Below are 45,478 nucleotides of genomic sequence, written 5' to 3' on the forward strand. Positions count from 1 at the left end.
AGAGCGGGAACTGCTGGAACTCGCCGGGGCCGATCTTGCCGCCGCTCCAGGTGATCTTGGAGACGGCCTCGTCGATCTCCCTGCCGTGGACCTTGAGCGGCTTGTCGAGCTTCGCCTTGGTGACCTCGGCCTTCCAGCCGGGCACGGGCTGCGGCATCACGGACGACAGCGGGTGGGCGGTGGGGAAGGAGACTTCGAGCTTGACGGTCGAGGCGTTGTCCCGCTCGTTGGGCACCTTGACGTTGACGGTGGCGTAGCCGCCCTTCTCGGCGGGCCCGACGGGCTGTACGCCGACGTGCGCGAAGGCCGTTCCCGCGAAGAGCAGGACGGTGGAAGCCGCGGCGGCGCCGGCGACGGAGACACGGGTGATGTTCATGGCTGTGAGCACTCCACGGAGCAGGGGGAAGGGTGTTCCGGCGCGCGGGTGCGCACCGGCATCACGACGCGGCTCCCGTGGTGTGGTGCGTGCTGTGCCGGGGAGTGCGCCGTGTCAGGCTGCGAGGACGAGCGCCGCAGTGGGCGGTCCGCGCCTGATCACCGTGTGCTGGAGGGCTTCGCCGGCCGGCCGCAGGGGCGTGACGAAGGGGGTGCGCGGGGCGCGCGGCCCGTGCGCGGGTGCCCCGGGGAGCGGGCCGGCGTTCAGCGACCGCACGAGAGCCAGGGCGGCGCGCAGCGACCGTACGAGCGCTCCTTCCGCGACCCCGTGGGCCGACAGCAGGACCAGCCGGGACAGTGCGCTCTCCCCGCGCCGCAGGAGCCATCCGGTCGCGACGGCCGCCAGCAGGTGGCCGAGCAGCATGGGGAGGGTGGGCAGCAGCCCGCCGGCCGGCCCGGCGGCGATGCCCGTGTGCGCGGCGTGCGCGGTGTGCGCGAGGTGCTGCTGCGCCGTGTGCACGGACGCGGGGTCGATGCCCGCTTCGGTGACGATCCTTCGTGCTTCGGCCGTGCTGAGGGGCAGTGCGCCCGCGCCGCACACGAGCTTCGCGGCGAAGGCGCGCAGCGAGGTGTCGGTGGCCGCGCTCCCGAGGGCCGGGCTGTGCTGGCCGAGCCCGAAGAGGGCGTGCAGGGCGAGCTGCCCGCAGGTCAGTGCGGCGGCGATCACGGGCATCGAGCGCGCGCGTCCGGCGAGCGGGGCGACCAGGCCGAACACCGCGGCGGCGCCGAGTGCCAGCGTCCACCAGGGGACGGTGGCGCAGGACGCCATGGCGTGTCCTGTCGCGGACAGCACGACGCAGACCGCGGTGAACACCGCGGTCCTCAGCAGCCGCAGACCGGCTCCGGCGCGTGCGTCGGACGTAGACATGGCTTCGACATCATCGCACTGCGCTCCCGGTATGCCTACGGCAGGTCCCGGAGCGTATACACCGGCGCAAGGAGGGCTCGCGTCGGCCGAATGAGCGCAAACACGTTGACTCCACGCTTATGGAGCGTCGCCCACGGCAATACGTAACCGTATGTCGAGCCGCAGCCAGGAGGCTGGAGCATGAGCATCTGGTGGTCTCTCCACTTGCGGCGCGAAGCCGCGAGCGTCCCGCTCGCCCGCCGCCTTCTGCTCGGCGCCATGGAGACGGCGGGGGTCGATCCGGACATCTCCTACGACCTGTCGGTCGCGCTCAGCGAAGCCTGTGCGAACGCGGTCGAGCACGGTGGGGACGAGGGGTCCGGAGCGCCTTCCGCGGAGTACCGCGTGACCGCTTATCTGGACGGCGAGAAATGCCGTATCGAGGTCGCCGACTCCGGGCCGGGCTTTCCCCTCTCGCGGCGGGGCCGCCCTGCCGCGCCACTTCCGGCGCTCGCCTCGGCGGAGAGCGGCAGAGGGCTGTGCCTGATCGAGCAGCTCGCCGACCACGTGCATTTCGGGAACAGGCCGGGGCACGGTGCGGTGGTCAGTTTCGACAAGATCCTGAAATGGCGCGAGGGCGCGCTGCTCAAGGTGTCCTGAAGGCCCTGGGCGGCGCGCCCTCGCGGCGCTGGCGGCAGGCGGGTCAGCCCTGCTTGACCCGCGCCATCCAGGCCTCGACCTCGTCGGAGCGACGGGGCAGCCCGGCCGACAGGTTCCGGTTGCCGTCCTCGGTGACGAGGATGTCGTCCTCGATGCGCACGCCGATGCCGCGGTACTCCTCGGGCACGGTCAGGTCGTCGGCCTGGAAGTACAGGCCGGGCTCGACGGTCAGGCACATGCCCGGCTCCAGCGTTCCGTCGGCGTACGCCTCACGGCGGGCGACGGCGCAGTCGTGGACGTCCATGCCGAGCATGTGGCCGGTGCCGTGGAGGGTCCAGCGGCGCTGGAGGCCGAGCTCCAGGACCTTCTCGACCGGGCCTTCGACCAGGCCCCACTCGACGAGCTTCTCGGCGAGCACGCGCTGCGAGGCGTCGTGGAAGTCGCGGTACTTGGCGCCGGGCCGCACGGCGGCGATGCCGGCTTCCTGGGCCTCGTACACCGCGTCGTAGATCGTGCGCTGGAGGTCGGTGAAGGTGCCGTTGACGGGCAGGGTACGGGTGATGTCGGCGGTGTAGAGGGTGTGGGTCTCCACGCCGGCGTCGAGCAGCAGCAGGTCGCCGGAGCGTACGTCGCCGTCGTTGCGCACCCAGTGGAGGGTGGTGGCGTGGGGTCCGGCGGCGCAGATGGAGCCGTAGCCGATGTCGTTGCCCTCGACGCGGGCGCGCAGGAAGAAGGTGCCCTCGATGTAGCGCTCGCTGGTGGCCTCGGCCTTGTCGAGGATCTTGACGACGTCCTCGAAGCCGCGGACGGTGGAGTCGACGGCCTTCTGGAGCTCGCCGATCTCGAAGTCGTCCTTCACGGCGCGGGCCTCGGAGAGGTGGACGCGCAGTTCCTCGTCGCGCTCGGCGGTGACCTTGTCGGTCAGTGCGGCCTCGATGGCGGCGTCGTGTCCGCGGACGCACCGGACCGGTCCGGTGGCCTCCTTCAGCGCGGCGGTCAGCTCGCGGACGTCCTTGGCGGGAATTCCGAGGGCCTGTTCGGCCTCGGCGAGGGAGTGACGGCGGCCGACCCACAGCTCGCCCTGGCCGTCGAGCCAGAACTCGCCGTTCTCACGGTTGGAGCGGGGCAGCAGGTAGACCGTCGCGTCGTGGCCCCCGTCGGCTTCTGGACGGGGTTCCAGCACGAGGACGCCGTCCTGGCTCTGGTCGCCGGTGAGGTACGCGTACTCGGTGGAGGCGCGGAAGGCGTACTCGGTGTCGTTCGAGCGGACCTTGAGGTTGCCCGCGGGGATCACCAGGCGCTCGCCGGGGAAACGCGCGGAGAGCGCGGCGCGGCGGTCGGCGGTGTGCCGGGCCTGCGCGATCGGCTCCAGGCCGTGCAGCTCGGTGTCGGCCCAGCCGGTCTTCATGTTCTCGGCGAGCTCGTCGGAAACGCCCGGGTACAGGCCGTTCTTCCGCTGCTTGATCGGCTCTTCGGACTCTTCCGGGGTCTCCGGGCTGAGCTCTTCGGACACGACTGTCTCCTTGATACGACACTGGACCGCCCTCCATCGTATGTGCGACGGAAGGACGGCCCGTGGCCCTGTGGACAACTGTGAGGAATCAGTCGAACCGTGCGGCCAGCAGCACGATGTCCTCCCCCGGGTCCGCCGGGCCGGCCGTGTCGCCGCCGTCCGGCAGCACGGTCCGCAGCACGTGGTCGGCGATCGCTCCCGGGTCGTCCCTGTCGGCCCTGGGCACGCTCGCGGCGGCCGCGTGCAGCCGTGCGAAAGCGCGGTCCATCGGGTCGCCGGTGCGCTGGAGCAGCCCGTCGGTGTAGAGGAGGACCGTTTCGCCGGGTGCGGGCGCGATCTCCACGCTCGGCGCCTCCCAGCAGGACAGCATGCCCAGCGGCGCCGAGAGCGACGTCTCGACGTACTCGGTGCGCCGGGCGCCGATGACGAGCGGCGGGCTGTGCCCGGCCCCGGCCAGCACGATCCGGCTTCCCCGGCCTCCGGCAGGGGAGGTCCCGGCGGGTTCGCAGTAGGCGAAGAGCGCGGTGGCCGACCGGGCGGGTTCGGTGAGCCGCAGCAGCAGTTCCAGGTCGGACAGTACGGCGACGGGGTCCTCGCCCTCCATCACGGCGTACGCCCGGAGGCTGGCCCGCAGCCGTCCCATCGCGGCCAGGGCGCTGGGCCCCGATCCGGAGACCGACCCGACGGCCAGTCCCAGGGCGCCCTCGGGCAGCGGCAGCGCGTCGTACCAGTCGCCGCCGCCGTGCGGTCCGGTGCGGTGGCGGGCGGCGAGCCGCACCCCGGCGACCCGGGGCAGCCTGCTGGGCAGCAGTTCCTCGGCGACGGTCGCCACCTGCGCGCGGGCGTGCTCCAGCTCCAGCAGCCGGGCCAGGTGTTCGGCGGCGTAGCGCGTGTAGAGACCGGCGAGGTGACGCCGGCGCCCCGTGGGTTCGGCCGGTTCGTCGTACAGCCAGACGGCCGCGCCGAGCCGCGGGGACGCTTCGGTGGCCAGGGGCAGCGCGTAAGTGGCGGCGTAGCCGAGGCGCGCCGCGACTTCGCGGTGGCGCGGGTCGAGCTCCGCCTCGCCGAGGAGGTCGGGGTGGACGATCTCGCCCGGGCGGGGGGACCCGGGGAGGCCGTCGAGGAGCCGGCCGTACGACATGGCGCCGCGCGGCACGGTCTCGATGTGGCCGAGGTCGGCGTGGCCGAGGCCGAGGCCGACGGTGGTGGACGGGCCGGCGTCGTCGGCCGGTTCGAGGACGAGGAAGCCGCGGCGGGCGCCCACGAGGGCGGCGCCGGCGCGGAGCAGTTCGTGCAGCGCGGCGTCGGTCGAACGGGTGCGGTTCAGGCGCTCGGTGAGTTCATGGAGGGTGGTGAGGTCGGAGACCCAGCCCGCCAGCCGGTCCTGGAGCACCGCACCCGCGGCGGGTGGGGCAGGAGCGGGCGGAAGGGGCGCGGCATTGTGGGTGGGGGAGGGAACCGCTGGATCGATTCCAGCCACTTTCGGTACGTGCGGGGCGCTCATGATCGCAGGCTTTCCTGCTGGTGCGTTCTGCTCAATAGCATCGCAAACCCCCATGTCATTCTGCGCCGCTATCAATACACCCACATGTACACGCACAAGTGAGGAGATGTCCAGCATTGCGATCGTGGGACTCTTGGTGTCTGTGGGGATAGTCAACTTGGCCTAAAAATGCCAGACACGGCAGCGATTGGAGGTCGACTGAGGGCGTTCAACAGCGCGTCATACCAGCCGTGATGGGTACCTAATCGGTGATGGACAGGGGCAGTTGGGACCGCCTCGGAACCTGGTGGCGGGACGGGGCGTCTTAACCGCCGCGGGCCGTGCCCCATCCCCGAGTAGCGGGACCGCAGCACTGCGGATCTCCTGCGGACCAGTCAAGCGCCATCCGTACGCCACCCTCCGCTACGTTTCACGCTCGGCCCCGAGGGGCTGCCCGTGCCGCAGGCTGGAAGCGCGGCGATGTGCCACCAGTACGCAGCCAGTACGTGACGTGCACGACCAGTGAAGATGCGCACGCATAGTGCGACATGGACCCCGGCGTTCAACGGAAAGGAACGAGCGCTCATGCGCGAGATCCTCGGAAGGCGACGCAGGCTCCTCCGGTTCTGGCGGAGCGCGGGGCCTGCCCAGCTCGGTGCGGCGCTGACCTGCGCCACCGCTTGGCAGTGGCCCGTACTCCCCGGCGTGGGGATGAAGGCGTCCGGCGGACGCGGCAGCCGTGGCGGCCGCGACGGCCCTGGGCGGGGCTGCGCCTGCCCCGATCCCGAGTGCGTGGTACCCGGTGCGCACCCCTTCGACCCGGGCATCCTGGCGGCCACCACCGACGAACGCATGATCCGCTGGTGGTGGACCAACCGCCCGACGGCCCCCGTCGTGCTGGCCACCGGGGGCGCGGCTCCGTGCGCGATCAGCCTCCCGGCGGCCGCCGGCGCCGTCGCGCTGACGGCGCTCGACGGCATGGGGATGCGCCTCGGCCCGGTCCTCGCGACCCCGACCCGCTGGTCGCTGCTGGTCGCCCCGTACTCCCTCGAGCGGCTCGGTGAGCTGCTGTACGCCAAGGACTGGGTGCCCAGTTCGCTGCGGTTCCACGGAGAGGGCGGCTATCTGGTGCTGCCGCCCTCGGAGACGGGCACCGGGCAGGTGCGCTGGGAGAGGGCACCCCTGTCGGGTTCGGCCGCGCCCTGGCTGCCGGATGTCGAGGCGGTCGTGGACGCGCTGGTCGCGGCGAGCAACGGCGCACCGGACGGCGGCAGCCGGCTCGCGTACTGAGGCGCGTACGGAAGCGTGTGCTGAGTGCGTGTGCTGAGTGCGTGTTGCGTGAGGCCGGTGGCGGCTGTTGTACGACGACGCGCCGCCGGCTCCTCCGTACGGGTGTGGGGGAGCCGGTGTTTCCGGGGATTCTGGAGGAATCGGGCGCGCGGCGGCCGTGGTGCGGGCCATCCGTCGATACCTTCGGCTCACCGCAAGAACTTCCGGGCAGCTGACAGGTGGGACCCGCCTTGAACCTCCGCATGATCGGGCTCGCGGCCGTCGTGGCGTTCACCGTCCTGCTGCCGCTGGCCGGCGCGTCGGCGGAGCCCGAGCCCGCGCCCGCGCCCGACGACGCCAAGGCAGCCCCCGCGGCCGTTCGCGGGAACGACCCGGCGACCGTTCCCGGGAGCGCCCCTGCGGCCCTTCCCGGGAGCGTCTCCGTGACCGTTCCCGGGAGCGCTTCCCGGGCCACCCCTTCGCCCGCGCCGCTGGCCGCCCCTCCGTCCGTCCCTTCGCCCGTCTCTCCGTCCGCCCCTCCCTCCGGCCGCGACCCGGCCGCGCGGTGCGGTCCCGAGCTCAGCTCCCCGGAAGGTGTCGAGGGGCAGACCTGTGTGCTGACCGACGGCGACCACACATGGGCGCGTACCTACTACCGCAATGCCACGGGTACGGAACTGCGTTCCGTACTCACTCTGATGGGCCCCGGCGGCCGGACCGTTCAGATGCATTGCGTGGTGAGCGCCGAGGACGAGCCGGGAGTATGCGAAACACCGCGTGAACCGTCACGCGGAAAGGCCGCTCACTATTCGGCGGTTTCGGAGTTCGCCGCGGCGGGAAACGGCCCGCTGCTGCTGCGCTCGGGGAGCAACTAGGCCACTCCCGCACCTCGTTGACCATTCGATGACACAGGGTGGCGGGGCCGGGGCACAGAAAGGCCCGGCCGCTGGCGACGGGGGATGCACCAGCGACCGGGCTCTCAAAACCGTAACAAGATATCCACGGTTGGCAAATTTGATCTCACCTATTCGGACAGGGGTTTACCTGCCGATATGGGGAGTTGTGACCGGAGTCGCCGGCCGCCCGCGGGAATTGCGGTGGTCAGCTGAGCGTCACCTGGCGGTTGGTGAGTCCGCCCCGCGCGCGGCGCTCCTCCGGGGTCGGCGGGGCGTCCGACGCGAGGGCCGCGGCGAGCCGCTCGGCGAACTCCGCGGCGGGCTTCTCGACGTCCTCCGCCCCGACCCCGCTCGGCAGGTCCCACACCGGAACCATCAGCCCGTGCGCCCGGAAGGAACCGACGAGCCGGGTGCCCTCGCCGAGCGAGGACGTACCGGCGGCGTGCAGCCGGGCGAGCGCGTCGAGGAGCTGCTCCTCGGCGTGCGGCATGACCCAGCGCAGGTGGTTCTTGTCGGGGGTCTCGCACCAGTACGCGGCGTCGACGCGGGCCAGCCTGACGGTGGGGATCGCGGCGGCGTTGGCGCGTTCCAGGGAGGCGCTCACCTCCGGCGTCGCGTTCTCCGCGTCGGGGACCCAGAACTCGAAGCCGGAGTGCACTTCCGGCTCGAACGCGGCGTCCGGGTCGAGCAGGTCCTGGAGACGCGGTCCGTCCGCGGGGGCGCGCTCGGCCGTCACCGGGGTGCCGGGCTTCGCGGCCAGCGCGCGCCGCAGGGTGTCCGCGAGGTCGCGGCTGAGGTCGCCGGAGGGGGTGTCGTTCTGCAGTCCGAGCAGGACGGAACCGTCGTCGCGGCGCAGGGCGGGCCAGGCCATCGGCAGTACGGTCGCCAGCGTGACGGAGGGAACGCCGTCCGGCAGCCCGTCCCTCAGCGTCAGCGGTACGGTCGCGGCGGGCACCAGCTCGCGCAGGGCGACCCAGTCGCTCTCGCCGGCCAGGCCCTCGAAGGGGCGCTGGACCAGCTCGGTGACGGCGTGCGAGGCGGCGCGGCCGTGGCAGGCCTTGTAGCGACGGCCGGAGCCGCACGGGCAGGGCTCGCGGGCTCCGACGACCGGCACCTCCCCGCTGCTCACCTGGGCCTGCGACGTGGTTCCCCTTGCGGGCTGGGGGCGCTTCTTGGCCATGGCTTGGCTTCTCCCGTTCACGGCAGTGCTGTGTCGGGCGCGAGCCTAGTCGCTGGGACGCCCCCGGCCGGGACCGGCGGGGTCGGTCCGGACCGGTTCGGTGCCGGTAGCGGTCCGCGTCCTGGTCAGTCCAGGTCGTCGAACGGGACCGCGAAGTCCAGTTCCGGGACCGCGACGCGCTGAGCGAAGTCGTCGCGCCGATGCCCGTCGGTGACGTCCGCCCACACCGTGACCTCGCCGGACGCGTTGTCCCGTACGCCCCAGTCCTGTGCCAGCGCCGTGATGATGTTGAGCCCGCGGCCGCCGCGTGCGGTGACCGAGGGCGTGGCTGGAACCGGCCGGGTGGGGCCGCCTCCGTCCGTCACTTCGACGGTCAGCCCGCCTGCCGTGTCGACGCGCCACGCGGCACGTATGTCGCCGTCGCCCACCTCGGCCTGGCCCAGTGGCCTGCCGTGGCGGCAGGAGTTGCTGAGCAGTTCGGACAGGATCAGTACGGCATCGTCGATGACCGAATCGGACACCCCGTTGATACGCAGCTCGTCGCGCATACGGCGTCTTGCCTCACCCACGCCCGCAGGGCCATGGGGCACGGCCATGCTCGACGACGTGAGCACTTCTCGTGCCACCACCAACGCCACCCCCGAGACCTCCTTCGCCCCACGCCAGGGAGTGAATGCCCCCATGGCCTGGACCGGAAACCGGCCAGGCGCCGGTCAGTGAGGCACTCGTACTGATCGAATACGGACCGAACGCGCCGGTGCACTCCCTGTAGTGAAAATCATGAGCGACCGAGCTGGGAAAGCACCTGCTTCGGGCGGTTCGTGATGATTGCTTCCACGCCGAGGCGCTCGCAGAGTTCGACGTCCTCCGGCTCGTTCACCGTCCAGACGTGCACCGGGTGGCCCGCGCGGTGCAGCCGTTCGATGTAGCGGGGGTGGCTGCGGACGATCCGGATGCCGGGCCCCGCGATGTGCGCGCCGGCCGGAAGCCGTCCGTCGCGCAGGAGCGGGGAGGCGAACTGCATCAGATAGACGGTGGGGAGGGTGGGCGCGGCGGTCGCCACCCGGTGCAGCGAGCGCGCCGAGAAGCTCATGACGCGTACGGGCGAGGGCTCACCGGCCACGGGGGCGTCCAGGCCGAAGCGCTTCAGCAGCTGGAGCAGCCGCTCCTCGACCTGGCCGGCCCAGCGGGTGGGGTGCTTGGTCTCGATGGCCAGCTCGACGCGGCGCCCGGCGTCCGAGACCAGCTCCAAGAGGCGCTCCAGGGTGAGTACGGAGGTGAACTCGCCGGGGCCGTGCCCCCGGGCCGGGTCCCAGTCCGGCGACTCCTCGCCGCCTTGCCAGGAGCCGAAGTCGAGGGCGGCGAGGTCGGCCAGTTCGAGGGCGGAGACGGCGCCGCGGCCGTTGGAGGTGCGGTTCACCCGGCGGTCGTGGACGCAGACGAGGTGCCCGTCCGCGGTGAGTCGTACGTCGCACTCGAGGGCGTCCGCGCCGTCCTCGATGGCCTTGGTGTACGCCGCCAGGGTGTGTTCGGGGGCGTCCTCGGAGGCGCCGCGGTGAGCGACGACTTGAATGGTGTGCTGCCGTGCGTGAGTCACTGCGTCATGGTGTCACCGAGGGCGGGTAGGCGCGTAGACACGTCACAGGGGGAGCTGGTTCGGCCCTTCTCGGGATGCGGGCGTTTTGACCGATGTAAAGGATGTTCCGTGGATGCACAGGAACCGCTTACGGCCGTCTGATGTGCGGTGAGAAAAGCTGACAGCGGACACTTGCACACTGGTGACGTTGACCGAGACCGACGTGGTACCGAGGAGAAGAGAGCTGTGAGCACCGAGAACGAGGGCACTGCGGTTCCGGCCGCCCCGTCAGCACCTCCCGTGCCGGTGGCCGCTCCCGGGCCCGCCCCCGACGCCACGGGCACGGACGCCGTGGCCCCCGGCCACGAGCCGGCGCCGCCCGCCGCGAGCCAGTCCGCCCAGAATCCCGCCCCCGAGCGGCCCGCCCACAACCCCACGACGCAGGGGCACACCCCCACCCCGCAGCCGGGGTACATGCCGGTGCCGCAGCCCGTGGCTCCCGCTCCGCATTCGCAGCCGTATCCGCAGTCGCAGGGGGAGCCCGGGGCCGGATGGCCGCCTCCCCCGCCCTCCCACGGCGGCGGTGGCAGCGGCGACAGCGCCGGTCCCGGATGGGGTGCGCCCATGGGGCCCGTACCTCCCGCGCACAAGAAGAAGCGCGCCGGCGGTTTCGTCGCCGGGGTGCTGGCCGCCGCGCTGGTCGCGGGCGGCGTCGGCGGCGGCATCGGGTACTGGGCCGCCGAGCGGGGCGACGGCCCCACCGACTCGACCACCGTCTCCGCGTCCGGCAACACGAAGGACTTCAAGCGCGACCCGGGCACCGTCGCGGCGGTCGCGGCCAAGGCCCTGCCGAGCGTCGTCACCATCGAGGCGCAGGGCGGCGACGGCGAGGGCGGCACGGGAACGGGCTTCGTCTACGACGTACAGGGCCACATCGTCACCAACAACCACGTGGTGGCGTCCGCGGCGGACGGTGGCGAGCTGTCGGTCACCTTCTCCAACGGCAAGGAGTACGACGCCGAGGTGGTCGGCCGCGCGCAGGGCTACGACGTGGCCGTGCTGAAGCTGAAGAACGCCCCTTCCGGTCTGGCCCCGCTTCCCCTGGGCAATTCGGACAAGGTCGCGGTCGGCGACTCGACGATCGCCATCGGCGCGCCCTTCGGCCTGTCGAACACGGTCACCACCGGCATCATCAGCGCCAAGAACCGGCCCGTGGCCTCGGGCGACGGCCAGAACAGCAAGGCGTCGTACATGAGCGCCCTGCAGACCGACGCGTCGATCAACCCGGGCAACTCGGGCGGCCCGCTGCTCGATTCGAGCGGCGCCGTCATCGGCATCAACTCGGCCATCCAGTCGGCCGGCACCGGTGGCTTCGGCCAGTCCCAGGCGGGCTCCATCGGCCTGGGCTTCGCGATCCCGGTCAACCAGGCGAAGACGGTCGCCCAGCAGCTGATCAAGACGGGCCGGCCGGTCTACCCGGTGATCGGCGCCACGGTCTCCATGGACCCGAAGGGCGACGGGGGCGCCGTCATCGCGGACCGCGGCACGGGCGACACCCCGGCGGTCCCGTCGGACAGCCCGGCGGGCGAGGCCGGTCTGAAGGCGGGCGATGTCATCACCAAGCTCGACGACCGGGTGATCGACAGCGGTCCGACCCTGATCAGCGAGATCTGGACCCACAAGCCGGGCGACAAGGTCACGCTCACGTACGAGCGCGACGGCAAGTCCTCGACGGTCGAAGTCACCCTGGGCCAGCGCGAGGGCGACGACAGCTGACCGGTTAGGCTGTCCTCGCGCCACCGCGGGCCGGTGGCGCGAGGGTGGGTTGCCCGAGCGGCCTAAGGGAACGGTCTTGAAAACCGTCGTGGCGCGAGTCACCGTGGGTTCAAATCCCACACCCACCGCAGGCCGTCCGAAGGGGCGTCCGGAGTTTCCGGGCGTCCCTTCGGTGTGTCCGAGGCGTGTCCCGTGTGTGCGCGGTGCTGTGGGCGCGGGCGCGGTGGCGTGTGTGTGGGCTCAGGAGGCCGTGGTGAGGCGGGCGGCGGAGGCGAGGGTGGCGCGGGCCTCGCGGTCGGTGAGGCCCGTGTGGACGGCCGCTTCGGCGAGTGCGTCCGCGAGGGAGTCGCCGATGCCGTCCTCGTACGCGCGGCAAGCGGCCCAGAACAGGCGGGTGTTGCGCTGGCCCTCGTGTGCCGCCCGTACGAACTGGACCAGGCCGTGGCCGCGCCCGGGCCCGTCGGCGGAGGGGCCCGCGCGGGGGTGGGAACGGGCGGGGGGCACGAGGAGGCGCAGGAGCGCGCTGGGGCAGGGGGCCGGCGCGAGGTGGCCGGTGCCGGGCGCGGTGCGGTAGATGCCGTGGTCGGTGAGGGAGCCGGGACCCACCAGGTAGCCGCCGGCGCCGCGGATGTCGATGCCGGGGGCGAGGCGGCTCGCGGAGTTGGGGACGGTGACGCCGGGCGGGCCGGTCAGCCAGATGTGGCGGCCGCCGCTGGGGGTGAGGACGACGACGGTCTCGGGGATCGTGAAGAGGTGCCGCAGCGCCAGGTGCCTGAGGGAGGCGGTGGCGTCGGTGTCCGACTTCGTGTCCAGGTCGATGCCGATGAGGTGGTGCGGGGAGCGGCCGCAGGCGATGCCGTAACCGGTCGCCCAGGGGGCGGCGGCGAAGAGGGCGCGGACGGCGGCGGGGTCGGCGGTGGCGTCGTGGACGCCGTGCCCCGGGCGCCCGCACTCGCCCCGGCACAGGAACGGCTCGGGGGCGTCCCGGTGCGGGGAGCGCAGGGCGGGGAGTTTGGTGCGGGACAGGGGGATGACGGGGAGCCCGCGCTCGGCTGCGGAGAGGGCGTGGGCGAGGGCCAGGGTGGCGGTGCGCCGGTCGTAGGTGGCCATGGATCTATTTTCGTACGTACGTTCGAAGAAAGGAAGGGGGGCGGACGAGGGGAGGGGGTGGCCGGAAAGGGGTGGGGGCGCTTTTTCCCTTGGCGGGTCCGGGGAGTGAGGTGTGGCAGGGGTGAGCTGGGGTTTTGGGGGCGCGAAGGGTGTTTATCGACATGTCCTCACGCTTGAGGGGGAATAAGGGCCTCCGGCCTGGTTCGCCGGGGATTCGGTGGGCAATTCTGATCTCGCGACGTCGTGACCAGCGCTGAGGCAGTCGGCCAACTGCCCCGGAACAAGCCGTACTTACAGCCCACGGAGGAATTCACATGGCAAACATCCGTACCGCTCGCGTCATCGCCGCCGTTGCCGCCCTGCCCCTCGCGGCCGCTCTCTTCTCGGGCGTCGCCCTCGCGAACAACGGTTCCTTCGCGAACGACGGATCCAACGCCAGCGTGGCCACGATCGGCGGCAGCGGTGTCGGTAACGACAACTACGGCAACTCGTCCACCACGCAGCAGGTCGCGACGGGTGCCGGTGCGTCGAACCAGAACAACACGGCGAACGTGAACGGCTGGGGCTTCACGGCGATCGACCAGTCCAACGACAACGTCGCGGTGAACTTCACCGAGCTCTGGTGAGCCGCGGCCCGGCCGGGGTCTGTGCTGCGGGGTGAATGACTGCCTGCGTGACGGTGCCGACGGCACTGTCACGCAGGCCGTTCCCGTTCCGGGGCGCGGCCGCGCCCGGATACGGCCGGCCGGGTACGGAGTTCCCACGTCCGGGTTGAACCTGGGCGCGGATGGCTGACGGCGGGGTGTGAGAGGCGCCCGGCGGCACCCGGGGCACGTTCACTCTCCCCATGTACCTGCAGAGACTCCTCGGATACGCAGTCGCGCTGGTGGCCGTGCTCGGAGTGCTGGGCGTTCCGCACCAGGCGGACGCACAGTCGAGAGCGCCGGCCCCGGTCCCGGCCCCCGCTCAGGCCCCCGCCCCCGCCGCGGCCCCCACCGTGACCTTCCGCGGCCGGGCCTTCGACACCTGCCTGACCCCGTCCCTCTCCACCATGCGGGCCTGGCGCTCCTCCCCGTACCGGGCCGTCGGCGTCTACTTCGGAGGCCGCGGCCGGGCCTGCCCCAAGCAGCGCAACCTCACCAAGAAGTGGGTGGCGGAGGTGGACCGGACGGGCTGGCGGGTGCTGCCCGTCTTCGTCGGCTCGCAGTCCCCCTGCGTAGTGGCCAAGAACAAGCGGCACGTCAGGATGGGCAACGCGCCCTGGCGCCAGGGCAAGAAGGAGGCCAGGCAGGCGGTCCGCGCGGCGAAGGCGTTGGGCATGCTCAAGGGCAGCGCGCTCTACCTCGACATGGAGGCGTACGACGCGGGAAACAGCCGCTGCGCCCGCACCACCCTCGACTTCGTCCGCGGCTGGAGCCGCGAAGTGCGCAAGTACGCGTACCTCCCCGGCTTCTACAGCAGCGCGGATTCCGGCGTGCGGCACATGGAGCGCGCCCGCAAGGCGAAGGAGGCGGACCTGCCGTCGGCGATGTGGTTCGCCCGCTGGAACGGCAAACCGTCGCTGTACGGCGAGCGGTCCCTGTCCGACCGGGCCTGGACGCCGCACCGCCGCATCCACCAGTACGCCGGAAACGTCACGGAGAAGCACGGAGGCCGGCGCCTGAGCATCGACCGCAACACGGTGGACGCGCCTGTCGCCCGGATCCGCTCCTGATCCGCTCCTGAAACCCCCCTGACCTGCCCCTGACCTGCCACAACGGCCGACGAGCCGGCTCCGCCCCCGAGACGCGCCCCCTACGGAGGTCCGCGCGTCCTCCACCCTCAGGAGGTGGGGCCGGCACCATCCCTACAACCTGAGGCGGATCCGGCTTCGGGACCTGGGGCCGATCCGCGGCGCGGTACCCGCTCCTAGCGTGGAGCCATGACCACGCCTGCCTGCACCAGCGCATCCAAGGCGGCGACGAGGGCGCCGACGCCGGCACCGACGCCCTACCCGTCGTTCTCCGTGTACGTCCGCGCCCGGGGGCCCGTGCTGCTGCGCACCGCGCGCTCGCTCACCGCGAACCCGTGCGACGCGGAGGACCTGCTGCAGACGGCGCTCACCAAGACGTACGTCGCCTGGGACCGCATCGAGGACCACCGCGCCCTCGACGGCTACGTACGCCGCGCCCTGATCAACACCCGCACCTCCCAGTGGCGCAAGCGCAAGGTCGACGAGTTCGCCACCGACGAGCTGCCCGAGCCCGCCGCCACTGCCGCCGCCGCCACGGCCGCCGACCCCGCCGGGCAGCAGGCGCTGCGCGACGCGATGTGGCGGGCGGTGATGAAGTTGCCGGACCGCCAGCGCGCGATGGTCGTCCTGCGCTACTACGAGGACCTCAGCGAGGTCCAGACGGCCGAGGTCCTCGGCGTCTCCGTCGGTACGGTCAAGAGCGCCGTCTCGCGCGCCCTCGGCAAGCTCCGCGAGGACCCGGAACTGGCTCCGGCCCGCTGACCTCACCGGGTCTCCCCGGGTCTCACCGGGTCTCCCCGGTCCTCCTCGCGGGGCTCAGCCGATTCGTATCTCCGGAAGTAGTGACATACCGAGCGGTACGTGCGCAGAATCAGGCCACCCTTATTACTGCCACGTAGCGCCCACCGGGAGGACGCCGTGCTGAGCACCATGCAGGACGTACCACTGACCGTGACCCGCATCCTGACGCACGGGATGACGATCCACGGTCGCTCACAGGTCACCACCTGGACCGGTGAGGCCGAGCCCCGGCGCCGCACCTTCGCCGAGACCGGCGAGCGCGCGATCCGGCTCGCGAACGCCCTGCGCGACGAGCTCGGTGTCGACGGCGACCAGCGGATCGCGACCCTCATGTGGAACAACGCGGAGCACGTGGAGGCGTATCTCGCCATCCCCTCCATGGGCGCCGTGCTCCACCCGCTCAATCTGCGCCTGCCCCCCGAACAGCTGGTCTGGATCGTCAACCACGCCGCCGACCGCGTCGTCGTCGCCGACGGCTCGCTGCTGCCGCTGCTCGCGCCGCTCCTCCCGCACCTGAGGACCGTCGAGCACGTGGTCGTGTCGGGTCCCGGCGACCGCTCGCTCCTCGACGGCTGCGCGCCGCGCGTGCACGAGTACGAGGACCTGATAGCGGACCGCCCCACCACGTACGACTGGCCCGAACTGGACGAACGCGCCGCCGCGGCCATGTGCTACACCTCCGGCACCACCGGCGATCCCAAGGGCGTCGTCTACTCCCACCGCTCCCTCTACCTGCACTCCATGCAGGTCAACATGACCGAGTCGATGGGGCTGACCGACCGCGACACCACCCTCGTCGTGGTGCCGCAGTTCCACGTCATGGCCTGGGGGGTGCCGCACGCCACCTTCATGTCCGGCGTCAACATGCTCATGCCGGACCGGTTCCTCCAGCCCGCCCCGCTCGCCGAGATGATCGAGCGCGAGAAGCCGACGCACGCCGCCGCCGTCCCCACCATCTGGCAGGGCCTGCTCGCCGAGGTCACGGCCCGCCCCCGCGACCTCTCCTCCATGGCGAGCGTCACCATCGGCGGCGCGGCCTGCCCACCCGCCCTCATGGAGGCGTACGACAGGCTCGGGGTGCGCCTGTGCCACGCCTGGGGCATGACGGAGACCTCGCCGCTCGGCACCATGGCCCACCCGCCGGCCGGACTCACCCCCGAGGAGGAGTGGCCGTACCGCGTCACGCAGGGCCGCTTCCCGGCCGGTGTCGAGGCGCGCCTGGTCGGGTCCGGTGGCGACGTCCTCGCCTGGGACGGCGAGTCGGCCGGTGAGCTGGAGGTACGCGGCAACTGGATCACGGGGGCGTACTACGGCGGCGCGGCCGGCGAGGACTTCAGGCCGGACGACAAGTTCAGCGCGGACGGCTGGCTCAGGACCGGCGACATCGGCGTCATCAGCCCCGACGGCTACCTCACCCTCACCGACCGGGCGAAGGACGTCATCAAGTCCGGCGGGGAGTGGATCTCGAGCGTGGAGCTGGAGAACGCCCTGATGGCCCACCCGGACGTCGCGGAGGCGGCCGTCGTCGCCGTACCGGACGACAGGTGGAGCGAGCGCCCGCTGGCGACGGTGGTGCTGAAGGAGGGCGCGACCGCGGACTACGAGGAGCTGAGGGCGTTCCTCGCCGGCAAGATCGCGAAGTGGCAGCTGCCGGAGCGGTGGGCGACGGTCCCGGCCGTGCCGAAGACGAGCGTGGGCAAGTTCGACAAGAAGGTGATCCGCAGGCAGTACGCGGACGGCGAGCTGGACGTCACGAAGTTCTGACGCCCCGGTTGGACTGCTGAACCGGACCCCCGAGCCGGACTGCCGAGCCGGACTGCCGAAGGGGACCCGCGACGACGCGGGTCCCCTTCACTCCGCACCGGCCACGGCTCAGTTGGTGCCGATCTTCGCGAGCAGATCCACGATCCGGCCCTGCACCTCACCGCTGGTCGAGCGCTCCGCGAGGAAGAGCACCGTCTCCCCCGAGGCGAGCCGGTGCAGTTCGCCCTCGTCGAGTCCGGCCGAGGTGTAGACGACCAGCGGAGTGCGGTTCAACTGCCCGTTCGCGCGCAGCCAGTCCACGATCCCGGCGCGGCGGCGGCGTACCTGCATCAGGTCCATCACCACCAGGTTCGGCCGCATCCGCGTCGCCAGCGCGACCGCCTCGGTGTCCGTCGCGGCGCGCGCGACCTGAAGGCCGCGCCGCTCCAGCGTCTCCGTGAGCGCGAGCGCGATCTCCTCGTGCTCGTCGATCAGCAGGACGCGCGACGGGTGCTGCTCGCTGTCGCGCGGCGCGAGCGCCTTCAGCAGTACGGCGGGGTCCGCGCCGTACGCCGCCTCACGCGTCGCCTGCCCGAGCCCGGCCGTCACCAGGACGGGGACCTCGGCGGCGACGGCGGCCTGGCGCAGCGACTGGAGCGCGGTACGGGTGATCGGCCCGGTCAGCGGGTCGACGAACAGCGCGGCGGGGAAAGCCGCTATCTGCGCGTCCACCTCCTCGCGGGAGTGGACGATCACCGGACGGTAGCCGCGGTCGCACAGCGCCTGCTGCGTCGAGGGGTCGGGGGCCGGCCACACCAGCAGGCGGCGCGGGTTGTCGAGCGGCTCCGGGGGCAGCTCGTCGTCGACGGGCTGCGGCTGGGGCCGGTTGGCCACCTCCACGGCGCCGTTGGGGCCGTCCAGCGGCTCGGGCCCCTCGGAGCCCTCGTCGGGTGCGCCTATGGCGTACGCGCGCCCCTCGGCCTGGGCCGGCAGCCGGTGCTGGAGCGGGCCCTGGGTATGCGGGTGCGGGCGGGCGGCGGGCTCGGCGCCTTCCGGGGCCTCGGAGCCCTCGGCGGATACGGGCTGCTCCGCCTCGGTGGGCCCGGCGGCGAGCTTGCGGCGCCGGCCCGAACCCAGGGCCTGGTTCTGCTGCTGGGCGATCTGCTGCGCGAACGGCATGCCCTGGCCGAGGGTGCGCACGCTGAACGCACGGCCCTGCGAGGAGTCGGCGGGCACGGGCTGGGCGGGCGGCAACGGCTGCGCGGTACGCGGCTGCTGCGGCCCGGCGGCCGGAGCGGGCGTGGGAGCCGGAGCCGGAACCGGAGCGGGCGTGGTGGCGGGAGCCGGGGCGGATGCGGCGCCGTTCGGGCCGCCCCCGTGCTGTTCGGCCTCGTCCTCGTTCGCTCCCGCCGCGAAGTCGCGAGCGGGCCAGGTCTGGGTCGTACCGGTGGCCGTGGTGGTGGTCCCGCCGGGAGAGGTGGACCAGCCCGGGGGCGCGGAGGCGGCGCCGGCCGTCCGCGCGGTGTCGTGAGGGGCGCTGGGGGCGTCCGGAGCCGAAGACCCGGCTCCCGCTCCCGCCTCCTCCGCCTGTCGCTCCTCCGCGTCGCTCGGGGAGGGCGCGGCCGTTGGGCGCCCCGGAGTCCCGTTCGCCGCCCAGTCGGGCTGCGCCGGCTGTCCTGCCTGCCCCAGCTGTTCTGCCTGCCCCGGCTGCCCCGGCTGCCCCGGCTGAACGTCCCTGCGCGCCCTGCGCCGCCCCGTGGGCGCCGGGGCGGGGTGCGGCTGCGGCGGAGTGCGGTCCGTGTCCGGAGTGGTGCGTACGGCGTCGTGGCGCCCCGGCAGCGAGGCGTCCGCCTCGCCCGCCGTCGGCGGCACGCGGTCGGCGTCGGCCGGCGGCAGCGCGAACGCGCTGCGAGGGGCCTCGGGGGAACGCTCCTGCGCCGGCGCGAGCGCCCTGCGCGCACGCCGCCCGGAAGACTGCTGCGGGGACTCGCCCCCGGCGGGCGGCGCGGCGGACAGTGCGGGAAGAGCGTTCTCGTGCGCCTCGTTGCCGACGCGCCGAACGCGCTGCCCTGCCGCCCCCGGTACGTCGACGGGCACCCCCTGGGGCGGCACCGTCTCCCCGCGCGCGGCGCGCCCGGTTCCGTGCGCCCCTTCGGAGGCCGTCACGACGGAGCCCTCCGAGACGGCACCGGGAGCGGCGGGAGCGGCGGAAGGACCGGCGGCGGGCAGCGCGGCACGCAGTTCCGCGCCGCCACCGTCCCCGCCCGTACGCCCCTCGACCGGACTCGGCCGCCCGCGCCTGCGCCCCGTGCCGCCGGACCCCGGACCGAGGGCCGGGACACCCGGGCCGCCGTCCCCCGCGCCCTGCGCCGGAATGCGTTCCTGCGGACCTGCGGCGCCGGCCGCGCCCGGCCCGCCGCGCCGCGCCCGGCGCCGCCCGGTGGGCGCCGCCTCACCGTCGGCGCCCTCGTCACCCGGCTCGGCCGCCGCGCTCTTGCTCTCCAGCTCCAGGAAGGCGTCCGTGGATCCCCGCCGTGCCCGCCGTCCGGCCCCGTCCGTGGGCGCCGACTGCTGCGCCGGCACCGGCACCGGGTCGGGAGCGGTCACGGCCGCCTTGTCCTGCGCCGGGGCCGTCGCCCCCGCACCCGCGCCCAGCGGCACTTCGAGTACGTACGCGCTTCCGCCCATACCGGGCACCTCATGCGTCTGGAGCACACCGTCGTGCGCCGCCACGATGCCGCGCACGATCGGCTCGTGCACCGGGTCTCCCCCGGCGTACGGACCGCGCACCTCGATGCGTACGACCTCGCCGCGCTGCGCCGCCGCGACCACGATCGTCGAGTCCGTGTGCCCGCCGCCGGGCGCCGCCGCCGGGGCGTTGCCCGTCGAGTCGATCCCGGCCACGTCGGCGACCAGGTGGGCGAGCGCCGTCGCCAGCCGCCCGGAGTCCACCTCGGCCTCGATCGGCGGCGCGTGCACCGCGAACTGCGCGCGTCCGGGCCCGATCAGCTCGATCGCGCCCTCGACACCGGCCGCCACGACGCCGTCGAGCAGCACCTTCTTCTTGTCCAGCCGCTCCGTGCCCGCCGCGAGGCGCTGGAAGCCCAGCACGTTGTCGACGAGGGTCGTCATCCGGGCGTACCCGGCGGCCAGATGGTGCAGGATCTGGTTGGCCTCGGGCCACAGCTGCCCGCCGGGGTCGGACGCCAGCGTCCCCAGCTCGCCCCGCAGCTCCTCCAGCGGCCCGCGCAGCGAGTCGCCCAGTACGGCGGTCAGCTGGGCGTGGCGCGCGGCCATCTCCTCGTACCGCCGCTTCTCACGGCCGAGCACCTCGGCCTGCTTCTCGACCAGTTCGTCGTACGGCCGGCGGTCGGTGAAGGTCATCACCGCGCCGACCAGCTGGTCGCCGTCCCGCACGGGGGCGGTCGTCAGGTCGACCGCCACCGGCTTGCCGTTCTTCGCCCACAGGACCTGCCCGCGCACCCGGTGCTTGCGCCCGGACTTGAGGGTGTCGGCGAGGGGCGAGTCGTCGTACGGGAAGGGGCTGCCGTCGGCGCGCGAGTGGATCGCGAGGGTGTGCAGCTCCTTGCCGCCGAGGTCGCTCGCGCGGTAACCGAGCATCTGCGCGGCGGCCGGGTTGACCAGCACCACGCGCCCGTCGGTGTCGGTCCCGACGACGCCCTCGGACGCGGCCCGCAGGATCATCTCGGTCTGGCGCTGCGAACGTGCCAGCTCCGCCTCGGTGTCGACGGTGCCCGACAGATCGCGCACGACGAGCATCAGCAGTTCGTCGCCGGTGTAGCCGGGGCGCTCGGTGTGGGAGGCGTACGCGTCCCGGCCGTCCTCCAGGTTCGCGCTGGTCACCTCGACCGGGAACTCCGTCCCGTCCGTGCGCCGCGCGATCATCCGGGTCGGCTTCGTACGTCCCTGGTCGTCCGCGCCGTCGGCCCGCCGCATCGATCCCGGGATCAGCTTCGAGTCGAAGGAGGGCAGCAGATCCAGCAGCCCGCGCCCGACGAGCCCGGTGCCCGGCGACTCGAACATCTCCAGGGCGATGGTGTTGGCGTTGACGACGGTGCCGTTGCAATTGACGAGCAACAACCCGTCGGGGAGCGCGTCGAGTATCGCTGCGAGGCGAGCAGCGCCTCGGGATGGCCTGCTGCTCACGTCGACGGTTCCTCCCTGAACTACTGCACCTTGCCGACAACCGGCCTCATTCTGACCCTCGGGCCGCAAGCTGTCACTGGAGGGAGTCTAAAGGCAGGCGGTGGGCGCGCGACGGCGGATGAGGGGGAGCTCTCACCGAGGTTCTGTGCGGTCGGGGGCACATCGGACGTCGTGGCACACGCCCTGACCTGGTGCGAGCCCCCCCCGTGGCGCTGCTGGAGGCGGAACAGGGACGGACTAGGAACGCACGGTGGGAAGCACCGGCTCCATTTCGCGCCAGCGGGAGATTTCGCAGCCATTGCCCCGATTGAAGCTCGCGTCGACGCTCCGCCCGTGCCACGTTCCGGTGATCCGCGCCGTGGCGGGGCCGCCGTGCTGGTGGGTGCACATCCGGTTCTGCGGCACGGGCGCGAAGGGGTCGCCGTTCTGCCTGGCCAGCTCGTCGAGCCGGTTGCAGGCGGACCGCGCGTCGGGGTGTGTGCCGCCGGCGGGTCCGCAGCGCAGTTCGTACGTTCCGTTGGCGGCCCGGTTGCCCGTCTCGGCCGTGGTCACGGTGAGCCGGTCCTGCGGGCCCTGCGGATGGTCCGCCACCGGGAGCACCTCCTGGAGCGACGGCAGCGGGATGGGCATGGCCGCGGCGGTGGCGCCGGGGAGGGCGGCGGCCAGTACGGCGGCGGACGCGGCGGCTGTGAGGACGAGGCGACGCAGCATGCAGACTCCTGGGGCGAGGAAAACAGGGGCCGGGTGCCCCGCACTCTCTAACGCTCACAGGCCCGCGGCGTTGCGCGACGGCTAAGACTTTGCTCTGCGGCCCGCCTGCCTAGTACCGTGGGCGGCGATTGGTGACACCCCGCAAGGCTGTGTCATCATCTGCACGCACCCACTCGCGCAAGCGAGAGTGTGCTGGAGGCGTCGCCTAGTCCGGTCTATGGCGCCGCACTGCTAATGCGGTTTGGGTTTTAAAGCCCATCGAGGGTTCAAATCCCTCCGCCTCCGCGCGTGATCACCGAAGCCCCGGTCCCTGGACCGGGGCTTCGGTCGTTCCGAGGCTGTTCGAGGGTCGTTTTCGCAGCTCAGCAGGGCTGCGGGGAATGGATTTCGCGTCACGGCACAGGTCATGTAATGTTGTTCTCGCAACGCCGACGGGGCAGAAAAAGCCCCGGACGCCAAGCACTCGTAGCTTAACGGATAGAGCATCTGACTACGGATCAGAAGGTTGCAGGTTCGAATCCTGCCGAGTGCACAACAGGCCGGAGGCCCTGACGAGAAATCGTCAGGGCCTCCGGTTTTTGCGTTCCGGGGGGAGGGCGCCGTTAGCCTCCGGGGATGGGCTGGCTGTGCGGGGGGCTGCGGTGGGCAGGGGGGCGGCCGGCGCTTGCCTGGTACGAGTACGGGCAGGGCGGAAGCGGGAACGGCGGTCCGAGGCGGGCCGGGCGGGTCAGTGAGCCGGCGTACGGGAGTGACATCGCGTTCCGGGTGACGGGTGCGGAGCGCCGGTGCGTCGGGGCGCGCCGGGACGGGTGCCCGCTGCGCGCCGTGGTGCCGGGGCGGAGCAGTGGAGGCCAGTGTCCCGAGTGCGCGCGGCTGGACCGGTCGCGGTCGGTGGCGGCGGACACGGTGGCGGACGATCCGCGGCCGTACGCCGTCTACCTGGCCTGGTTCGGTCCGGGGATGGTCAAGGTCGGGATCACGGCGGACGAGCGCGGCTCCGCGCGGCTGCTGGAGCAGGGGGCGGTGGCGTTCAGTTGGCTGGGGCGCGGGCCGCTGATGGCGGCGCGGCGGACCGAGGAACTGCTGCGGGCGGCGCTGGGGGTGCCGGACCGGATCCCGTACAAGGAGAAGCGGGCCGTGCGGACCTCGTTGCCGGGGCGGGCGGAGCGGGCGCGGGAGATCGAGGAGCTGCACCGGCGGGCCGGGGCGCTCGAGGGCTGGCCGGAGTCGCTGGAGCGGGCGCCCTTCGAGGCGGTGGACCATGCCGGGGTGTTCGGGCTGGAGGGGCTGCGGCCGATGACCGGCGTGGTGACCGAACTGGCCCCGGGCGGGGTGGTCGCGGGGCGGCTGCTGGCCGCGGCCGGGCCCGATCTGCATCTGGGGACGGCGGACGGCGGGGTGGTGGTCCTCGACACCCGGCTGATGAGCGGGTGGGAGCTGGCCGGGGCGGCGAGCGGGGCGGCGGGCGTGGGCGTGCCGGTGAGGAGCGTGGAGCGGGGCGTGCAGGGCGGGCTCTTCTGACCGGGAGGGCGGGGCGTGGGTCCTCCCGGGATCCCTTGCCCCAGGAGGGTGGACCGGGGGGTGTCCGCGGGGGAGGGTGACCGGCATGGACGAGAGGTACGGGGAAGGACCGCGCCGTGCGCGGAGTGCGGACGTGCCCGAGGGCGAGGGCGAGGGGGAGGCCGCGGGCGTACGGCGGTTCTGGGAGCGGCTCGGACTGCCGGGGATCATCGACGTGCACACGCACTTCATGCCGGAGCGGGTGCTCAGGAAGGTGTGGGCGTACTTCGACGCCGTCGGGCCGCTGACCGGGACGGAGTGGCCCATCGCCTACCGGCACGAGGAGGAGGAACGGGCCGCGCTGCTGCGGGGGTTCGGGGTGCGGCACTTCACCTCGATGCTCTATCCGCACAAGGCGGGGATGGCGGCCTGGCTCAACGGCTGGGCGGCGGATTTCGCGGCCCGGACCCCCGAGTGCCTGCATACGGCGACGTTCTTCCCGGAGGAGGGGGTGGCGGCGTATGTGCGGCAGGCCGTGGAGAACGGGGCGCGGGTCTTCAAGTCCCACCTCCAGGTCGGGGCGTACGACCCGAACGACGCGCTGCTCGACCCCGTGTGGGGGCTCCTGGCGGAGGCCGGGACACCGGTGGTGACGCACTGCGGTTCGGGGCCCGTGCCCGGCAAGCACACCGGGCCCGGACCGGTCGGGCGGCTGCTGGCGCGGCATCCGCGGCTGCGGCTCGTGGTGGCGCACATGGGGATGCCGGAGTACGCCGATTTCCTCGGGCTCGCGGAGCGGTACGGGGAGGTCCGGCTCGACACGACCATGGCCTTCACCGACTTCTCCGAGCGGCTGATGCCCTTTCCCGAGAGGGAGCTGGGGAGGCTTGCGGACCTGGGCGACCGGATTCTGCTGGGGACGGACTTCCCCAACATCCCGTACGGCTACGGGCACCAGCTGGAGGCCCTGGAGCGGCTGGGGCTGGGGGACGACTGGCTGCGGGGTGTCTGCCACGGGAACGCGGAACGGCTCTTCGCGCTCCGGTGACGGTGGCGGGTGCGGGGGCGAGTGCTGGTTTCTCAGGGGATTCACAGGAACGGGAAAGGCCGCTCTCAGAGGCGCCGCCCAGCCTGGACCCATGCGTACCGAGATGCTCAGACCCGGTGGCGGGCCCGTGCGGGTGCTCGTCGTGGACGACGAGGCGCCGCTCGTCGAGCTGCTGTCGATGGCGCTGCGATACGAGGGGTGGGAGGTCCGCAGCGCCGGTGACGGCGCCGGCGCGGTCCGCCGCGCGCGCGACTTCCGGCCCGACGCGGTCGTACTGGACATGATGCTGCCGGACATGGACGGCCTCGCCGTCCTCGGGCGGCTGCGCTGCGAACTCCCGGACGTCCCCGTGCTGTTCCTGACCGCCAAGGACTCGGTCGAGGACCGGATCGCCGGGCTGACGGCGGGCGGCGACGACTACGTCACCAAGCCGTTCAGTCTGGAGGAGGTGGTGGCACGGCTGCGCGGGCTGATCCGCCGGTCGGGGACGGCGGCCGCGGCCGTACGCGACGAATCGCTGCTGGCGGTGGGGGACTTGACGCTCGACGAGGACAGCCACGAAGTGGCCCGGGGCGGCGAGGGGATTCATCTCACCGCGACCGAGTTCGAGCTGCTGCGCTTCCTGATGCGCAATCCGCGGCGGGTGCTCAGCAAGGCGCAGATCCTGGACCGGGTGTGGAGCTACGACTTCGGGGGGAAGGCGAACGTCGTCGAGCTCTACATCTCGTACCTGAGAAGGAAGATCGACGCCGGCCGCCCGCCGATGATCCACACCCGGCGCGGGGCGGGGTACCTGATCAAGCCGGGCGGATGAGCGGTGTCCCTGCGCAGCCGCCTGGTGCTGTCGGTCCTCGCGCTGATCGCGGTGGCCGCGGCGGTGATCGGGGCGGTCACGACGATCGCCCTGCGCTCGTACCCGGAGAACAGCTCGACGGGCAGCTGATGTCGTCCGTGCAGCGGGCCGGGCGCGATCCTTCGGGGGAGGCCGGCCAGGAGCCGGGGCTGAGGGCGAACGTCCGGCGGGTACGGGCGCGGGGCAGCCCCCGGCGGGTACGGGGGCGGCCGGGCGGTCCCGGCGGCCGGCCGGGCGGTGCGATGCCCGGCGGCTTCCCCGAAGGGCCCGGCACGGCCCGCGAGAGCGGTACGGGCGACTCGGGCGGCGCCGGCGGCTCCTCGGGCGGACTGCTCGACGGCCGGAGCGTCGGCGCCGAGGCGGAGGCCACGATCCGGGCCGACGCCGACGCCGACGACTGCACCTGGGCCGCGGCCGCCATCGGCTCGCAGAACGCCGCGAGCTACCAACTCGCCACCGAGCAGGCGGTGATGGCGATCGGCGGCTTCAACGGCAGCGACCCGTCCCCGACCCTGGCCGAGTTCAAGGCGTACGCACAGAAGGGCGAGATCCACTACTTCATCGCGAGCGGCGGCGGTCCCGGGGGCGGCGGCTCCGCCGTCACCACCGGGGTGGAGGGGAACTTCACGAAGGTCACCGTCGAGGGGGGCGACCCTCTACGACCTGACCGGGCGAAAATAATTATACGGCGTACAGGAACTCCTTGTACGGTGTACGGGAACAGCTCGCAACACCCCCCGTGCCCGTACCCGTACCCGTGCAAGGAGACCCCGCATGACGGCGACGACCTCCGAGGACCGCCCCACCGCGCAGGGCCACCCGCAGCGCTGGCTGATCCTCGGTGTCATCTGCCTGGCCCAGCTCACCGTGCTGCTCGACAACACCGTCCTGAACGTCGCGATCCCCTCCCTCACCGAGGAACTGGACACGTCCACCGCCGACATCCAGTGGATGATCAACGCGTACTCCCTGGTCCAGTCGGGCCTCCTCCTCACCGCGGGCAGCGCCGCCGACCGCTACGGCCGCAAGAAGATGCTGATGGCCGGCCTCGCGCTCTTCGGCATCGGCTCCCTCGTCGCCGGACTCGCCCAGTCCAGCGCCCAGTTGATCGCCGCCCGCGCGGGCATGGGCATCGGCGGCGCGCTGCTGATCACCACCACCCTCGCCGTCGTCGTCCAGATCTTCGACGACACCGAGCGCGTGAAGGCCATCGGCCTGTGGTCGACGGTCAACTCGCTCGGTTTCGCGGTCGGTCCGCTGATCGGCGGCGTCATGCTCGACCACTTCTGGTGGGGCGCGATCTTCCTGATCAACATCCCGGTCGCGATCGTCGGTCTCGTCGCCGTCGTCCTCCTCGTGCCGGAGTCCAGGAGCAAGCAGGGCGACCGGCCCGACCTGCTCGGCGCGCTGCTCTCCACCGTCGGCATGACCGCCGTCGTGTACGCGATCATCTCCGGCCCGGAGCACGGCTGGACCTCCGCCCGGGTGCTGGTCTCCGCCGCGGTCGGCGTCCTCGTCCTCGGCGTCTTCGTCTTCTGGGAGCTGCGCATCCCGTACCCGATGCTGGACATGCACTTCTTCCGCGACCAGCGCTTCGTCGGCGCGGTCGCGGGCGCGATCCTCGTCGCGTTCGGCATGGGCGGCTCGCTCTTCCTCCTCACCCAGCACCTCCAGTTCGTGCTCGGGTACGGGCCCCTGGAGGCGGGGCTGCGTACGGCGCCGCTCGCGCTCACGGTCGTCGTGCTCAACCTCACCGGCCTCGGCGCGCGGCTGCTGCCCCGGCTGGGCACGCCCGCGACCATCGCCTCCGGCATGACCCTGCTGTCCGCCGGTCTCGCCGCGATCGCGGTACTCGGCGGCGGCACCGGGGCCGGCTACGGCGGAATGCTGCTCGGACTGGTCGTGATGGGCGCGGGCATCTCGCTCGCGATGCCCGCCATGGCCAACGCCATCATGAGCGCCATCCCGCCGGAGAAGGCCGGTGTGGGCGCGGGCGTCAACGGCACACTGGCCGAGTTCGGCAACGGTCTGGGTGTCGCCGTCCTGGGCGCGGTGCTCAACTCCCGCTTCGCCGCGCTCGTCCCCGCCGCGGTCGGCGCGGCCTCGCTGCCCGCCGCGCTGGCGGCGGCGGACGGCGCGGGGGAGCGGGCCCGTATCGCGGACGCCTTCGCCTCGGGGGTCGAGACCAGCCAACTGGTCGGTGCGGTCGCGGTGCTCGCCGGCGGACTGCTCGCCGCGGTGCTGTTGCGCCGTGCTGAGCGGGCAGACTCACCCGGAGCCGTATCAGCGGCATAGCATCGGAACGGGGGGGCGGACCGGGCCATTCCGGTTCGTCGCCCGCCCCGCCGGGAGAACGAGGAGTGTGCGTCCATGGTGTCCGCGGCCGACCGTGTCAGGAACCCAGCCCGCAACAGCGTCTGGCTGGAGGGGAAGACACCGCGCGCCCGCAGGGCGGACCAGCCGGCCGGTCTCGACCGGGACCGGATCACCGCGGTGTCGGTGCGGCTGCTCGACGCCGAGGGACTCGCGAAGTTCTCCATGCGCCGACTCGCCGCCGAGCTGAACGTCACCGCCATGTCCGTCTACTGGTACGTCGACACCAAGGACGACCTGCTGGAACTGGCCCTCGACTCGGTCTTCAGCGAGATCACGCCCCCGGCGGAGACCGGCGACTGGCGCGACCGGCTGCGCGCACTGGCCACCAGCTACCGGGAGTTGCTGGTCCGGCACGTGTGGGTGTCGCCGCTGATCGGCACGTTCCTCAACATCGGGCCGCACTCGGTGGCGTTCTCCCGGGCCGTGCACGACGTGATGCGCGCGACCGGGCTGCCGCCGCACGGGCAGACGGGCGGCCTGGCCGCGGTCTTCCAGTTCGTCTACGGCTTCGGGACGATCGAGGGCCACTTCGTGCAGCGCTGCGCGTCGGCGGGCATGAACCAGGACGAGTTCTTCACCCAGGCGATGGGCGCGATGAGCACCGCGCCGCAGCTGCGCGAGACGTTCGAGAACGCCAAGGACCTGCTGGAGGCGCGGGGCGGGGACACGGTGGCGGAGATGCGCGAGCGCGACTTCCAGTTCGCGCTGGAGACACTGATCGCGGGTATCGAGGCGATGGCGGCCCGCTGAGTGGCCGGAGCGACAGCATGAATGCTCCGTCGCAGGACAGAAGCGGATAGAGTCTGTCCGTCCTTTGCTCGCAGTCGGGAATGTGCTGCGGAGCTCTCCCGCGCATGGCCGCACTCTCAGCCATGCTCGCCGAAGAGGTTCGTGGTGACTGCGTCCGACATTCCCGAGATTTCCTACGATTCTGCCCAAGTGGGGACATCTGTCCCGCTGGCGGAGTCGTTGGCCGCTGCCGCCACCGCCCTGTACGAAACCGAGGGGTACGCGGAGACGGCACGGGTCGGGGCGCTGCTGGCCAGGGACATCGTGCCGGACGCCGATCACGCGGGCATCTCCCTCGTGGAGCGCGTGGGAGACGTTCGTACCGTCGCCTGGACCGACGAGGTGATACGGACCCTCGACGCGGCGACCGGATGCGGAGCGGGCTGCGCCATGGGCTGGCCGGGGCTGTGGGACAGCCCCGTCGTCCGCATGGAGGACATCGCCGCGTGCGACGGCCACGGGCCGGTGCTCACCGAGAACGGCCTGCGCTCCGCCCTGTTCCTCCGGCTCCGGGGCCACCAGCGAAGATTCAGCGTGCTGACGCTCTACTCGCGCAAGCCGAGCGCCTTCGACGACGAGTCCGTACGCGTCGGGCGGCTGTTCTCGGCCCACCTCGGCATCGCCCTGGACTCCGTCGAGGTGCGGGAACAGCTCGCCGAGGCCATGCACACACGGGACGTGATCGGGCAGGCCACCGGCATCCTCATGGGGAGCATGAACATCGACGCCTCGCAGGCCTTCGACCGTCTCGTGCGCGCCTCGCAGAAGGGCAACGTGAAGCTCCGCGACATCGCGTCACGCATCGTCGAAGTCAGGTCCACGGAGCAGCACCCAGGGTGACCGGCGCGATCGCGGGCACAGGAAGGGCATGACGGATACGGCAAGGAGCACGGAGGGCACGGGGAGCGCACCGGCCGACGGCTTCGACTTCGCCTCGCTCCACGACGCGCTCACCGACTGGCGCGGCCTGCACGCCTTCCTCCAGGACGTGACGCGGCGCGCCGTCCGCGCGGTGGACGGCGCACAGGCGTGCAGCATCACGATGCGCCGCCACGGCCGCCTGGTCACGGCCGCCGCCGAAAGCGGCGAGGCGCTCCGGCTGGACCTGCTGCAGTACGAGGCCGAGACCGGGCCCTGCGTGTGCAGCATGGAGAACGGCGAGGAGAACTACGTACCCGACATGCTCCGGGAGCGGCGCTGGGGCCCGTACCCGGCGGCGGCCGCCGCGCACGGCGTACGGTCCGTCCTGGCCACCCCGCTGGCGCTGAACTCCCACACCCTGGGCGCCCTGAACCTCTACTCCGGCCGGCCCCACGCCCTCGGGGACCAGCGGGAGACGGCGCGGCGGCTGTCCGCCCAGGCGGCGGGGGCGATCGCCGTCGCCGAGCGCATCGAGCAGGAGACGGAGACGGTGCACGACCTGCGGACCGCGATGCTCTCGCGCTCGGTCATCGACCAGGCGATCGGCATCGTCATGGCCCGCAGGCGCTGCACGGCGGGTGTGGCGCTGAACATACTGCGCCGGGCCTCCCAGGGCCGGAACGTCAAACTGCGGGACCTCTGTTACGCCCTGGTGTCCGAGGCGGGCGACGGACCGCCCTCGCCCGGCTCCTTCACCGGACGGGGCCGCACCTCCCGCTAGCGCCCGGCGGCCGCTACGCCTGCGGGAGCCGGTCCCCCTGGACCGCCTGCATGTCGAGTTCGACCCGCAGCGTCGCGCCGATCGCCGAGATGCCCGCCTGGACGACCTGGTTGTAGTTCATGGCGAAGTCGTCGCGGCGCAGTTCGGCCGTCGCGCGGAAGGCCGCCCGTACGCCGCCCCACGGGTCCGGGCCCGTCCCCAGGTAGCTGAGGTCCAGGTCGACGGCGCGCGCCACCCCGTGCAGGGACAGCTCGCCGTGCACGGTCCACCGGTCGGGGCCCGCCGGGGTCAGGCCCGTACTGCGGTACCTGATCTCGGGGAACCGCTCGACGTCCAGGAAGTCGGGCGACTTCAGGTGGCCGTCCCGCATGCCGTTGCCGGTGTCGATGCTGGCCGCCGTGATGACGGCCTCGACGCGCGACGCCCCGAGGTCCTCGGCGATCTCGATGTGCCCGCCGAACTCGGTGAACCGGCCGTGCACGCTGGAGATCCCCAGGTGCTGGGCGACCGCGCCCACCGAGGAGTGCGCCGGGTCGAGCGTCCAGGTGCCGGGGGGCGGGAGTTCCACGCCGCCCTGGCGGGCCAGTACGACCGTTCCGGCGTCCGCCCGTCCGCTCGCCGTGACGAACGCCGTCGACGCCGCGGGGGCGTAACCGGCGGCCGTCACGATCACCGTGTAGGGGCCGGCCGGCAGGGGGGTGTCGGTCCTCGCCGTCCCCTCCTCGTCCGCGGCCGCCCGGACCACCTGGGTGCCCGTCATGTCGGTCACGGTCACCACCGCGTGCTGCACGGCCCAGCCGTCCCGGGTCCGTACCTGTGCGCGAAGTCCCATCCCGTTCTCTCTCCTTCAAGACTGAGGGCCCCGGGCGGGTCCGACAGGCCGTCCCCTGCCTGTCGGACCCGCTGCCGGGGCCCGTTTCCGCACCGGCCGTGGGGGCGCGCCTCCGCTAAGGACGCGCCCCGGGCCGGGGGCCTGTGATCACTCGCCCGGGTGGGCGAGCTCGATGTCGTGGCCGTCGACGCCGCGGCCCGAGACCGTCAGCGCTCCGGCCACCGGCGGGTAGCCGGTCGCGACGACCGTGTACTCGCCCGAGTCGAGGTCGGCGAAGGCGTACGCCCCGTCGTCCCCGGTGGTGGAGGAGGCGACCACGTTCCCGGCCGCGTCCATCAGCGTCACCCGGGCGTCGGCCAGCGGGCGCCGGGCGGCGCCGCCGCGTACCGTGCCCCGGACCAGCGCGCCGGACTGGAGCGCGACCTCGACGCGGGTGACGCCCTGGCCGCCGATCTCCACCGGCAGCGCCATCGGCCGGAAGCCGGCCGCGTTCACCGCGACGGTCACCGTTCCGGGGACCAGCTCGCCGAAGACGAAGTCGCCCTGGGCGGCCGACGTGCCGGTGGCGAGCACATCGCCGCGCACGTCGGTCACGATGACCATCGCGTCCTCGACGGGCAGGCCGCCGTCCGCGGCGCGCACGGTGCCGGCGAGTCCGCTCGTACCGGACAGGAGGATGTCGTACGCGACGGGCTCGTCACCCACGACCACCGTGGACGCCTGCGGCTGGAAGCCGTCGGCGGAGGCGATCAGGACGTACGAACCGGCCGCCGGGGCGTCCAGCGCGTAACGGCCCTGCTGGGCGACCGCGCGGCCGAGCTGCCGTCCGGCGAGCGAGATCAGCGTGACCGCGGCGTACGGTACGGCCGTTCCCTCGGCGGTACGGACCGTGCCGTGCAGGGTCCTGCCGGTCGCGACCGGGGCGGTGACCTCGGTGGCCGTGGTGGCCACGCCGGCGGGCGCCGCGGCCATCTGCTCCGGGTCCGACTGCGCCGACTGCGCCGCGTCGTCGTGGGACGACTTCAAGGCGACCTCCTTCACGAACAGGACCAGGATCAGACCGACCAGCGCGATGGGCGCGGCGTACAGGAAGAGGTCGGCGACCCCGTCTCCGTACGCGCTCTCCATGACGGTCCTGATCGGCGCGGGCAACGCGTCCATGTCCGGGATGGTGTTCCCGCCGCCGGCCGCGCCCGGCTTGATGTGGAGGGCGGCCAGGCCGTCCTCGACGTAGTGGGTGATGCGGCTGGAGAGCACCGCGCCGAGCGCGGAGACGCCGATGGCGCCGCCGAGGGTGCGGGTGAAGGTGACCAGCGAGCTGGCCGCGCCGAGCTCGTGCGGCTCGACCTGGTTCTGGGAGGCCAGCACGAGGTTCTGCATCATCATGCCGAGGCCGAGGCCGAGCACCGCCATGTAGACGCCGACCTGCCAGTACTCGGTGTCGTACGTGATCGTGCCGAGCAGGCCGAGGCCCGCGACCAGGCCGACGCCGCCGCCGACCAGGAAGCCCTTCCAGCGGCCGGTCTTGGTGATGATCTGGCCGGACAGGGTGGAGGAGATGAACAGGCCCGCGATCATCGGGATCGTCATGACGCCGGACATCGTCGGGGACTTGTCGCGGGCGAGCTGGAAGTACTGGCTCAGGAAGACGGTCGAGCCGAACATCGCGACACCGACGAAGAGGCTCGCGAAGGACGTGAGCGCGATCGTGCGGTTGCGGAAGAAGCGCAGCGGGATCAGCGGCTCCGCGGCCTTGGTCTCGACGAGGACGAAGATCAGTCCGAGCACGACCGAACCGCCGACCATGGCGTACGTCTGCCACGAGATCCAGTCGTACTTGTCGCCCGCCAGGGTCACCCAGATCATCAGCAGGGAGACGGAGGCGGCCAGGAAGAAGGCACCGAGCCAGTCGATCTTCACCTTGCGGCGGACGACCGGAAGCTTGAGGGTCTTCTGGAGGAGGACCAGTGCGATGGCCGCGAACGGCACACCGACGTAGAAGCACCAGCGCCAGCCCAGCCAGTCGGTGTCGGTGAGGACGCCGCCGAGCAGCGGGCCGCCGACCGTCGCGACCGCGAACGTGGCGCCGATGTAGCCGGCGTACCTGCCGCGCTCACGCGGCGGGATCATCGCGGCGATCACGATCTGCGAGAGCGCGACCAGACCGCCGGTGCCGACGCCCTGGAGCACACGGAAGGCGATGAGCGTGCCGGTGTTCTGCGATATGCCGGCCAGCGCCGAGCCGATCACGAAGATGACCAGAGCCACCTGGACCAGCAGCTTCTTGCTGAAGAGGTCCGCCAGCTTGCCCCAGAGAGGGGTGGTCACCGTCATGGACAGGAGCGCCGCGGTGACGACCCAGGTGTACGCGCTCTGGGTGCCGTCGAGGTCCCTGATGATCTCGGGGAGGGCGTTGGACACGATCGTCGACGACAGCATCGCGACGAACATGCCGAGCAGAAGACCGGTGAGGGCCTCCATGATCTGCCGGTGAGTCATCGGCGCGCCGTCGGAGGAGTGGGAGGACCCCTGCTTGGCGTGGCCGCCCCGCACACCGGCTGGTGTGGTCGTAGCCATTGAATTCCTTTGCTCTTACGCGGGTGTTGCGGGTATTGCTGTGTCGTGCTCGAAGTGGTGCGGTGACCGCGCCCGGCATTCGCCGAAGCTGTCGCGCAGGCGGGCCAGCATCGTGTTGAGCTGTCCGACCTCGTCGTCGGACCAGTCGTCGAGGGCACCGGCGAGCGTCTGGACGTAGCGCTCGGAGAGTTCCTCCAGGAGCGCCCGGCCCGCCGGGTTGAGCCGCAGGATGCGTGAACGCTTGTCGCACGGGTCGGGGGCCCGGTCGACCCAGCCGCGCTCCGCCACGTGTGCCACGTGCCGGCTGGTCACCGACATGTCGACCGCGAGGAGCTCGGCGAGCCGGCTCATCCGCATCTCGCCGTGGTGGTCGAGGAGGGTGAGCACGGCGGCCGATCCGGCCGGGCAGTGCGCGGGGAGGATGCGTGCGAGATCGCGCTTCACGGCACCGATGGCGCTGAGCTGCCGGGCCAGTTCCGCGAACTGGCTCTGTGCGGCCATGGGCACCTCCGAACATCTTGTTGCTTAGGGCAACCATATAAGCGGTTGGTTGCTACAGGCAAATTAAATCGGGCCACCTGGAGTAAAGGAACCCAAAAGGATCGGTCCGGGGCGGGTCAAGGGCGGCCGAGCGGCCGGTAAAGCCGCAGATCACGCTCGTGAAGGTGCGGTGGCACCGCCCCAGGGGCCCCTACAGGGGTCCTGGGGTGTGCGGGGCGGCCCCACTTCGCTAGGGTCCTTCCCCATGGCACACAACCCCCATGCCCCCCAGGGCCCCGAGGGTCACCACGACCCGGCGGGCAGCACCCAGATGTTCCGCGCCTTCGTGGACGACGGCGAACCGCAGCGACAGCAGCCGGCCGCGGCCGCGGCGTCGGGCGGTCCCAGGACCGGTCTGATCGTCGGCGTCGTGGCCGTCGTCGTGATCCTCGCGGCGGTCGCCTGGCTCGCGCTCAGCTGATCACCGCTCCCGGCCGGCGGACACGCCGCCCGGGGCGGCCCGGACACGGCACGACCGCCGGGGCGCTCGTCGTAGCGCCCCGGCGGTCGTGTGCCGGGCCTCTGCCCGGCGTGGCGTCGGTGACGCCGCTCAGTCCGCGATGAGCCCTTCTCTGAGCTGCGAGAGCGTGCGGGTCAGCAGGCGCGAGACGTGCATCTGGGAGATGCCGACCTCCTCACCGATCTGGGACTGCGTCATGTTCGCGAAGAACCGCAGCATGATGATCTGGCGCTCGCGCGGCGGCAGCTTCGCCAGCAGCGGCTTCAGGGACTCGCGGTACTCGACACCCTCCAGCGCCGTGTCCTCGTACCCGAGGCGGTCCGCCAGCGAACCCTCGCCGCCGTCGTCCTCCGGGGAGGGGGAGTCCAGCGAGCTCGCGGTGTAGGCGTTGCCCACCGCGAGGCCGTCGACGACGTCCTCCTCCGACACCCCGAGCACCGCGGCGAGTTCGGGCACGGTCGGGGAGCGGTCGAGCTTCTGCGCGAGGTCGTCGCTGGCCTTCGTCAGCGCGAGCCGCAGCTCCTGGAGGCGGCGCGGGACCCGTACCGACCAGCTGGTGTCGCGGAAGAAGCGCTTGATCTCGCCGACCACCGTCGGCATCGCGAACGTCGGGAACTCCACGCCCCGTTCGCAGTCGAACCGGTCGATCGCCTTGATCAGCCCGATCGTGCCGACCTGGACGATGTCCTCCATCGGCTCGTTGCGGCTGCGGAACCGGGCGGCGGCGTACCGCACCAGGGGGAGGTTGAGCTCGATCAGCGTGTCCCGTACGTATGTACGGTCCGGGCTGTCCTTGTCGAGAGCGGCAAGCCGCAGGAAGAGCGAGCGGGACAGAGTGCGGGTGTCGATGGCTTCCGGCTGCGACACCAACGGCGGCGGCGGAGCCGTCACCTGGTCGAGCACGGCAGGCACTACTTCCTTCGTGAGCACCTTCGAGCTGCCCTGTTCTGCGGACATGCCACCCCCTTGAGGTCGCTGACGGTAGCGGCGGGCGCTCCCGTCGGAGGAAGCAGCCTCCACCTGAATACCGGAGGAGTGGCTGCGGCAAACGCGGTCTCAGCAGAATGTCACATGTCGGCAACGCGCTGTAGCGCCAAGTCGACAAACCTGCGCAGGAAAGAGGGGGTGTGCGGCTTTTCGGCCACGTACGGGTCCCACCCGAACCGGTTACGCCTCGATTCGATTTGCGGATCTGAGCCGGGCGAAGCTTCTCGCCAGGAGTCTCGACACATGCATCTGGGAGACGCCCAGTTCGGCGCTGATCTGGGACTGCGTCAGGTTGTTGTAGTACCGGAGCAGGAGGATCCGCTGTTCGCGTTCGGGCAGCTGTACGAGCAGGTGGCGGACGAGGTCGCGGTGCTCGACCCCGGCCAGGGCCGGGTCCTCGTATCCGAGCCGGTCGAGCAGTCCCGGCAGCCCGTCGCCCTCCTGGGCCGCCTCCAGCGAGGTCGCGTGGTACGAGCGCCCCGCCTCGATGCACGCCAGCACCTCGTCCTCGGAGATGCGCAGGCGCTCGGCGATCTCGGCGGTCGTGGGGGAGCGCCCGTGGGCCGTCGTGAGGTCCTCGGTGGCCCCGCTGACCTGCACCCACAGCTCGTGCAGCCGGCGCGGTACGTGCACGGTCCTGACGTTGTCGCGGAAGTACCGTTTGATCTCGCCCACCACGGTCGGCATCGCGAAGGTGGGGAACTGCACGCCGCGGTCCGGGTCGAACCGGTCGATCGCGTTGATCAGCCCGATCGTGCCGACCTGGACGACGTCCTCCATCGGCTCGTTGCGGCTGCGGAACCGGGCGGCGGCGTACCGCACCAGCGGCAGGTTCGCCTCGATGAGCGCTCCGCGCACGCGGTGGTGCTCGGGCGTACCCGGGTCCAGCCCCTTCAGCTCCGCGAACAGGACCTGGGTGAGCGCCCTGGTGTCCGCGCCCCGGCGCTTCGCGGGGCTGCCCGCGGGGACGTCGGGCGCGGTCTCGGGGGGAAGTGGCTGAAGCTGTTGGGGCGGAGCTTGAGGCGCTGTACTGGCCGGCACGGACACGCCACCCCTTATCTCGGTCAACCACGTCAACTCATCCGTCAAAAGCGGTCATAGCATCACAAGACATGTGCACTGTGTGCAAGCACCGTATAAAGCCGTGTTGAGGGCAAGTTGGCTCTTAAACATGCAAAAACCCCGCACCGGAACGGTGCGGGGCCTGCTGCCGCGGGGGCTCAGAACTCGTAGTCGGCGATCACCCACGTGGCGAATTCGCGCCACTGCGCGGCGGCCGCCTGGTGGGCCGGGTGCTCGATGTAGCGCTTCAGCGCATCGCGGTCCCGGACGGCCGAGTTGATGGCGAAGTCGTACGCGATGGGCCGGTCGGTGATGTTCCAGGCGCACTCCCAGAACTCCAGCTCGGGAACGGTCCCGTCGAGCTCTTCGAAGGCCTTCACACCGGCGGCGACGCGCGGCTCGTCCCGCTCGACACCTTCGTTGAGCTTGAAGAGGACCAGATGGCGGATCAAGGAACACTCCTTCGATGCGGAGGGCGCCCGCTCACTGGATCAGCTGGGCCATGAAATCGCCGACGCCCTGGGCGGCACTGGACACGCCTTCGAACCCTACCTGGACGAAATCGGCCGCTCGCTGGGGGAAATTGATGATCGTGTACAGCACGAAGACGACGACCACGTAGAGCGTTATCTTCCTCGCCAGCACCATGTTGTTCGCCCTCCCCTGCCGGTCCCCTGAGTCGCGTGAGTCTAACCGCACAACACGAAAGCCCCGACTCCGAGAGTCGGGGCTTTCGTTCTGAGCGGTAGCGGTGGGATTTGAACCCACGGAGGAGTTGCCCCCTCACACGCTTTCGAGGCGTGCTCCTTAGGCCGCTCGGACACGCTACCGAGAGAGAGCTTAGCCCACGCCGGGCCGTGCTCCGAAATCGGTCGTCCGGCCGGTCCGCCGGCCGGCCCCTCAGCGGCCCCTCGCCGCCCCCTCAGCCATCCCTCAGCGGTCCCTGAAGAAGGCCGTCAGCCGGTCCGAGCACTCCTTTTCGAGTACGCCCGAGACGACCTCGGGCCGGTGGTTCAGCCTCCGGTCCCGTACGACGTCCCAGAGCGAACCGGCCGCGCCCGCCTTCTCGTCGAGCGCCCCGTAGACCACCCTCTCCACCCGCGACTGCACGAGCGCTCCCGCGCACATCGTGCACGGCTCCAGGGTGACGACGAGCGTGCAGCCCGTCAGCCGCCACTCGCCGAGCTCGTGCGCCGCCCTGCGGATGGCCAGCACCTCGGCGTGCGCCGTCGGGTCGCCCGTCGCCTCACGCTCGTTGTGGCCCGCCGAGAGCAGCGAGCCGTCGGGGGCCAGCACGACGGCGCCGACCGGTACGTCACCGGCCACCGCCGCCCGTGCCGCCTCGTCCAGGGCCAGGCGCATGGGCGCCCGCCACCGGTCCCGTACCGGATCCGGGCCCGGATCCTGCTCCTCTGCCACTGCCGGACTCACTACTGGACGGTCTCCAGTACGTCGGCGGCGCCCAGGGCGTCCGCGATCTCGCCCAGCGCGTCCGTGTCGAGCGCCAGCAGCTCCTTCTCGGGCAGGCCGAGGTCCGTCAGGATCCCCGCCTCCCCGAGCGGGCCCGCCGGTACGGCACCGCCGTCGTCCGCCGTGATCTCCTCCTCTTCGTCGTCGATGACTTCCTCGTCCGGCTCCCCGTCCTCGGTGCCGTCGAGGTCGACGAGCACTTCCAGGACGTCCGGGTCCTCGGGGTCCCGGCCGAGCAGTTCGTCGGTGAGCAGGATCTCCCCGTACGAGGAACGGGCGGCCGCGGCCGCGTCCGAGACATAGATACGAGGGTCCTCCTCGCCGTCCACCCGGACGAGGCCGAACCATGCGTCTTCCTGCTCGATGAAGACGATCACCGTGTCGTCGTCGACCGTGGCCTCACGGGCCAGATCGGTCAGGTCGGACAGGGTTTCCACGTCGTCGAGCTCCGTGTCGCTCGCTTTCCACCCGTCTTCGGTGCGCGCGAGCAGTGCGGCGAAGTACACCGTGACTCTCCCACTGGTCTTGAGAAGTGCCGGTTGGAGTTCCTCCCGGCTGGAGGGTTCGCTGAGGTGGGGAGAAACCGTTTCGCAGCTCCGAGCCCCGCCCACTCGGAATCGTGGCAGAAACAATCGCTCCGCGAGAGGTCTTCCGCTCTTGCGTCGTGTCCCGGTCCCGCGAGCGGGCCCGCTACCAGCGGAAGGTGCGCATCCGCATCTGCTGCCGCATCCGGGCCGCCCGGGCCCGGCGCGGCTGCACCCGGTCACGCAGTGCCTTGGCCTCGTGCAGCTCGCGCAGGAACTGGGCGCGCCGCCGCCTGCGGTCGACCTCACCTGTGTTTTCCTGCTGTTCCTGACCGTGCTCCCCGTCCGGCATCGACCACACCACCCCAAACCCGGGTTTGCTTCCCACCCCACCTTCCCTCCGGTCGGCGGGTTGATGCCAGCGCGGGCCGCCGGGATGCCCGGTTACTGTTGACGCCATGCGGATCCATGTTGTCGACCACCCGCTGGTGGCGCACAAACTCACCACGCTGCGCGACAGGCGCACCGACTCTCCGACCTTCCGGCGCCTCGCCGACGAGCTGGTCACCCTGCTCGCGTACGAGGCCACCCGGGACGTGCGGACCGAGCAGGTCGACATCCAGACCCCGGTCACGTCGACGACGGGTGTGAAGCTGTCCCACCCGCGCCCCCTGGTGGTACCGATCCTGCGGGCCGGTCTGGGCATGCTCGACGGCATGGTGCGGCTGCTGCCGACCGCCGAGGTGGGTTTCCTCGGCATGATCCGCAACGAGGAGACGCTCCAGGCGGAGACGTACGCCACCCGGATGCCGGAGGACCTCTCCGGCCGCCAGGTGTACGTGCTCGACCCGATGCTGGCCACCGGCGGCACCCTGGTCGCGGCGATCCGTGAGCTGATCAAGCGCGGCGCGGACGACGTCACGGCGGTCGTGCTGCTCGCGGCGCCCGAGGGTGTCGAGGTCATGGAGCGGGAGCTGGCCGGCACTCCGGTCACCGTGGTCACCGCCTCGGTCGACGAGCGCCTCAACGAGCACGGCTACATCGTGCCGGGCCTCGGCGACGCGGGCGACCGGATGTACGGGACCGCCGGCTAGGGCGTGCGGATGTACGGGACCGCCGGCCGGCGGCCGTACGGACGCGGCGTTCTCAGCACTTCGAGGAGGGCGCGGGCGCGGGTTCGGCCAGAACGGCCAGGGCCCGGTCCGCGTCCTTCTTCGTGTCCAGCTTCTTGAAGGCCGTGCCCAGGATCAGGTCCACTTCGGCGCCCTTGCGGGTGTCGGTCTTCCGCGGGGCGCCCTTGAGCTGCGTGCCGAGTACGGGCAGGGCGCCGGCGACCGCCCTGGGCGAGCCCAGCAGCACCCCGGAGCCCTTGACCTTCTTGTCGTACTCCTTGGGGGCGTTGCCGATCTCGCCGATGGCGAAGCCGCGCTTCTTCAGCTCGTCGGCGGTGCTCTTGGCGAGGCCGGAGCGCGGTGTCGCGTTGTAGACGTTGACCTTGATCTTGCCCGGCTCGGGCAGCGCGGCCCTCGGTGGCGCGGACGCCGCGGCGGGCCTCGCGCAGCCCTGGCCGCGTCCGGCGGCCGTGGTCCTCTTCCCGCCGCCCGTGAAGACGTCGATGAGCTGCAGAGTCCCCCAGCCGGCCAGACCGAGGGCCACGATCGAGGCCGCCACCGCGAGGATGGTCCTGCGTCGGTTCCGGGGGCGTCGCATACGCGGGTACTTGTCGCCCGTAATGCGGTACTTTCCGCCCATGCCGGGGGGTGTCAGCATGCTCATGGGCGCAGCGTAGTGCGCCTCGGTGATGATGCCTACTAAATGATCAATGACTTCGGGCCGGACCAACCCGTAAGGACCAATGAGGGCGGCCTCCGGGGGCCGTCCGGGTGACCGGGCGGCCCGATGATCAGATGGTGTCCAGTTCGAGGACGCGCGCGTGCAGCACCTGGCGCTGCTGGAGCGCGGCGCGGACCGCGCGGTGCAGTCCGTCCTCCAGGTAGAGGTCGCCCTGCCACTTCACGACGTGGGCGAAGAGGTCGCCGTAGAACGTCGAGTCCTCGGCGAGCAGTGTCTCGAGATCCAGCTGGCCCTTGGTGGTCACCAGCTGATCGAGGCGGACCGGGCGCGGCGCGACATCCGCCCACTGCCGGGTGCTTTCCCGGCCGTGGTCGGGATACGGCCGGCCGTTTCCGATGCGCTTGAAGATCACACGGAAAGCCTACCGGGCGGGCGGCTCCGGGCGCAGCCATGAGGGCGGGGCGCAAAGGCCGTATCAAACGTCAGAACGGGAGCAAATCATGAGCGGAAGCGCCCCCTCCGGTGGTGTGGGGCGGTCCGGGCGGCCCCGTCGCGGTGATTGCGGCGGGTCGTGGCGGGGGCGCGGCGGGTGCCACCGCACGGAGAGCGGGCCGGACGGGTTTTCCCCCGTTCGGGGGACGCCCCTCCCGGGAGCCCCTCCCTTGTGGCTCCGAGCCCGTCCTCCGGGTCGGACCGGCAGGAACCTGACAAAGCCGCGCGGCATGATTGTCGGACCCTCGTGGAACGATTCCCCAGTCGGCTGTAAACAGGACAGTTTACGGGTGGGGGAGTCATGGTCTCGTACGACGAGAGCGACGCGTGCGACGCGTGCGGTGTCCCGCGCGGCAGGTGGCGGGCGGTTCTGGGGATGACGCTGTGCGGTCCGTGCGAACGGACCGGGGGCAGCCGTCCCGGCCGTGAACCGGTGCTGCTCGCCGAGGTGCTGGCCGTCACGGTGGCCGGGTTGTCCTTCGATGTCACCCGTGACGCGGCGGTGTCGTCCTCATGATGTGAACGAGGAAAACGATGGGGCAGAGGAGTGCGACGCGCCCCGCGGGCGCCTGACGGGCATCGCCTACGGGATTCCCGGCGGCGTCGACGGGGCCGGGGACGTGGCCCGGGAGAGCTGGATCGGGTTGCGCGGCCCTGCTCCCCGTCCCCGCCTCCCCCGACCGCATCGGCCGCCCGGTGGTCTCCCCTTCCTCCACGTCACCGGCGTGCCCGGGGGGTATGCCGCCGGGGACACGGCAGCGGCGTACGCCGAACCGGGCCACCAGGTGCTGCCGGCGCCCCATCGAGGAAGGGGGGAGGGGAAGGAGGGCGGGCGGATGACGTGAGAAGTGACGGACCGGCGGTCGTCCCGGAAGTGGGATATTCTCTCTGAAGTGAGAAGCGTCGAGGACCGACTGGCAGCCAGGCTCTCCGAGCTGCGCACGGAGCGCGGCTGGTCGCTGGACGAGCTGGCGCGGCGTACGGGCATCAGCCGATCGACCCTCTCCCGGCTGGAGCGTGCCGAGATCAGCCCGACGGCGGTGATGCTGGGCGCCCTGTGCACGGCGTACGGACGGACGATGTCGCACCTGCTCGCCGAGGTGGAGGCCGAGCCGCCGCAACTGGTGCGGGCCGACCACCAGTTGGTGTGGCGCGACGAGGAGTCGGGCTTCACCCGGCGGTCGGTGTCCCCGCCGCACCCCGGGCTGCGGGGCGAGATCGTCGAGGGGGCGCTGCGGCCGGGCGCGGACATCTCGTACGAAGGACCTCCCGTGCCGGGCGTCGAGCAGCACATCTGGGTACGGGAAGGCGCCCTGGAGGTCACGGCGGGCGGCGGCGTCCACGAGCTCCGCGCCGGGGACTGCCTGCGTTTCCGCCTCTGGGGCCCTTCGCGGTTCCGCTGTCCGGGCCCCGGTCCGGTCCGCTACGCGGTCCTGGTCGTCCTGCCATGACCGCCGGCGCGCGGACTCATGTCATCGCACGTCTGTCGCCCGACGGGTTCCGCGACAGCGTGCGGGGCCTGGCCGGCCTCCTCGCGGACGCGGTCGACGGCAACGCGTCCGTCGGCTTCCTCGCCCCCTTCGGCCATGACGAGGCCGTCGCCTGGTGGGCCGCCCAGCAACCGGCGGTGGACGACGGCAGCCTCACCGTGTGGGCCGCCCGCGGTCCCAGCGGCATCACCGGCGCCTTCGGTCTCGCCCGCAGCCCCAAGCCCAACAGCCGGCACCGCGCCGAACTGGTCAAGCTCATGGTCCACCGCGACGCCCGCGGCCAGGGCCTGGGCCGCGCACTCCTCGCCACCGCCGAAGAGGCCGCCGCCCGCGCCGGAGCCACGCTCCTGCTCCTGGACACCGAGACCGGCAGCCCCGCCGAGCACCTCTACCGCGCCGCGGGCTGGACCCGCTACGGCGTCGTCCCCGACTACGCGGGCGATCCGGCCGGCACCCTCAAGGACTGCAGCTTCTACTTCAAGCGCCTGACGCCCACGCACCCCGCGCCGGACCCGGCCACGGCTACGGCCGGGTCCGCGGCCACGGGCCGAGGCGGTCACTGCCCGGAAACGGTGGGCGGCGCCGAAGCCGGCGCGTGAGGCCGGCGCCGGCGGATTCCGCGGGGCCGACCGGTGCGCCCCAGCGCGCCTCAGCGCGCGAGTCCGCCGAGGCCGCGCAGATCTGCTGAAGGCGTACGGCCCGTTCAACGAGCCCCGCCCGGTGTCCGGTACGAAACTGATGCCGCTGTCCCCGCGGGAGGCGTTGCGCAGCGGACGGTTCAACCGGGTGCCGGTGCTCATCGGCGTCAACCACGACGAGGAGCGCGGCAGGGGCCTCGGCCAGGAGCTGGCGCCGGGAGGCGCCCCCATGGAACCGGAGGCGTACGAGCCCGCGATCCGGGAGGAGTTCGGCGACAGGGCCGACGGCGTACTGAAGCGCTACCCGCTCGGCGCGTTCCCCTCGGCGGGCGAAGCCCTGGCCACGGTCCGCACGGATGCGGCGTGGTCGGCCCCGACCCTGGACACCGCGCGACTGCTCTCGGCGTGGGCCCCGACCCGGATGTACGAGTTCAGCGAGCGCGACACGCCTTGGTTCGACGCGTACCCGACGCCCAGCTTCGACCAGCGTGCCCAGCACATGTCCGAGCCGGCCTATCTGTTCGACATGGACCTGTTCCAGGAGGTGAAGCACGGCCAGGCCCGATTCCGCGACCGGATGATCAGCACATGGGTGGAGTTCGCCGACTCGGGCCGTACGAACCGGCCGCACTTCCAGGAGGCCGGCGGATACGTGCAGACGCTGGCCTCGGACACCTGGAGGCGCGCGGACTTCACGAAGGACCACGACTACCCGTTCTGGAAGAACCACCGCTGACCGACCGGGAGCACGACGAAGGCCCCGGCCGGTTTCCCGGTCGGGGCCTTCTGTACCGCAGAAGCGGTGGCGGAGGATACGAGATTCGAACTCGTGAGGGGTTGCCCCCAACACGCTTTCCAAGCGTGCGCCCTAGGCCACTAGGCGAATCCTCCGCGGCAAACAATACAAGACGTTGAGGAGTGCTCGCGAACGCGTTCCGGGCGGTCGGGGGCCGGCTCGTTTTTCCGGGGGGCGATCCGCTAGTGTGGGGGCCAGCCCCTCACGTGGCGCCATCTCACCGAACTCCCCCAGGGCCGGAAGGCAGCAAGGGTAAGTGGGCTCTGGCGGGTGCGTGGGGGGCGCTTGCGTTGGGCGGGGACGGTTGTCGGTGGGTCCCGATAACCTCGTATACGTGTCGTCCCTTGCGCTCTACCGCCGCTACCGTCCCGAGTCGTTCGCCGAGGTCATCGGGCAGGAGCATGTCACTGCCCCGCTGCAGCAGGCCCTGCGTAACAACCGGGTCAACCACGCGTACCTGTTCAGCGGGCCGCGGGGCTGTGGAAAGACGACCAGCGCGCGCATCCTCGCCCGCTGCCTCAACTGCGAGCAGGGGCCCACACCCACCCCTTGCGGCACGTGCCAGTCCTGTGTCGACCTGGCCAGGAACGGCCGGGGATCGATCGACGTCATCGAGATCGACGCGGCTTCGCACGGTGGTGTGGACGACGCCCGTGACCTGCGGGAAAAGGCGTTCTTCGGTCCGGCCGGCAGCCGCTACAAGATCTACATCATCGACGAGGCGCACATGGTCACCCCGGCGGGCTTCAACGCCCTGCTGAAGGTGGTCGAGGAGCCCCCGGAGCACCTCAAGTTCATCTTCGCGACGACGGAGCCCGAGAAGGTCATCGGCACGATCCGGTCGCGTACGCACCACTACCCCTTCCGCCTGGTGCCGCCCGGGACGCTGCGCGACTACCTCGGCGAGGTGTGCGGCAAGGAGAACATCCCGGTCGAGGAAGGGGTGCTTCCGCTGGTCGTGCGGTCCGGGGCCGGGTCCGTGCGCGACTCGATGTCCGTCATGGACCAGCTGCTCGCCGGCGCGGCCGAGGACGGTGTGACATACGCCATGGCCACCGCGCTCCTCGGGTACACGGAGAGTTCGCTCCTCGACTCGGTCGTGGACGCCTTCGCGGCGGGTGACGGAGCCGCCGCGTTCGAGGTCGTGGACCAGGTCATCGAGGGCGGCAACGATCCGCGCCGGTTCGTGGCCGACCTGCTGGAGCGGCTCCGGGACCTGGTGATCCTGGCCGCCGTTCCCGACGCACGCGAGAAGGGCCTGATCGACGCGCCCGCGGACGTCGTGGAACGGATGCAGGCACAGGCCTCGGTGTTCGGCGCGGCGGAGCTGAGCCGCGCCGCCGACCTGGTCAACACGGGGCTCACCGAGATGCGGGGCGCGACGTCGCCGCGGCTCCAGCTGGAGCTGATCTGCGCCCGGGTGCTGCTGCCCGCCGCCTTCGACGACGAGCGCTCGCTCCAGGCACGGCTGGACCGCCTGGAGCGCAACGGCGGTGGCGCCGGTGGCGCGTTCATGGCCGCGGCCGCCGCTCCCGGCCCCGCGATGGGGTACGTACCGGGACCCGACGCGCATGGGGGAGTGGGTGCGGCGGTGCCCGCTCCCGCTGTGCCCGCGGCTCCTGCGCCCGCTCCCGCTCCTGCGCCCGCCCCGGCGCCGGTGGCCGCACCACCCGCTCCGGCCGCCGTCGAGGGCGGGCAGGGCCCCGGTG

Annotated in this window: 45 protein-coding genes, 5 tRNA genes, 1 other RNA gene and 1 pseudogene (1 of these 52 running past the window's edge); 28 read left to right on the forward strand and 24 right to left on the reverse strand. The window is 72.0% G+C overall.

The genetic code is table 11. The features are described 5' to 3' along the window. Positions 1-376 carry the 5' end (the start) of a YcnI family copper-binding membrane protein gene (locus tag ABD374_RS17060; protein ID WP_344496047.1) on the reverse strand. Its footprint begins 386 nt before the window's first position, so only the first 376 of its 762 coding nucleotides appear in the window; it begins with the start codon at positions 374-376; its stop codon lies off the left edge, out of view. 114 nt (positions 377-490) lie between these two features. Continuing rightward, positions 491-1,303, reverse strand: a complete 813-nt coding sequence (locus tag ABD374_RS17065; protein ID WP_344496049.1) for a hypothetical protein — start codon at positions 1,301-1,303, stop codon at positions 491-493. Positions 1,304-1,483: 180 nt separating this feature from the next. Here ABD374_RS17065 and ABD374_RS17070 point away from each other — a divergent pair, with 180 nt between their 5' ends. After that, on the forward strand, positions 1,484-1,942 hold the full coding sequence (locus tag ABD374_RS17070; protein WP_344496051.1) for an ATP-binding protein: 459 nt from the start codon (positions 1,484-1,486) through the stop codon (positions 1,940-1,942). A gap of 43 nt (positions 1,943-1,985) precedes the next feature. Here ABD374_RS17070 and ABD374_RS17075 read toward each other — a convergent pair whose 3' ends face one another. Further along, positions 1,986-3,455: an aminopeptidase P family protein gene (locus ABD374_RS17075; RefSeq protein ID WP_344496053.1), complete on the reverse strand. Its 1,470-nt coding sequence runs from the start codon at positions 3,453-3,455 to the stop codon at positions 1,986-1,988. 88 nt (positions 3,456-3,543) lie between these two features. Then, positions 3,544-5,076 (reverse strand): PP2C family protein-serine/threonine phosphatase, encoded by a 1,533-nt coding sequence (locus ABD374_RS17080; protein WP_344496055.1) that lies wholly within the window; start codon positions 5,074-5,076, stop codon positions 3,544-3,546. Positions 5,077-5,523: 447 nt separating this feature from the next. Here ABD374_RS17080 and ABD374_RS17085 point away from each other — a divergent pair, with 447 nt between their 5' ends. Together ABD374_RS17085 and ABD374_RS17090 are read left to right on the forward strand one after the other, a co-directional pair. After that, positions 5,524-6,228 carry a bifunctional DNA primase/polymerase gene (locus ABD374_RS17085; protein WP_344496056.1) on the forward strand — a complete coding sequence of 235 codons (705 nt, stop codon included), beginning with the start codon at positions 5,524-5,526 and terminating at the stop codon, positions 6,226-6,228. Between the two features lie 230 nt (positions 6,229-6,458). Next, positions 6,459-7,082, forward strand: a complete 624-nt coding sequence (locus ABD374_RS17090; protein ID WP_344496058.1) for a hypothetical protein — start codon at positions 6,459-6,461, stop codon at positions 7,080-7,082. 226 nt (positions 7,083-7,308) lie between these two features. Here ABD374_RS17090 and ABD374_RS17095 read toward each other — a convergent pair whose 3' ends face one another. From ABD374_RS17095 to ABD374_RS17105, 3 genes are all read right to left on the reverse strand, one after another. Continuing rightward, on the reverse strand, positions 7,309-8,283 hold the full coding sequence (locus ABD374_RS17095; RefSeq protein WP_344496060.1) for a DUF5926 family protein: 975 nt from the start codon (positions 8,281-8,283) through the stop codon (positions 7,309-7,311). A 125-nt stretch (positions 8,284-8,408) separates the two neighbouring features. Next, complete coding sequence (locus tag ABD374_RS17100; RefSeq protein WP_344496062.1) at positions 8,409-8,966, reverse strand: ATP-binding protein; 558 nt, start codon at positions 8,964-8,966, stop codon at positions 8,409-8,411. Positions 8,967-9,061: 95 nt separating this feature from the next. Continuing rightward, positions 9,062-9,880 (reverse strand): glycerophosphodiester phosphodiesterase, encoded by an 819-nt coding sequence (locus ABD374_RS17105; protein WP_344496064.1) that lies wholly within the window; start codon positions 9,878-9,880, stop codon positions 9,062-9,064. Between the two features lie 225 nt (positions 9,881-10,105). Here ABD374_RS17105 and ABD374_RS17110 point away from each other — a divergent pair, with 225 nt between their 5' ends. Together ABD374_RS17110 and ABD374_RS17115 are read left to right on the forward strand one after the other, a co-directional pair. Further along, complete coding sequence (locus ABD374_RS17110; protein ID WP_344496066.1) at positions 10,106-11,635, forward strand: S1C family serine protease; 1,530 nt, start codon at positions 10,106-10,108, stop codon at positions 11,633-11,635. Between the two features lie 43 nt (positions 11,636-11,678). Then, positions 11,679-11,763, forward strand: a tRNA-Ser gene (locus ABD374_RS17115). Positions 11,764-11,875: 112 nt separating this feature from the next. Here ABD374_RS17115 and ABD374_RS17120 read toward each other — a convergent pair. Then, positions 11,876-12,745: a bifunctional DNA primase/polymerase gene (locus ABD374_RS17120; protein WP_344496068.1), complete on the reverse strand. Its 870-nt coding sequence runs from the start codon at positions 12,743-12,745 to the stop codon at positions 11,876-11,878. Between the two features lie 314 nt (positions 12,746-13,059). Between ABD374_RS17120 and ABD374_RS17125 the strand changes: the two genes are divergently transcribed. The 4 genes from ABD374_RS17125 (at position 13,060) to ABD374_RS17140 (ending at position 17,042) form a co-directional block, all read left to right on the forward strand. Then, positions 13,060-13,371, forward strand: a complete 312-nt coding sequence (locus ABD374_RS17125) for a hypothetical protein (protein ID WP_344496070.1) — start codon at positions 13,060-13,062, stop codon at positions 13,369-13,371. Positions 13,372-13,592: 221 nt separating this feature from the next. Continuing rightward, on the forward strand, positions 13,593-14,459 hold the full coding sequence (locus ABD374_RS17130; RefSeq protein ID WP_344496072.1) for a DUF1906 domain-containing protein: 867 nt from the start codon (positions 13,593-13,595) through the stop codon (positions 14,457-14,459). Positions 14,460-14,666: 207 nt separating this feature from the next. Beyond that, positions 14,667-15,239, forward strand: coding sequence for a SigE family RNA polymerase sigma factor (locus tag ABD374_RS17135; RefSeq protein ID WP_344496074.1), 573 nt, complete (start codon positions 14,667-14,669; stop codon positions 15,237-15,239). Positions 15,240-15,395: 156 nt separating this feature from the next. Then, positions 15,396-17,042 carry a long-chain fatty acid--CoA ligase gene (locus tag ABD374_RS17140; RefSeq protein WP_344496076.1) on the forward strand — a complete coding sequence of 549 codons (1,647 nt, stop codon included), beginning with the start codon at positions 15,396-15,398 and terminating at the stop codon, positions 17,040-17,042. Positions 17,043-17,150: 108 nt separating this feature from the next. Here the strand turns inward: ABD374_RS17140 and ABD374_RS17145 are convergent, their stop codons facing one another. Together ABD374_RS17145 and ABD374_RS17150 are read right to left on the reverse strand one after the other, a co-directional pair. Next, on the reverse strand, positions 17,151-21,188 hold the full coding sequence (locus tag ABD374_RS17145; protein WP_344496078.1) for a hybrid sensor histidine kinase/response regulator: 4,038 nt from the start codon (positions 21,186-21,188) through the stop codon (positions 17,151-17,153). Between the two features lie 237 nt (positions 21,189-21,425). Next, on the reverse strand, positions 21,426-21,899 hold the full coding sequence (locus tag ABD374_RS17150) for an SSI family serine proteinase inhibitor (protein ID WP_344496080.1): 474 nt from the start codon (positions 21,897-21,899) through the stop codon (positions 21,426-21,428). 194 nt (positions 21,900-22,093) lie between these two features. Here ABD374_RS17150 and ABD374_RS17155 point away from each other — a divergent pair. The 11 genes and pseudogenes from ABD374_RS17155 to ABD374_RS17200 all read left to right on the forward strand — a co-directional run bounded on the left by ABD374_RS17155 (position 22,094) and on the right by ABD374_RS17200 (position 30,107). After that, positions 22,094-22,184, forward strand: a tRNA-Ser gene (locus tag ABD374_RS17155). Between the two features lie 174 nt (positions 22,185-22,358). Beyond that, positions 22,359-22,431: transfer RNA gene (locus ABD374_RS17160), tRNA-Arg, on the forward strand. An 83-nt stretch (positions 22,432-22,514) separates the two neighbouring features. Next, positions 22,515-23,420, forward strand: coding sequence for a DUF2797 domain-containing protein (locus ABD374_RS17165; RefSeq protein ID WP_344496082.1), 906 nt, complete (start codon positions 22,515-22,517; stop codon positions 23,418-23,420). Between the two features lie 85 nt (positions 23,421-23,505). After that, the gene (locus tag ABD374_RS17170; protein ID WP_344496084.1) at positions 23,506-24,447 is read left to right on the forward strand and encodes an amidohydrolase family protein; all 942 of its coding nucleotides are present in this window, start codon (positions 23,506-23,508) and stop codon (positions 24,445-24,447) included. A 91-nt stretch (positions 24,448-24,538) separates the two neighbouring features. Further along, positions 24,539-25,261: a response regulator transcription factor gene (locus ABD374_RS17175; RefSeq protein WP_344496086.1), complete on the forward strand. Its 723-nt coding sequence runs from the start codon at positions 24,539-24,541 to the stop codon at positions 25,259-25,261. A gap of 3 nt (positions 25,262-25,264) precedes the next feature. Beyond that, the gene (locus ABD374_RS17180; RefSeq protein WP_344496088.1) at positions 25,265-25,390 is read left to right on the forward strand and encodes a hypothetical protein; all 126 of its coding nucleotides are present in this window, start codon (positions 25,265-25,267) and stop codon (positions 25,388-25,390) included. 152 nt (positions 25,391-25,542) lie between these two features. After that, a pseudogene (locus tag ABD374_RS34895) lies at positions 25,543-25,857 on the forward strand (mannosyltransferase YkcB-related protein); the annotation flags it as partial. Positions 25,858-26,074: 217 nt separating this feature from the next. Next, positions 26,075-27,595, forward strand: a complete 1,521-nt coding sequence (locus ABD374_RS17185; protein WP_344496090.1) for an MFS transporter — start codon at positions 26,075-26,077, stop codon at positions 27,593-27,595. Positions 27,596-27,670: 75 nt separating this feature from the next. Next, a complete protein-coding gene (locus ABD374_RS17190) occupies positions 27,671-28,426 on the forward strand; it encodes a TetR/AcrR family transcriptional regulator (protein ID WP_344496092.1) in 756 nt (251 codons plus the stop codon). A 189-nt stretch (positions 28,427-28,615) separates the two neighbouring features. Continuing rightward, complete coding sequence (locus tag ABD374_RS17195) at positions 28,616-29,305, forward strand: GAF and ANTAR domain-containing protein (protein WP_344496094.1); 690 nt, start codon at positions 28,616-28,618, stop codon at positions 29,303-29,305. A 28-nt stretch (positions 29,306-29,333) separates the two neighbouring features. Then, positions 29,334-30,107: a GAF and ANTAR domain-containing protein gene (locus ABD374_RS17200; RefSeq protein WP_344496096.1), complete on the forward strand. Its 774-nt coding sequence runs from the start codon at positions 29,334-29,336 to the stop codon at positions 30,105-30,107. 13 nt (positions 30,108-30,120) lie between these two features. Here the strand turns inward: ABD374_RS17200 and ABD374_RS17205 are convergent, their stop codons facing one another. From ABD374_RS17205 to ABD374_RS17215, 3 genes are all read right to left on the reverse strand, one after another. Next, positions 30,121-30,939, reverse strand: a complete 819-nt coding sequence (locus tag ABD374_RS17205; RefSeq protein WP_344496098.1) for a YceI family protein — start codon at positions 30,937-30,939, stop codon at positions 30,121-30,123. A 147-nt stretch (positions 30,940-31,086) separates the two neighbouring features. Continuing rightward, the gene (locus ABD374_RS17210) at positions 31,087-33,438 is read right to left on the reverse strand and encodes an MFS transporter (protein WP_486388628.1); all 2,352 of its coding nucleotides are present in this window, start codon (positions 33,436-33,438) and stop codon (positions 31,087-31,089) included. 93 nt (positions 33,439-33,531) lie between these two features. Continuing rightward, the gene (locus tag ABD374_RS17215; protein ID WP_344496102.1) at positions 33,532-34,017 is read right to left on the reverse strand and encodes a MarR family winged helix-turn-helix transcriptional regulator; all 486 of its coding nucleotides are present in this window, start codon (positions 34,015-34,017) and stop codon (positions 33,532-33,534) included. 244 nt (positions 34,018-34,261) lie between these two features. Here ABD374_RS17215 and ABD374_RS17220 point away from each other — a divergent pair, with 244 nt between their 5' ends. Beyond that, positions 34,262-34,477 carry a hypothetical protein gene (locus tag ABD374_RS17220; RefSeq protein WP_344496104.1) on the forward strand — a complete coding sequence of 72 codons (216 nt, stop codon included), beginning with the start codon at positions 34,262-34,264 and terminating at the stop codon, positions 34,475-34,477. A gap of 129 nt (positions 34,478-34,606) precedes the next feature. On the opposite strand, the gene ABD374_RS17225 is transcribed toward ABD374_RS17220, so the two are convergent. From ABD374_RS17225 to ABD374_RS17260, 8 genes are all read right to left on the reverse strand, one after another. Continuing rightward, the gene (locus ABD374_RS17225) at positions 34,607-35,473 is read right to left on the reverse strand and encodes an RNA polymerase sigma factor SigF (protein ID WP_344496106.1); all 867 of its coding nucleotides are present in this window, start codon (positions 35,471-35,473) and stop codon (positions 34,607-34,609) included. Positions 35,474-35,683: 210 nt separating this feature from the next. Beyond that, positions 35,684-36,544 (reverse strand): RNA polymerase sigma factor SigF, encoded by an 861-nt coding sequence (locus tag ABD374_RS17230; RefSeq protein WP_344496108.1) that lies wholly within the window; start codon positions 36,542-36,544, stop codon positions 35,684-35,686. A 179-nt stretch (positions 36,545-36,723) separates the two neighbouring features. Next, positions 36,724-37,017 carry a Dabb family protein gene (locus tag ABD374_RS17235; RefSeq protein WP_344496110.1) on the reverse strand — a complete coding sequence of 98 codons (294 nt, stop codon included), beginning with the start codon at positions 37,015-37,017 and terminating at the stop codon, positions 36,724-36,726. Positions 37,018-37,048: 31 nt separating this feature from the next. Beyond that, complete coding sequence (locus ABD374_RS17240; RefSeq protein ID WP_344496112.1) at positions 37,049-37,213, reverse strand: hypothetical protein; 165 nt, start codon at positions 37,211-37,213, stop codon at positions 37,049-37,051. A 95-nt stretch (positions 37,214-37,308) separates the two neighbouring features. Continuing rightward, a tRNA-Ser gene (locus tag ABD374_RS17245) sits at positions 37,309-37,395 on the reverse strand. A 103-nt stretch (positions 37,396-37,498) separates the two neighbouring features. After that, positions 37,499-37,927, reverse strand: coding sequence for a tRNA adenosine(34) deaminase TadA (tadA, locus tag ABD374_RS17250; RefSeq protein WP_344496144.1), 429 nt, complete (start codon positions 37,925-37,927; stop codon positions 37,499-37,501). Between the two features lie 68 nt (positions 37,928-37,995). After that, entirely contained in the window at positions 37,996-38,541 is a 546-nt protein-coding gene (locus tag ABD374_RS17255; RefSeq protein WP_344496114.1) for a tRNA adenosine deaminase-associated protein, read from the reverse strand. A 184-nt stretch (positions 38,542-38,725) separates the two neighbouring features. Next, positions 38,726-38,911 carry a hypothetical protein gene (locus tag ABD374_RS17260; protein ID WP_344496146.1) on the reverse strand — a complete coding sequence of 62 codons (186 nt, stop codon included), beginning with the start codon at positions 38,909-38,911 and terminating at the stop codon, positions 38,726-38,728. Between the two features lie 106 nt (positions 38,912-39,017). Here ABD374_RS17260 and upp point away from each other — a divergent pair, with 106 nt between their 5' ends. Continuing rightward, positions 39,018-39,653 carry a uracil phosphoribosyltransferase gene (upp, locus tag ABD374_RS17265; protein WP_344496116.1) on the forward strand — a complete coding sequence of 212 codons (636 nt, stop codon included), beginning with the start codon at positions 39,018-39,020 and terminating at the stop codon, positions 39,651-39,653. Positions 39,654-39,705: 52 nt separating this feature from the next. Here upp and ABD374_RS17270 read toward each other — a convergent pair whose 3' ends face one another. Both ABD374_RS17270 and ABD374_RS17275 read right to left on the reverse strand, forming a co-directional pair. Beyond that, positions 39,706-40,335 (reverse strand): LytR C-terminal domain-containing protein, encoded by a 630-nt coding sequence (locus ABD374_RS17270; RefSeq protein ID WP_344496118.1) that lies wholly within the window; start codon positions 40,333-40,335, stop codon positions 39,706-39,708. A gap of 127 nt (positions 40,336-40,462) precedes the next feature. Next, positions 40,463-40,765, reverse strand: coding sequence for a type II toxin-antitoxin system VapB family antitoxin (locus ABD374_RS17275; RefSeq protein ID WP_344496120.1), 303 nt, complete (start codon positions 40,763-40,765; stop codon positions 40,463-40,465). A 381-nt stretch (positions 40,766-41,146) separates the two neighbouring features. On the opposite strand from ABD374_RS17275, the gene ABD374_RS17280 reads away from it, so the two are divergent. From ABD374_RS17280 to ABD374_RS17295, 4 genes are all read left to right on the forward strand, one after another. Beyond that, positions 41,147-41,362, forward strand: a complete 216-nt coding sequence (locus ABD374_RS17280; protein ID WP_344496122.1) for a hypothetical protein — start codon at positions 41,147-41,149, stop codon at positions 41,360-41,362. Positions 41,363-41,738: 376 nt separating this feature from the next. Beyond that, complete coding sequence (locus ABD374_RS17285; RefSeq protein WP_344496124.1) at positions 41,739-42,296, forward strand: helix-turn-helix domain-containing protein; 558 nt, start codon at positions 41,739-41,741, stop codon at positions 42,294-42,296. Next, positions 42,293-42,934 (forward strand): GNAT family N-acetyltransferase, encoded by a 642-nt coding sequence (locus tag ABD374_RS17290; protein WP_344496126.1) that lies wholly within the window; start codon positions 42,293-42,295, stop codon positions 42,932-42,934. Before ABD374_RS17285 ends, ABD374_RS17290 begins: the two co-directional genes overlap by 4 nt. Positions 42,935-43,055: 121 nt before the next feature. Next, positions 43,056-43,709, forward strand: coding sequence for a carboxylesterase family protein (locus tag ABD374_RS17295; RefSeq protein ID WP_344496128.1), 654 nt, complete (start codon positions 43,056-43,058; stop codon positions 43,707-43,709). Positions 43,710-43,776: 67 nt separating this feature from the next. Here the strand turns inward: ABD374_RS17295 and ABD374_RS17300 are convergent. Continuing rightward, positions 43,777-43,864: transfer RNA gene (locus ABD374_RS17300), tRNA-Ser, on the reverse strand. Positions 43,865-43,962: 98 nt separating this feature from the next. On the opposite strand from ABD374_RS17300, the gene ffs reads away from it, so the two are divergent. Together ffs and ABD374_RS17310 are read left to right on the forward strand one after the other, a co-directional pair. Beyond that, positions 43,963-44,061: signal recognition particle sRNA small type (ffs, locus tag ABD374_RS17305), an RNA gene on the forward strand. A gap of 42 nt (positions 44,062-44,103) precedes the next feature. Then, on the forward strand, positions 44,104-45,478 hold a 1,375-nt coding region (locus ABD374_RS17310), incomplete at its 3' end, for a DNA polymerase III subunit gamma and tau (RefSeq protein WP_344496130.1).

It is taken from the genome of Streptomyces enissocaesilis (genome assembly GCF_039533765.1).
GTDB classification, from domain to species: Bacteria; Actinomycetota; Actinomycetes; order Streptomycetales; family Streptomycetaceae; genus Streptomyces; species Streptomyces enissocaesilis.

Bases quoted from the DNA above. Each gene is read 5' to 3' on its own strand.
- ABD374_RS17065 (WP_344496049.1), bottom strand. From the start codon at position 1,303: ATGTCTACGTCCGACGCACGCGCCGGAGCCGGTCTGCGGCTGCTGAGG.
- ABD374_RS17070 (WP_344496051.1), top strand. From the start codon at position 1,484: ATGAGCATCTGGTGGTCTCTCCACTTGCGGCGCGAAGCCGCGAGCGTC.
- ABD374_RS17080 (WP_344496055.1), bottom strand. From the start codon at position 5,076: ATGCTGGACATCTCCTCACTTGTGCGTGTACATGTGGGTGTATTGATA.
- ABD374_RS17085 (WP_344496056.1), top strand. From the start codon at position 5,524: ATGCGCGAGATCCTCGGAAGGCGACGCAGGCTCCTCCGGTTCTGGCGG.
- ABD374_RS17095 (WP_344496060.1), bottom strand. From the start codon at position 8,283: ATGGCCAAGAAGCGCCCCCAGCCCGCAAGGGGAACCACGTCGCAGGCC.
- ABD374_RS17100 (WP_344496062.1), bottom strand. From the start codon at position 8,966: ATGGGGGCATTCACTCCCTGGCGTGGGGCGAAGGAGGTCTCGGGGGTG.
- ABD374_RS17120 (WP_344496068.1), bottom strand. From the start codon at position 12,745: ATGGCCACCTACGACCGGCGCACCGCCACCCTGGCCCTCGCCCACGCC.
- ABD374_RS17125 (WP_344496070.1), top strand. From the start codon at position 13,060: ATGGCAAACATCCGTACCGCTCGCGTCATCGCCGCCGTTGCCGCCCTG.
- ABD374_RS17130 (WP_344496072.1), top strand. From the start codon at position 13,593: ATGTACCTGCAGAGACTCCTCGGATACGCAGTCGCGCTGGTGGCCGTG.
- ABD374_RS17135 (WP_344496074.1), top strand. From the start codon at position 14,667: ATGACCACGCCTGCCTGCACCAGCGCATCCAAGGCGGCGACGAGGGCG.
- ABD374_RS17150 (WP_344496080.1), bottom strand. From the start codon at position 21,899: ATGCTGCGTCGCCTCGTCCTCACAGCCGCCGCGTCCGCCGCCGTACTG.
- ABD374_RS17165 (WP_344496082.1), top strand. From the start codon at position 22,515: ATGGGCTGGCTGTGCGGGGGGCTGCGGTGGGCAGGGGGGCGGCCGGCG.
- ABD374_RS17170 (WP_344496084.1), top strand. From the start codon at position 23,506: ATGGACGAGAGGTACGGGGAAGGACCGCGCCGTGCGCGGAGTGCGGAC.
- ABD374_RS17175 (WP_344496086.1), top strand. From the start codon at position 24,539: ATGCGTACCGAGATGCTCAGACCCGGTGGCGGGCCCGTGCGGGTGCTC.
- ABD374_RS17185 (WP_344496090.1), top strand. From the start codon at position 26,075: ATGACGGCGACGACCTCCGAGGACCGCCCCACCGCGCAGGGCCACCCG.
- ABD374_RS17190 (WP_344496092.1), top strand. From the start codon at position 27,671: ATGGTGTCCGCGGCCGACCGTGTCAGGAACCCAGCCCGCAACAGCGTC.
- ABD374_RS17200 (WP_344496096.1), top strand. From the start codon at position 29,334: ATGACGGATACGGCAAGGAGCACGGAGGGCACGGGGAGCGCACCGGCC.
- ABD374_RS17205 (WP_344496098.1), bottom strand. From the start codon at position 30,939: ATGGGACTTCGCGCACAGGTACGGACCCGGGACGGCTGGGCCGTGCAG.
- ABD374_RS17210 (WP_486388628.1), bottom strand. From the start codon at position 33,438: ATGACTCACCGGCAGATCATGGAGGCCCTCACCGGTCTTCTGCTCGGC.
- ABD374_RS17215 (WP_344496102.1), bottom strand. From the start codon at position 34,017: ATGGCCGCACAGAGCCAGTTCGCGGAACTGGCCCGGCAGCTCAGCGCC.
- ABD374_RS17220 (WP_344496104.1), top strand. From the start codon at position 34,262: ATGGCACACAACCCCCATGCCCCCCAGGGCCCCGAGGGTCACCACGAC.
- ABD374_RS17225 (WP_344496106.1), bottom strand. From the start codon at position 35,473: ATGTCCGCAGAACAGGGCAGCTCGAAGGTGCTCACGAAGGAAGTAGTG.
- ABD374_RS17240 (WP_344496112.1), bottom strand. From the start codon at position 37,213: ATGGTGCTGGCGAGGAAGATAACGCTCTACGTGGTCGTCGTCTTCGTG.
- tadA (WP_344496144.1), bottom strand. From the start codon at position 37,927: ATGCGCCTGGCCCTGGACGAGGCGGCACGGGCGGCGGTGGCCGGTGAC.
- ABD374_RS17260 (WP_344496146.1), bottom strand. From the start codon at position 38,911: ATGCCGGACGGGGAGCACGGTCAGGAACAGCAGGAAAACACAGGTGAG.
- upp (WP_344496116.1), top strand. From the start codon at position 39,018: ATGCGGATCCATGTTGTCGACCACCCGCTGGTGGCGCACAAACTCACC.
- ABD374_RS17270 (WP_344496118.1), bottom strand. From the start codon at position 40,335: ATGAGCATGCTGACACCCCCCGGCATGGGCGGAAAGTACCGCATTACG.
- ABD374_RS17280 (WP_344496122.1), top strand. From the start codon at position 41,147: ATGGTCTCGTACGACGAGAGCGACGCGTGCGACGCGTGCGGTGTCCCG.
- ABD374_RS17290 (WP_344496126.1), top strand. From the start codon at position 42,293: ATGACCGCCGGCGCGCGGACTCATGTCATCGCACGTCTGTCGCCCGAC.